Below are 42,613 nucleotides of genomic sequence, written 5' to 3'. Positions count from 1 at the left end.
CCAATCGATCTGCCCCGGATTACGCTTCGCTCCATCCGGGCTACAGATTGACGGCCTACAAAATAAAGCGGCTCAGGTCGGCGTTCTTGGCGAGGTCGCCGACATGCTTGCGCACATAATCGGCATCGACCGTGATGGTGTCGCCGTGGCGATCGGGCGCGGTGAAGGAGATCTCGTCCAGCACCCGCTCCATCACCGTCTGCAGCCGCCGCGCGCCGATATTCTCGACAGTGGAGTTAACGGCGACAGCGACGTCGGCGAGCTCGTCGATGGCGGTGTCGGTGATCTCCAGTTTCACGCCTTCGGTTTGCATCAGCGCAACATATTGCTTGATCAGCGACGCCTCGGGCTCGGTCAGAATGCGGCGCATGTCGTCTCGGGTCAGCGCCTGCAATTCGACGCGGATCGGCAGGCGGCCCTGCAATTCCGGCAACAGGTCGGAAGGCTTTGCGATATGGAACGCGCCGGAGGCGATGAACAGGATGTGATCGGTCTTCACCGGGCCATGCTTGGTCGAGACTGTGGTGCCCTCGATCAGCGGCAGCAGGTCGCGCTGCACGCCCTCGCGCGAGACGTCGCCGCCGGCGCGATTCTCCCGCACGCAGATCTTGTCGATCTCGTCGAGGAACACGATGCCGTTGTTCTCGACCGCGTTGATCGCTTCCTGCACCAATTGATCGGTGTCGAGCAGCTTGTCGGATTCCTCGTTGACGAGGATTTCGTGCGAGCCCGCCACGGTCAGACGCCGGGTCTTGGTGCGGCCACCCATCTTGCCGAAGATGTCGCCGATTGAAATGGCGCCCATCTGCGCGCCCGGCATGCCCGGGATCTCGAACATCGGGAAGCCGCCGGAGGACTGCGTCTCGATCTCGATCTCCTTGTCGTTCAATTCGCCGGCGCGCAATTTCTTGCGGAAGGATTCCCGCGTCGCCGGGCTCGAAGCCGGCCCGACCAGTGCATCCAGCAGGCGTTCCTCGGCGGCAAGTTGCGCCCGCGCCTGAACGTCCTTTCGCTTGCGCTCGCGGATCAGCGCAATCGCGACCTCGACGAGATCGCGCACGATCTGCTCGACGTCGCGGCCGACATAACCGACCTCGGTGAACTTGGTGGCTTCGACCTTGAGGAAGGGCGCGCCGGCGAGTTTTGCCAATCGCCGCGCGATTTCGGTCTTGCCGACGCCGGTCGGCCCGATCATCAGGATGTTCTTCGGCAGCACTTCCTCGCGCAGGGAACCGGAAAGCTGCAGCCGCCGCCAGCGGTTGCGCAAGGCGATGGAGACCGCGCGCTTGGCGTCGGTCTGGCCGACGATGAAACGGTCGAGTTCGGAAACGATTTCGCGGGGGGAGAAGTCGGTCATGTCACCTAGCTAGGGGTTCAAGGCTGCCAGAGCAAGCTGAGGTTAGATTGCCGGCAGGCCGGAAATCATGTCGAGTTTGTAACCTGCGGTCATGCGTCACAGACCATCAAGAGAGCCGGGCCGTCGGGCGTGTCGATCATGCGGACTTTCTCAAATCGCGCTTTCTCATAGGCGCGCACGGCGCGAGCATTGTTCGGATCGGGATCGGTGACGATGCGCGGCGCGCCCTGCCCCAACCGCTCGATGACGAAGCGGCGGATCAATGCCGAGCCGTGCCCGCGTCCGATCATGTCGGGCTCGCCGATGAAGAGATCGATGCCGCGTGTGCCTTTGGGATGTGCTCCGAAACCTTCATTCCAGGCCGTCAACGCGTAGCACTGGATGTAGCCGAAATCGCTGCCATCGACTGAGACGATGAACTGGTCCATCGCCGGCTCATCGAGATCGCCACTCACCAGCGCATATTGCTCGGATGGATCGCCCCACCATTCCCGGACATGCGGCAGCGCCAGCCAGCGCTCGATCAGCGCAAGGTCGGCCGCCGCCATCTCTCGGAAGGTGTAAGACTGCAAGGTTCAGCCGCCCAGCGTCTCGATCGTCACGTTACGGTTGGTGTAGACGCAGATGTCGGCGGCGATATCGAGCGAGCGGCGCACGATCGCCTCGGCGTCCTTGTCGCTGTCGATCAGGGCGCGCGCCGCGGCCAATGCGTAATTGCCGCCCGAGCCGATCGCCATGACGCCGGCCTCCGGCTCCAGCACGTCGCCGGTTCCGGTGAGGACCAGGGAGACGTCCTTGTCGGCGACGATCATCATCGCCTCCAGCCGCCGCAGATAGCGGTCGGTGCGCCAGTCCTTGGCCAGCTCCACGGCCGCCCGGGTCAATTGTCCCGGATATTGCTCGAGCTTGCTTTCCAGCCGCTCGAACAGGGTGAAGGCGTCGGCGGTGGCGCCGGCAAAGCCGCCGATCACGTCGCCCTTGCCGATCCTGCGCACTTTCTTGGCATTGGCCTTGATCACGGTCTGGCCGATCGAGACCTGTCCGTCGCCGCCGATCACCACCTTGCCGCCCTTGCGGACGGTGACGATCGTGGTGCCGTGCCAGACGGTCGGCTCGTTTTGGGATGCTTGCATGGGGTACCTCTTTGTCCGAGCAGATTTAGGCGGTCGGCCAGTGGCTTACAATCGGCCGATTTGAAGCCTGTTCGGTCACCATGGCCGCAACTTGGCCGCTTTTTGCGTCATCCCGCAGTAGCGAAGGGGTCATCGGCCTGTTAAAAGACGCCCGTTTTCGGCACGGGAAAGCTCAATTTTCATGCGCACGGCGACGATCAAGCGCAAGACCAAGGAGACGGACATCGAGGTGGCGGTAAACCTCGACGGGTCCGGTGTGTCCCAGGTTTCGACCGGGATCGGCTTCTTTGACCATATGCTCGACCTCCTGGCGCGGCATTCGCGCATCGATATCACGGTCAGGGCCGAGGGCGATCTCCACGTCGATTACCACCACACCACTGAGGATGTCGGGATTGCGCTCGGACAGGCCGTGAAACAGGCGCTTGGCAACATGGCGGGCATCACCCGCTATGCCTCGATCCACATGCCGATGGACGAAACGCTGTCGCGCGTGGTGATCGACATTTCGGGCCGTCCGGTGCTGGTGTTCAAGGTCGCCTTCCCCCGCGACAAGATCGGGGAGTTCGACACCGAGCTGGTGCGCGAATGGTTCAATGCGTTTGCGATGAACGCCGGCGTGACTTTGCACGTCGAGACCCTATATGGCGAGAACAGCCATCATATCGCCGAATCTTGTTTCAAGGGTCTTGCGAGAGCGCTTCGCGCGGCTGTCGCGATCGATCCGCAGGCCGCGGGCGAAGTGCCCTCCACCAAGGGCAAGCTCGGCGGTTGATTTCCCGGGCATGGTCCGGAAAACTCGGTCCCGGCTTTCCCTCGCGACAAACGCGAAGCGTTTGCGCGGAGATCATGCTCAAACCAAAAGTTCGCGGCGGAGAGTTTTGATGCCGGTCTACACAGTGCATGCCCCCGTAGGGAACAATGCCGATCTTGCGGCAACCGACAAGTTCACCTTCGTGCGCGACGGCTTTCATTTCTGGGCGGCCATTGCGAGCGTGATCTGGCTGGCCTGGCACCGGCTGTGGCTGGCGCTGATCGGCTGGGTCTTGCTGATGGCGGCGATCGATTACGGCTTGGCAAAGCTCGGCATCGGCCGCGGTACGATCCTGGCCGTTGATGTCGTGCTGGCGCTGCTCTTGGGGTTCGAGGCCGCAAGCCTGAAGCGCTGGACCTTGTCGCGCGGCAGATGGCGTCAGCTCGACATCGTCGTGGCCGATGACGAGGAATCCGCCGAGCGTCGTTTTTTCGATCGCTGGACCGCGGCGCATCGTGGCGTGGTCAACGACCAATGGTCGGTCGACCGCGGCGGCCCGCCGCCGACGCGGAACAATCCGGGCCAGCCGTTCTCCAAGCCGCCGCCGCTGCCGCAGGGCGGCATTATCGGGTTGTTTCCAGAGCCGGGAGGATCGCGATGACGGTTGCCATCATCGATTACGGTTCGGGCAACCTGCACTCGGCGGCGAAAGCGTTCGAGCGCGCCGCGCGCAGCATGGAAGATCCGCAGAAGATCATGGTGACGCGCGATCCCGACGCGGTGTTCCGCGCCGACCGCATCGTGCTGCCGGGCGTCGGCGCCTTCGCCGATTGCCGCCGGGGCGTCGATGCGCTCGACGGTATGCTCGAGGCTTTGACGGAAGCGGTGCGGGTCAAGGCGCGGCCGTTCTTCGGCATCTGCGTCGGCATGCAGTTGATGGCGACACGCGGCAAGGAGCATGTGACGACCGACGGCTTCAACTGGGTCGAAGGTGACGTCGAGAAGATTCAGCCGCGCGAGGAGAACCTGAAGATCCCGCACATGGGCTGGAACACGCTCGAAGTGCTGCGCGAGCACCCCGTGCTGGAGCGCCTGCCGCTGGGGCCGGATGGCCGCCACGCTTACTTCGTGCACTCCTATCACCTCAACGCGGCCAATGAGCAGGACGTGCTGGCGCGCGCCGATTACGGCGGCCCGGTTACAGCCGTCGTTGCAAAAGACACCGCGATCGGCACGCAGTTTCACCCCGAGAAGAGCCAGCGCTTCGGGCTGGCGCTGATCTCGAACTTTTTGAAGTGGAAGCCGTGATCCTCTTTCCTGCCATTGACCTCAAGAACGGACAGTGCGTGCGCCTGGAGCAGGGCGACATGGCGCGCGCCACCGTGTTCAATCTCGATCCGGCGGCGCAGGCGCGCGCCTTCGCTGCTCAGGGATTCGAATATCTGCATGTCGTCGATCTCGACGGCGCCTTTGCCGGCAAGCCGATGAATGCGCAGGCCGTCGAGGCGATGCTGAAGGCGGTCACGATGCCGGTGCAGCTTGGCGGCGGCATCCGCGATCTCAGGACGGTGGAAGCCTGGCTGGAGAAGGGCGTGGCGCGCGTCATCATCGGCACCGCGGCGGTGCGCGACCCCGAGCTCGTCAGGAGCGCCGCGAAGAAGTATCCCGGCAGCGTCGCAGTCGGGCTCGATGCCCGTGACGGCAAGGTCGCGGTTCAGGGCTGGGCCGAAACATCGGAGGTGACGGCGCTCGAGATCGCGCAGCGTTTCGAGGACGCCGGCGTTGCCGCAATCATCTTCACCGACATCGCCCGCGATGGCCTTTTGAAGGGCCTCAACCTCGATGCCACGATCGCTCTCGCCGAGAGCATCTCGATCCCCGTCATCGCTTCCGGCGGCTTTGCTTCGATCGATGATGTGAAGGCATTGCTGGAGCCACGCGCGAAGAAGTTGGCGGGTGCTATCGTCGGCCGCGCGCTCTATGATGGCCGGCTTGATCCTGCAGCCGCATTGCAACTGATCCGCAGCGCCAGCGCCGCGGCTTAGGAGACGATATGTTCAAGGTCCGCGTCATTCCCTGCCTCGACGTCAAGGACGGCCGCGTGGTCAAGGGCGTCAATTTTGTCGATCTGCGCGACGCCGGCGATCCCGTCGAGGCCGCGATCGCCTATGACGCCGCCGGCGCCGACGAGCTCTGCTTCCTCGACATCACCGCGACCCATGAGAACCGCGGCATCATGCTTGATGTGGTACGGCGGACCGCCGAGGCCTGCTTCATGCCGCTCACCGTCGGCGGCGGCGTCCGTACCATCGACGACATCCGCACGCTCCTGCGCTCCGGTGCCGACAAGGTGTCGATCAATTCCGCAGCGGTCAGCCGTCGCGAATTCGTGAAGGAAGGCGCGGAAAAATTCGGCGAACAGTGCATCGTGGTCGCGATCGACGCCAAGCGCGTCAACCGCGCCGGCGGCTCCGACCGCTGGGAGATTTTCACCCATGGCGGCCGCAGGGCCACCGGCATCGAGGCGATCGAATATGCCCAGGAAGTGGTCTCGCTCGGCGCCGGCGAGATCCTGCTGACGTCGATGGATCGGGATGGCACTCGGCAGGGCTTCGACCTGGAGCTGACGCAGGCGATTGCCGATAGTGTCCCCGTACCGGTCATCGCGTCCGGCGGGGTCGGCAACCTCGATCATCTCGTCGACGGCATCCGCAAAGGGCACGCTACCGCCGTCCTGGCCGCCTCGATATTCCATTTCGGCGAATTTACCATCCGCCAGGCCAAGGAGCACATGGTGCGTGCAGGGCTGCCCATGCGTCTCGATCCCTAGGACTCGCCGTCACAAAAGTGCTAAGTCCCCTCCGGGGGAAATTGCCGGCTTTCACGCCGGTCCGGGTGCTCAAGTATGTCGCGTTTCACGGTCCACGATCTGGCCGCCATCATCGATGCCCGCGCGGCGTCGGGGGGAGAGGCGTCCTATACGAAGAAGCTGCTCGACAAAGGCGCCGAGCATTGTGCCAAGAAGCTCGGCGAGGAAGCGGTCGAGACCGTGATCGCCGCGATCGAGAACGATCGCGATCATCTCATCGCCGAAAGTGCCGATCTGGTGTTTCACCTGCTGGTGCTGTTGAAGGCCCGCGGCGTGAAGCTCGAGGACGTCGAGGCGGCGCTGGCGCAGCGCACATCCATGTCCGGATTGGAAGAGAAAGCGGCGCGCAAGCGCGATTAGGGCACGGCCATGGATATTCAGGCACCCGACCAGCAATATAATCCGTACCGGATCTTCTCGCGCGAGCAATGGGCGAAATTGCGCGACGACACGCCGATGACACTAGAGCCAGGCGAATTCGAGCGGCTACGCTCGATGCACGATCGGCTCGACATCCACGAGGTCGAGGACATCTATCTGCCGCTGTCGCGGCTGCTCTCGATCTATGTCGACTCCACGCAGCGGCTCTATTACGCGCAGCGGCAATTCCTCGGCATCCAAGACCGCAAGATGCCCTACATCATCGGCGTCGCGGGCTCGGTCGCGGTCGGCAAGTCCACCACCGCGCGCGTGCTGCAGGCGCTGCTGGCGCGCTGGTCGCCGCGGCCCAAGGTCGACCTCGTCACCACCGACGGCTTCCTCTATCCCAACGCCGTGCTCGAGCGGCTGGGATTGATGCAGAAGAAGGGTTTTCCGGAAAGCTACGACCAGCAATTGCTGCTCTCGTTCGTGAGCGACATCAAGGCCGGGCGGCGGCCGGTGCGCGCGCCTGTCTATTCGCACCTGACCTACGACATCGTTCCGAACCAGTTCATCGAGATCGATCGTCCCGACATCCTGATCGTCGAGGGTGTCAATGTGCTGCAGACGAGCCGCTTGCCGCGTGACGGCAAGGCGGTGCCGGTGGTTTCCGACTTCTTCGATTTCTCGGTTTATATCGATGCCGATGAGCCGGTGTTGCGCGAATGGTACGTCAAGCGCTTCCTTGCGCTGCGCGATACCGCGTTCCACGATCCCCGCTCCTATTTCCACCGCTATGCCGTGCTGTCGGACGAAGAGGCGACCGCCACCGCGATCGCGATCTGGGAACGCACCAACCGCGCCAATCTCGAGGATAACATCCTGCCGACCCGTCCGCGCGCCACGCTGATCCTGAAGAAGGGCGCCGACCACGTGGTGGAGACCGTCGCGCTGCGGCGGCTGTAGCTGCTGTCGCCCGGCATCGTCATTGCGAGCGCAGCGAAGCAATCCATCGCGCCTCACATGCGGAGGCATGGATTGCTTCGCTGCGCTCGCAATGACGGCGGAGGCAGCGGAGGCTACGCAGCCAGATGCCGCGCCGCTGCCAGTCCTCTCAGCGCCTCCTCGAGCTTCTCGCGATCGAGGGGCTTGATCAGAAAGCCGTCCATCCCCGCTTCGAAGCAGGCGGAGCGATCTTCCGCTAAGGTGTTGGCCGTCAGCGCGAGGATTGGCGTTGGTCGGCCGGGCTGGTTGGCTTCCGATTGCCGGATGCGTTTGGTGGTCTCGATGCCGTTGAGCTGCGGCATCTGGACGTCCATCAGCACGAGGTCGTATGGCGCGCCCGTTGATTTCGCCGACAACCAGGATTGAAGCGCCTCTTCGCCGTTGGTGGTGATCACTACCTTGTGGCCGAGGCGCGTCAGCAGCGAGCGCATCAGGAGCGCGTTGATCTCATTGTCCTCGGCGACCAGGATCGACAGCCCCTTGTCGGACAGGGAGGCCGGTGCCGAGCCAGCCTCGATTGGCTCGACGACGAGCTCTGCGGCGACGCTTGGGGAAGCGATCTCGGGCGTGGCGGTCAGACGAGCGGCGAGCGAGACGGCGCGCAGTGGCTTGACCAGATAGCCGGTGAACGGCGAGTCGGCGGACGGCTGCAGTTCCTGCCGGGTTGCCGGCGTGAACATCACGATCCGCTGCGTCGCATGCATCCGCGCCGCTTCCCCGAGGTGGCCGATCTCGGCCGCTCCCAGCGCGTGGTCGATCAGCGCGGCATGCCATGAACGCTCGGGCAACAAGGCCTCCGCCACCATGGCATCCGACACCATGCAGGTCTGTGCACCCCAGCGCTGCAAGCGGCGCGAGATCAGGGAGGCCTCGATGCTTTGCGGCGCGACCACCATGATCGACCGGTCCGCAAGCTCGGGCGGGCTGAACACCGGCGGCCCGTTGCTGTCGGAAGCGGCGAGCGGGATCGATAGTTCGAAGGTCGAGCCAGCGCCCGGCGTGCTTGCAAGCGCGATGCGGCCGCCCATGCGCTTGACGATGCGGTCGCTGATGCTCAGGCCCAGTCCGGTGCCGCCATAGCTGCGCGCAATGCCTTCGTCCGCCTGCTCGAACTCGCGGAAGATGCGCTGCTGCGCTTCCGGTGCAATGCCGATGCCGGTGTCGCGGACAAGGAAGCTGATTTCATTCGGCCGGATGCCGGGCTCGACCACCAGGGAGACGCCGCCGGTTGCGGTGAATTTGATCGCGTTGCCGGCGAGGTTGAGCAGCACTTGGCGCAGCCGGGCCGCGTCTCCGACCACCTCCATCGGCAATCGCTCATCGATATAGGCGGCGATCTCGATTCCCTTTGCCTCCGCCCTCGGTGCCAGCAATTCGGTGATGTCCTCGATCAGTTTCGAGAGCGCGAACGGGCGCTGCTCGAGATCGATCTTGCCGGCCTCGATCTTGGAATAGTCGAGGAGCTCTTCGATCAGCGACAGCAGCGCGTCGCCGGAGGTCTTCACCGCCTTGGCGTAGGTCATCTGCTCCGGCGTCAGCGGCGTATCCATCAAGAGTCCGCTCATGCCGATGATGCCGTTCAGCGGGGTGCGGATCTCGTGGCTCGCCATTGCGAGGAAGCGCGACTTGGCGCGGTTGGCCGCATCGGCCTGATCGCGCGCCTCGGCAAGCACGCGCTCGCTTTCGGTGCGGTCGGTCACGTCACGCCCGACGCTTTGCATCTCCGCAGGCCTCCCAGCGTCGGTGCGGACGAGGCCCTCGCGCCAGGCGATCCAGCGCGGCCCGAAGGGGCCTGCGATCTTCTGGTCGTAGGTGCGGGTGCCGCTTGGCTCCAGCGCGGTGTCGCCCTGTTCCAGCACCTCGAAGGCGAAATGGCTGCCGATCAGTTCGCCACGCGGCTTTCCCGCGAGGTCGCAATACGCGTCGTTGACGAAGGTGATCATGCCATCGCTGTCACGCAGGACGATCAGGTCGCTCTGCGACTCAAACAGGCTACGCGCGCGTTGCTCGGCTTCCTGCAGTTCCCAGTTGCGGTCGGCGAGCGCCTCGTTGTGCTCTGCGATCATGCGCAGCTTTCCGCGCATCAGCCGCAGTCGGACATTCAGCACGACCAGCGCCACGCAGGTGAGTGCGAACAGCAGACTGACAGCCACGGCAATGGTACGCGGATCACGGTCCGAAACGGCGCCAACGAGGAACGCATAACCGCCGGCGAAGGCTGCGGCGAAGACGATGAAGGCACGGAGGATGAAGACGATCCAGGGGTGACGCCGCCCGAACCGAAGCAAGCGGAGCCTCAGTCGATAGGTCCACGTCATCGCCGATCCCCTGATCACCTGCTGAAGGCTGGCGGCTTGAGCCGCCCTTGCATGTTGGGTCGACGATGCGTCGGCGACCTTGCAAAGTGCTTGAGACAGCATCGGGTTCCGGCCCGCGATGCGAACAGGGTTGATAAAGCGTTAACGATCGTTGCTACAGCGAAGCCGCCTGCAGATGGCGGTGCCCGCCATGCGCGCCGACGATCAGCGCCGCGGCATCGCGCACGGAGAAGCTCTTCGAATGGACGAAGATCCGGTAATCGGCCGGGCCATCCTGCGAAAGATAGATCACGGGGTCGGTTGCGGCGGGATTGGCCGAGATCGCCACCAGTTGCGGCACGCCCTTGCTCTCGCAGGCGCCGGGCTCGGCGTCGTCGTCGATATCATCGATAACAGCGAAATCGGCGGCTTCCGCATTGTCGGAGACCTGGACTCGGACGGTGGCGGCAGCCGGGTCGTCCGTGAAGCTGACATGGAGCTGGGCGAGCCAGGGGATCGATGCGATCTGGACGGTGGCGCCGCCGGCCTCGATGCAGGGATGTGGGCCCGGCAGGAATTCACCGCGGGCAACGAGCGCGAACACGGCCAGCGGCACGACCGAGGCCAGAATCTTCAAACGCAACATGACCACTCACTCAACCGAAGCCGGCTAGGATTGCGCGGACTTATGGTTGGCGGAGTGTAAAGAGAACTGGTTACCGTCGCGTTGACGCGACGCTGCTGGACGCTTTACGCCGCGCGCCTGATGTCGTCGGCGAGCGCGCGGTAGGACAGGGCCTCCGCAAGATGCAATCGCCCGATCTTCTCGGTGCCGTCGAGATCGGCGAGCGTGCGCGCGACGCGCAGCACGCGGTGATAGCCGCGCGCGGTGAGGCGCATGGTCTCGGCGGCATCGCGCAACAGCTTCTGCCCCTGTGCGTCCGGCTGGGCGATGGTCTCAAGCAGCGATGCCGGCGCTTCCGCATTGGTGCGGACGTTTGGCATGCCGGCGGCGGCATAGCGCGCAAGCTGGACGTCGCGCGCCGCAGCGACTCGCGCCGCCACTTCCGCCGATCCTTCGGCAGGCGGCGGCAGGATCAGGTCGGCGGCGGTCACCGCCGGCACCTCGATCCGCAGATCGATGCGGTCCATCAGCGGGCCTGAGATGCGAGACCGCCTTGTCCGGCAGGCCTACGATCGCAAAAGCCGGTAGTCCCGGCGCGACCTGCACCTGCACGTCGACCGCACGAGCCTCGATCCCCTCGAAAGCGACGGTGGAAACGCGTTGAACCATGCTGCCCCCTTGCCACAATCGAGGGTAGCCGAAGGCAACGCCAAGCGCAAGAACATTACGGGAACGTGGGCTCCGGGGCCGCTTTTCCGCTGTCCCGGAGCCCACGCAGCTTACAGCGTCATCTGCATCGGTTCGGGATAATAGTGGAAGCCGTCGCCGACCTTGGCGACATGGCCGTAGCCGGGCCAGGCGAAGTGGTAGGACATCACGGGGGTCTTGTTGGCCGCCAGCATCTCCAGCAGCCTCACCCGCGAGGCCGCCGCCTGTTTCGGGTCGGTGTCGTAGGAGAATTCCATCCGCGGCCGCTCGAGCAGCAGCACGGCGTGGTGCGAGAGGTCGCCGAGGAAGGCGAAGGATTTGCCGGCCGAGGTCACCATAAAGATGTGGTGGCCGATGGTGTGGCCGGGCGCCGCGATCGCCTGCACGCCGGGCAGGAATTCCTGGCCGTCCTTGAAGAACACCAGCCGGTCCCGGACTGGCAGCAGATTCTTGCGCGCGTGAACGACGAAGTCCTTCAGCGGGCTGCCCATCTTGCCTTCATCGGTCCAGTAATCGAAATCGCTCTGGGCGATATAGACCTGCGCGTTCGGGAACAGCGGCTTGTCGTTGGCACCGACGATGCCGCCGATGTGGTCGATATGCGCATGCGAGCAGACGACGGCGTCGATGTCCTCCGGCTTGATGCCGGCTTCCGCCATGCTCTTCTGCTGGCGGCCGGTGGTCGGACCGAACGCTTTCGAAGTGCCCATGCCGGTGTCGAACAGGATCAGCTTGTCGCCGGTGTTCACGATCGGCGAATTCTGCTCCAGCACCACATTGTCGGGCGACAGGAAGTTGTCCGACAGCATCTTCTTCACTTCTTCCTTCGGCACGCCGGTGAAGGTGCCGGAGGGATCGCCAAGCGGCAGCGGGCCGTCGGAGACGACGGTGACTTCGGCATCGCCTAGAATGAAGCGGTGCCAATACGGCGTTTGCGTGCCGAGCTTCGGCGCGCGTGCCAGCGCGCTGCCCCCGAGCAGCGTGCTTGCACCAAGGCCGGCGCCGAGCGCGAGCAGGGACCTTCGCGAGACGTTGATTGTCATGCTTTTCCTCCACGATTTTTATCGAGTTATATTTTGGCAATCATCGCGTTGCCGCCCGCGAGCAGGTCCTGCCCCACGACCTGAAGGCGAGCAAGGCCATGCTGCGCTCGCCGTCGCAAGCTGACAAGAGGTCTCAGAGCGGAAGAAAGGCAGACGCGCCCTAAGATTTTGCGCGCTTCGCCTCGATGACGTCCCAGATCCTGGCCGCCACGTCCGGGCCGCCGAGCCGCGAAATGGCGCGGATGCCGGTCGGCGAGGTGACGTTGATCTCGGTGAGATAGCCGTCGATCACGTCGATGCCGACGAACAACAGGCCGCGCTCGCGCAGCGCCGGGCCAAGGGTTGTGCAGATCGCGCGCTCGCGATCGGACAGCTCGGTCGACTGCGCCGCGCCGCCACGCACCATGTTGGAGCGCAGGTCGTCCGCCGCAGGCACGCGGTTGACGGCGCCGGCGAACTCGCCATCGACCAGAATGATGCGCTTGTCGCCATGCTTGACCTCGGGAAGGAAGCGCTGGATCACCCATGGCTCCTTGAACGTCACCGTAAACATGTCGAACAGCGAACCGAAATTCATGTCCTGCGGCATCACGCGGAACACCGCGGCGCCGCCATGGCCGTGCAACGGTTTCATGACGACGGCGCCATGCTCGTCGCGGAACGCGTTGATCTCGTCGAGGTCGCGCGAGATCAAGGTCGGCGGCATCAACTGCGGAAAATTCATCACGAACAGCTTTTCCGGCGCATTACGGACGCTGGCGGGATTGTTGACGACCAGGGTCTTCGGGTGGATACGCTCGAGGAAATGCGTAGAGGTGATGTAGGCGAGATCGAACGGCGGATCCTGCCGCAGCAGGATCACGTCGAAATTGGTCAGCGGCTCGCGCTTGGGCTCGCCAAGCGTGAAGTGATCGCCGACCTCGTCGCGCACGGAAAGAATCTGCACCGGCGCCACCAGCTCATCGCCGCGCAGCGAGAGCTTGTCCGGTGTGTAATAGGAAATGCCGTGGCCGCGCTTCTGCGCTTCGAGCAGCAGCGCGAACGTCGAATCGCCGCGAATGTTGATGCGCTCAATGGGATCCATCTGGACGGCGACGTTCAATTTCATGGGCTTTGGGTCCGGTCTCTCGAGGAAGTCATGCGCTGGCGTCGAACGCCGCCAACAGATGGCGCGGCAAACGCTTGGGCGCAATCAGCATGGCGTCGAAACGCATGTCGAATTCCGCATGTTCGGGATGCGTCATCAGCCAGGCCTGGGCGGCCGCAATGATGCGCTGCTGCTGGCGCGGCGTGACGGCATAGGCGGCCTCATCAAAGCTGGCGCGGGCCTTGACCTCGACGAAGGCGAGCAGGTTGCGCTTGCGCACCACCAGGTCGATCTCGCCATAGGGCGTGCGGAAACGCTTGGCGAGGACGCGATAACCCTTGGCCATCAGATAGGCCGCAGCGCGGCTTTCCGCCGACAGCCCGGTGCGGAACGCAGCGACCCGTTCGGGCGAAGCGAGCTTTGTGTCCGCCTCCTGCGGCGAGCTGCCGTCACTCTTGGCCATCATCGCCTCGCATTTCTTTTGCGAGTTCGAGAGCGCGGGCATAGACCTCGCGGCGCGGCCGGCCGGAAAGCTCGACTGCATGCGCAACCGCATCCTTGACGCTGTCGCGCAGGAGCGAGGTGCGCAGCAGTTCGTCGAGCTGATCCTGCCCCATCGTCTGCGCATCCGCCGGCGGTGGACCGATCACCAGCACGAATTCGCCGCGTGTCTCAAGTGCATCCTTTCCCGCTGCCAGTTCGGCGATTGGGGCGCGCCTGATCTCTTCGTGCAGTTTCGTCAGCTCGCGGCAGATCGCGGCATCGCGTCCGCCCATGATCGCGGCGAGGTCGGCCAGCGTCTCCTGCACGCGGCTGCCGGATTCGAACAGCACCAGCGTTGAGTCGATCCTGGCGAGCTCTACGAGGCGCGTGCGCCGGGCCTGTTCCTTCGTAGGCAAAAAACCCTCGAAGAAAAAGCGGTCGGTCGGCAGCGCCGCGACCGAGAGCGCCGTCAGCACCGACGACGCCCCGGGCACCGCGACCACGTGATGCCCGGCGGCGCAGGCCTCGCGCACCAGTTTGAAGCCGGGATCGGAAATCAGCGGCGTGCCGGCGTCGGAGACCAGCGCGATCGCGGCGCCCTCGGCCAGCCTCTGCAGGATTCTTGGCCGGGCCTGGGCCGCATTGTGCTCATGGTAGGGGGTCAGCTCGGCCGTAATCGTGTAACGCTCGGTCAAACGGCGGGTGATGCGGGTGTCCTCGCAGGCGATCAGGTCGGCGCCGGCCAATGTCTCCAGCGCGCGCAGGGTGATATCGGCGAGATTTCCGATCGGTGTTGCAACCAGATGGAGGCCGGGAACCGGCTTTGGCGCGTTCAGCACATGACCGCCGATGGAAAATGTCCTGTTGGGGACGTCCATCCCGGCGTCAGCGCCGTATCTTGAGCTGGCTTTTGCGCGCATAATGCCAATCTAGAGCATGATCCGGAAAAGTGGACACCGGTTTTCCCAAGGATCGTGCTCGAACGAAGAGTGGGGGAGCGCCGGCGCCATAACGTGCTTGCGTCTTGCAGAGTGGGCGGCTGTGCTGCGCATTTGGTGAGGGGTTCGCGGTCCACAGCTGGCAATTCGCCATGGGGATAATCCCTTTGTTTTGGTTAACTATTCGCCGACAATATGCCTGATTCTATCCCCTATTTGTTCGGCGGTTGGAGTCCCGGCCGGGTACGGCCGGTCAAGAGAAGAGACGAGATGGTGGGCCCGCATAGTCGCAAACCAAAATCCTCGGGTCTGCAAGGTTCCGCCGCGACCCGCCGGACAGCACTTGGCCTGATGCTGGGCGCTCCCTTGCTGGCCGCCTGCTCGGGGGTGCAGCAGACCCTTAGCCAGTTTACCAGTCCGTCGAGCCCGTCGCAGCCGGAAGCGCCCGCCGGCCCGCAACAGCAGCCGCAGGCGATCGGCAACGGGCAGGTCAAAGTAGGGCTGATCCTGCCGCTCTCGGCGGCCGGCAATGCCGGCCTCGCCGGGCAGTCGATGAAGAACGCCGCCGAACTGGCGCTGGCGGAATTCCAGAACCCGAATGTCCAGCTCCTGATCAAGGACGACGGCGGCAGTCCGCAAGGCGCCTCCCAGGGCGCGCAGCAGGCAATCGGCGAGGGCGCGGAGATCATTTTGGGCCCGCTGTTCGCCCAGTCGGTGCCGGCCGTCGCCCAGGTGGCGCGCGGGCGCGGTATCTCAGTAATCGCGTTCTCGACCGATTCGAGCGTGGCGGGACGCGGTGTCTATCTCCTGAGCTTCCTGCCGGAGTCCGACATCAACCGGATCGTCGAATATTCCGCGAGCATTGGAAAGCGCTCCTTTGCCGCGCTGGTGCCCGACAATGCCTATGGCAATGTGGTCGAGGCGGCGTTCAAGCAGGTGGCCGGTCGCAAGGGCCGCGTCGTTGCATTCGAAAAATACGGCGCCGATCGCGCCACGCCGGCACGTACAGTGGCGCAGTCGCTCGCGCAGGCCGACGCGCTGTTGCTCGCTGATGACGGTGATTCGGTGGTGGCGACGGCAGACGCGCTGACCGCAGCCGGTGCCAGTCTGCGCAACATCCAGCTCTTGGGGACAGGCCTGTGGGACAATCCGCGCGTGTTCGCAAGCCAGGCGCTGCAGGGCGGCCTGTTTGCCGCGCCGGATCCGTCCGGCTTCCGCGCCTTCGCCGGTCGTTACCGCAGCAAATACGGCTCCGAACCCGTGCGCACCGCGACGCTCGCCTATGATGCCGTTGCGCTGGTGGCCGCACTGGCGCGAACGCAAGGCGCTCAGCGCTTCCAGCAGGAAACGCTGACCAATCCCTCCGGCTTTGCCGGTATTGACGGCCTGTTCCGTTTCCGCGCCGACGGCACCAACGAGCGCGGACTTGCGGTGATGAAAGTCGCCAGCGGCGGCACGCAAGCGGTCGCGGGGTCACCGAAGAGTTTCGGGGCCTGAAGAAGCAGCCGTAGCCCGGGTGAAGCGCAGCGCAACCCGGGATTCTGTCGTGAGCTAGAGCATTTTTGGTTCTGATTGAATCAGAACCGAAGCTCTAGATTCTTATTTTGACGCGTTTTCTTCACGCGAACCGGTGTCCACTTCGCTCGAAAACGCTCTAAATGCAGACACCCCGGATTGCGCTGCGCTCCATCCGGGCTACGAACTGCACGTCACTATGCGGCTAAATCCGCCACCACGGCATCCAGCACCGGGAAACCTGACTTGGTCACGCGCAGCCGTCCGTCGGTGTCGACGATGATAGCGCCCTCTTCGCGCAGCAGCGCGATGCGGCGCGGGTCGAGTACGCGGCCGGAAAGCGACGCATAGCGCTCGGGGTCGATGCCTTCGGCGAGACGGAGCCCCATCAGCAGGAATTCGTCGGCGCGCTCTTCGCTGTTGAGCACCTCGTCGGTGACGACGCCGCTGCCATTGGTTTCGACCCGCATCACCCAGGCTTCCGGCCGCTTCTCCGTTGCGGTGGCGTGACGGCGGCCGTTGATGTCGAGGCGGCCATGCGCGCCCGGGCCGATGCCGGCATATTCGTCGCCACGCCAATAGACGAGGTTGTGCCGGCACTCCGCGCCGGGGCGGGCGTGATTGGAAATCTCGTAGGCCGGCAGGCCTGCTTGCACACAGACTTCTTGCGTCACGTCGTAAAGCGCGCGTGCGACGGCCTCGTCCGGCGTCTGCAATTTGCCCGCGGCATGCAGGCCGAAGAATGGCGTGCCTTCCTCGATCGTGAGCTGATAGAGCGAGAGATGCTCGGCAGCTTCCGCGATCGCATGCCTCAGCTCGTCGGCCCACATCGCAGGGGTCTGATCGGGCCGGGCGTAGATCAGGTCGAAGGAATAGCGATCGAAAGACTGGCGCGCGACGGCGACCGCATCGAGCGCTTCGCGCGCGGTGTGCAGCCGCCCCAGCGCCTTCAGCGAAGCGTCGTCGAGCGCTTGCACGCCGAGCGACACGCGGTTGACGCCGGCGGCACGGTAGCCGCGAAACCTCGTCGCTTCGACGCTCGTCGGGTTGGCTTCCAGCGTCACCTCGACATCGGACGCGACGCGCCAATATTTGCCGATCGCATCCAGGATCGCGCCGACCGTCTGCGGCTGCATCAATGACGGCGTCCCACCGCCGAGGAAGATCGAAGACACTTCACGGCCGGGGACGCGCGCCGCAGTCGTCTCGATCTCGCGCGCGAAGGCGCGGGCAAAGCGCGCCTCATCGATCTGCGTATGCCTGACATGGCTGTTGAAATCACAATACGGGCATTTCGACAGGCAGAACGGCCAGTGCACGTAGACGCCGAAGGCTGCCTGGTCCCGGTCAGTCAAGGCATATCTCCGCCAATTTGACGAAGGCGCGGGCCCGGTGCGACAGGCCGAGCCCGAGCGGTGGCAGCCCGTGCTTCTCGACGCTCGTCATCTCGCCGAAGGTGCGGGTATGGCCATCCGGCAGGAACATGGGGTCGTAGCCGAAACCGGCGGTGCCGCGCGGCGGCCACACCAAGGTTCCATCGGCGCGCGCCTCGACCTCTTCGAGATGTCCGTCCGGCCAGGCGACGCAGAGCGCGGAGACGAAATGCGCGCTTCGGCGGTCGGGCGCGGTCGCGTCGCGTTCCTGCAACAGGCGTTCGATCCGCGTCATCGCGGCGGTGAAATCCTTGTTTTCGCCGGCCCAGCGCGCCGAATAGATGCCGGGGGCGCCGTCCAGCGCATCGACCGCCAGCCCGGAATCATCGGCAAATGCCGGAAGATCGGCGGCCTTGGCTGCGGCGATCGCCTTGATCGCGGCATTGGCGCGAAAACTGTCGCCGGTCTCCTCGGGCTCGCCAAGTCCGAGATCGCCCGCCGAGATCGCCTCCACGCCATGCGGTGCCAGCAATTCGCGCATCTCGGCAAGCTTGCCGGGATTGTGGGTCGCGATCACGAGCTTTCCAGTGATTCGACGGTGCATGGCCTATTGACTACGACACCGCCATTTTCTGCAAGTCGACCAGCCGCGCCACACCCTTGCGCGCCAGCCCCATTAGCGCCAGGAACTCGTCCTGCGAGAACGGCGTCTTTTCCGCGGTGCCCTGCACCTCGATGATGCGGCCGTCGCCGGTCATCACGAAATTGGCGTCGGTCTCGGCTTCCGAATCCTCGGCATAGTCGAGGTCGAGCACCGGCGTGCCGTTATAGATGCCGCAGGAGATGGCCGCGACGTTGTCGCGCAACACGTTGGTTTTCAGCATGTTGCGGGCCTTCATCCAGTTGATGCAGTCGGCGAGCGCGACCCAGGCGCCGGTGATCGAGGCGGTGCGCGTGCCGCCGTCGGCCTGCAACACGTCGCAATCGACAGTGATCTGGCGTTCGCCCAGCGCTTCCAGGTCGACCGTGGCGCGGAGCGAGCGGCCGATCAGGCGCTGGATCTCGATGGTGCGGCCGCCCTGCTTGCCGGCGGAGGCCTCGCGCCGGGTCCGTTCCAGCGTGGCGCGGGGAAGCATGCCGTATTCGGCGGTGACCCAGCCGCGGCCCTGACCCTTCAGCCACGGCGGCAGGCGGTCTTCCAGGGTCGCGGTCACGAGCACGTGGGTGTCGCCGAATTTCACCATGCAGGAACCCTCGGCATATTTCACCACGCCGCGTTCCAATGAGACGGGGCGCAGTTCGTCGGGTGCACGGCGGCTTGGCCGCATGGGAATCCTCCGGGAATTCGAGCGAATATGGCTGGCGGTGCTTGTAGGAGCGGGCAGGCGTAGCGGCAAGCCTTTTGGCCGGCTCCCGGGCGGTAATGCACGCTTGTCAGCGGGCGTGTGGATGGTCAAATTAGAGGCAGTTGTGAGGGAGTTGGAGTTATTGTGGCTCAACACGAACCGGTCGGTTTGATCACGCCGCACGCCGGGCTTGCCCAGCTCAACGAGCGTTCGCGCGACATTTTCCGTCAAATCGTCGAAAGTTATCTGGCGACCGGCGAGCCGGTCGGCTCGCGCAACATCTCGCGCCTGATCGCGCTCCCGCTGTCGCCGGCCTCGGTGCGCAATGTGATGTCCGATCTCGAGCAGCTCGGCCTTATCTACGCGCCGCATACCTCCGCCGGCCGGCTGCCGACCGAATTGGGCCTGCGCTTTTTCGTCGATGCGCTGATGCAGGTCGGCCACCTCACCGAGGCGGAACGGCAATCGATCCAAAGCCAATTGGCTACCGTCGGCCGCGCGCAGTCGGTGGAGGCAGCGCTCGACGAGGCTCTGATCCGGCTATCCGGCCTCACCCGCGCCGCCGCCGTGGTGCTGACGCCGAAGTCCAACGCGCGGCTGAAGCATATCGAGTTCGTGCGGCTCGAGCCGGAACGTGCGTTGGTGGTGTTGGTCGGCGAAGACGGGCAGGTCGAGAACCGGGTGCTGGGCTTGCCGCCGGGTGTTCCATCCTCGGCGCTGATCGAGGCCACCAACTTCCTCAATGCGCGCATCCTCGGGCGTACGCTCGCGGAAGCGCGGCTCGAACTCGAGACCGCGCTCGCACAAAGGCGCGTAGAGCTCGATCAATTGACGCAGAAGGTGATCTCGGCAGGGCTCGCGAGCTGGTCTGGCGGCGACAATGAGGACCGGCAGCTCATCGTGCGCGGGCACGCCAATCTGCTGGAGGATTTGCATGCGCTCGAGGATCTCGAGCGTATCAAGTCGCTGTTCGACGATCTCGAGACCAAGCGCGGCGTGATCGACCTGCTGGGGCGCGCAGAAAGCGCCGATGGCGTGCGAATCTTCATCGGGTCGGAGAACAAATTGTTCTCGCTGTCGGGGTCCTCGACCATCGTTGCGCCCTATAGCGACGGCGCTGGCCGTATCGTGGGCGTGCTCGGCGTGATCGGGCCGACCCGGCTGAATTACGCGCGGGTGATCCCGACCGTGGACTATGCCGCGCGCCTCGTCAGCAGGATCCTGGGCGGTTAGATCATGATCTCATCTCTTTGTTTGAGCATGATCTCCGCGCAAACGCTTCGCGTTTGTCGCGAGGGAAAACCGGCTTCCACTTTTCCGGATCATGCTCGAATCCCCGAAACCGGGCTGGTTGCGCTTGATTTTCGTTGCCCAAAGCACGATATCCCGGCCAGCCAATCCCTTAAATGTTGACCAGACGCGATTTTTCCAAAAGGCAAGCCATGACCGATCCGAACCGGCCGAACGACAACGCCGAGAACCCGGCGCAGACCGGCGAGCCCGTGGTCTCGAAGCCCTACGTCATGCCCGACGATCCCGAGCAGGGATCGGCGGAGGCCCTGACCAAGGAGCTGAACGAAGCGCGCGATCGGACGCTGCGCACGCTGGCCGAGATGGAAAACCTGCGCAAGCGCACCAGCCGCGAGATCGCGGACGCGCGCGCCTACGGCATCACCGGCTTTGCCCGCGACATCCTCGACATCGCCGACAATCTGCAGCGTGCCCTCGATGCTGTCCCGGCGGAGGCCAAGGCGGCCGCCGACCCTGGGCTGAAGGCCCTGATCGAGGGCGTCGAATTGACCGAGCGTTCGCTGCACGCCACGCTGGAGAAGAACGGCGTCAAGAAATTCGATCCCACCGGCGAGAAGTTCGATCCGAACTTCCAGCAGGCGATGTACGAGGTTCCCGATCCCTCCGTGCCCTCGGGCACGGTGGTGCAGGTGGTGCAGGCCGGCTACACGATCGGCGATCGCGTGCTGCGTCCGGCGCTCGTCGGTGTCTCCAAGGGCGGCGCAAAGACCGCGCCGGCTTCGGCCGCACAGCAAAACTGAATCTGCAACGCATCGGCTGATGCAACGCCGTTGATGCCGGCCTCGACAGAGGCCGGCAGAGATCGATGTTATCGCGGCTGAATTCCGTCGCGCACGCTGCGGAAGCGCGGGAACGCGGTCGACCATTGATCGCGCGGCGAGGAGCCGATGATGCGCAGCGAGGTCTGCGCACCGAACCGCAGCCACTGCACGATGGTAACGGGCGTGTTGTCCTTGCCGCTGACCGCATCGATCCGTGTCTCGTAGCCGGGCTGGCCATCGATGCGGATCGGCTCCGACATCGTGATCCGTCCGTCGCGCACGCCGGGGATCGTGGTTGCGATCTGCTGGGCAAAACGGCCGCGGTCATCCGGAGAGGCCGCGGTCGAGCCGATGATGCCGATGATCATGAACGGCGCCACCTCGAACCCGCTCTTCTCGTCGCCATCGGCGACAATCAGCGCGGCGCCAGGCGCCAGCGTGCGGACGTTCTTGAAGTTCGCCAGTTCGGTTATCTTGAACGGCATCAGCCCGAGCTGCTCGTCGACCGGAACCTGATCCCGGATCGCGGCGGTCGAAAACATCTGGCGGACGGCGTCGTCGGTATAGATCCTGGCGGCATTCTCCGGGACCTGCATGGCGATGTAGCCGGAGAAGGTCGGGCCGGGCAGGATCATCGAATAGCGCCGCACGCCGCCGGCGCCATCCTTGGCATTCTCGACCGTGTAATAGGCAAGGCCGGCCGCTGTCTCGATGCTCTCCGGCTTGATCCCGCCGGCGCCGCCCGGGTTCGCCTTGAAGGCATTGGCGACCTCGCCATAGGCCTCCGCCGGCAGGTCGGTCACCAGCACCTTGACACCCTGGTCCTCGGTCTCGAAGCCGGTGAAGGTTTTCGCGCGATTGAGCCCCACCAGCGGCTTCATCCCGACCCGGGCGCCCGGCGGAAAGACCACGTCCGCGGCAAAGGCGGGAAATGCGGCGGCAATGAACAGGGCGACCGCGGCGAGGAGGCGAATGGGGTTCATGTCAAGGATCTACCGGGTTTGGCATTGAAGCCGTTCGATGGGCGGCCGGCGCGGGCCGCAAGCTGTCGGGCCTCGTTCAGTTGGCCCGCTTTTAGCGGTTTTGATGGCCCGACGACAGGGGCGGGCGGCTTCATGCCGCCTGATGGCGCAGGGTGCAATGTCGCAGCTTTCTTGCGCATTCGTTAATGTCGGCCCAAGGACCAAGCCGGGCCCAAGCCGATCCCGGCCCGGGCTGACACAATCTTTCAAACGTCAGTCTTTTCAGGTCTCAAGGTTGCGTCCAGTCCTTGCAGGCCTTACCCCCCCTCCTATATGAGCCTCATCGTCGCAATATCGCGAGCATTTGAACGTGTGGGGGTTCGGTTCGGTGCGCCGCCAGGGCCCAGCCAACCTGCCTTAGAGAAGAGAAGGAAATCAGAACCATGGGAAAGGTCATAGGGATCGACCTCGGCACCACGAATTCGTGCGTTGCTGTAATGGATGGCAAGAACGCGAAGGTCATCGAGAATTCCGAGGGCATGCGGACGACGCCGTCGATCGTCGCCCTCACCGATGATGGCGAGCGCCTCGTCGGTCAGCCGGCCAAGCGCCAGGCGGTGACCAATCCTGAACGGACATTCTTTGCGGTGAAGCGCCTCATCGGCCGCCGCTATGACGACCCGATGGTCGAGAAGGACAAGAAGCTTGTCCCCTACAAGATCGTCAAGGCATCGAACGGCGACGCCTGGGTCGAGGCCGACGGCAAGACCTATTCGCCCTCCCAGGTCTCCGCCTTCATCCTGCAGAAGATGAAGGAGACCGCGGAAGCGCATCTCGGCCAGAAGGTCGATCAGGCCGTCATCACGGTTCCCGCCTACTTCAACGACGCGCAACGCCAGGCCACCAAGGACGCCGGCAAGATTGCGGGCCTTGAAGTGCTGCGCATCATCAACGAGCCGACCGCGGCCGCGCTCGCTTACGGTCTCGACAAAACCAAGTCTGGCACGATCGCCGTGTACGACCTCGGCGGCGGCACCTTCGATATCTCCATTCTCGAGATCGGTGACGGCGTGTTCGAGGTGAAGTCGACCAACGGCGACACCTTCCTCGGCGGCGAAGACTTCGACATGCGGCTCGTCAGCTATCTCGCCGACGAATTCCAGAAGGAGCAGGGCATAAACCTGCGCAACGACAAGCTTGCCTTGCAGCGCCTGAAGGAAGCCGCTGAGAAGGCCAAGATCGAATTGTCGTCGACGACGCAGACCGAGATCAACCTGCCCTTCATTACGGCCGACCAGACCGGGCCGAAGCATCTGACGATGAAGCTGACCCGCGCCAAGTTCGAGGCGCTGGTTGACGAACTCATCCAGAAGACCATCGAGCCCTGCCGCAAGGCGCTGAAGGATGCCGGCCTCACCGCCGCTGAAGTTGGCGAGGTGGTGCTGGTCGGAGGCATGACTCGCATGCCGAAGGTTCAGGAAGTGGTGAAGCAATTGTTCGGCAAGGAGCCGCACAAGGGCGTCAACCCGGACGAAGTCGTCGCCATCGGTGCTGCGATCCAGGCCGGCGTGCTGCAGGGCGACGTTAAGGACGTCCTGCTGCTCGACGTGACCCCGCTGTCGCTCGGCATCGAGACGCTGGGTGGCGTGTTCACCCGCATCATCGACCGCAACACCACGATCCCGACCAAGAAGAGCCAGGTGTTCTCGACCGCTGAGGATAACCAGAACGCGGTCACCATCCGCGTCTTCCAGGGTGAGCGTGAAATGGCGGCCGACAACAAGATGCTCGGCCAGTTCGACCTGATGGGCATTCCGCCGGCCCCGCGCGGCATGCCGCAGATCGAGGTGACCTTCGACATCGACGCCAACGGCATCGTCAACGTCTCGGCCAAGGACAAGGCGACCGGCAAGGAGCAGCAGATCCGGATCCAGGCATCCGGCGGCCTCTCCGAAACCGACATCGAGAAGATGGTCAAGGACGCCGAGGCCAACGCCGCCGAGGACAAGAAGCGGCGTGAGGCCGTCGACGCCAAGAACCATGCGGACGCGCTGGTGCATTCCACCGAGAAGGCGCTGGCCGAGCATGGCTCGAAGGTCGCCGAGACCGAGCGCCGTGCCATCGAGGACGCCGTCAGCGACCTGAAGGAAGCGCTGAAGGGCAATGATGCCGAAGCGATCAAGGCCAAGACCAACGCGCTGGCGCAGGCTTCGATGAAGCTCGGCGAAGCCATGTACAAGCAGCAGGCCGAAAGCGATGCCGCCAAGGACGCTGCGAAGGATGATGTCGTCGACGCGGAGTTCACCGAGGTCGACGACGACAAGAACAAAAAGTCTGCTTAAGACACGGGCGTAGGATGATGACCCCCATGCCAAGAGCGCGCCAAGCGTCTCCATGGATGGGGGTCATTTTTCGTTAAGCCGAACACTGCATCTTGCCGAACGCATGGTCCGGCATGAGGATGAATTCGGGCGGGTTTGACTGATGTCTACCAAGCGCTGCTATTACGAGACCCTCGAGGTCGAGCGGAACGCGGACGAAACCAAGCTGAAATCGGCTTTCCGCAAGCTCGCGATGAAATGGCATCCGGACCGCAATCCCGGCGATGCCTCGAGCGAGGTCAGGTTCAAGGAAATCAACGAAGCCTACGAGGTCCTGAAGGACAACGACAAGCGCGCCGCTTATGACCGCTACGGCCATGCCGCGTTCGAGCAGGGCATGGGCGGTGGCGGTCCGGGCTTCGGCGCTGGTTTTGCCTCTTCCTTCTCCGATATTTTCGAAGACCTGTTCGGCATGGCCGGGCAGCGTCGCAGCGGCGGCCGCGAGCGCGGCGCCGATCTGCGCTACAACATGGAGATCACGCTCGAGGAGGCGTATCTCGGCAAGACCGCGCAGATCGAAATTCCCGTCTCCGTCACCTGCGAATCCTGTTCCGGCACCGGCGCCAAGGCCGGCACCAAGCCGAAGACCTGCTCGATGTGCGGCGGCGCCGGTCGCATCCGCCAGGCCCAGGGCTTCTTCACGCTGGAGCGCACCTGCCCCGGCTGCCAGGGTCGCGGCCAGATGATCGAGGACGCCTGTCCGTCTTGCTCCGGCTCCGGTCGGGTCACGCGCGAGCGGACGCTGTCGGTCAATATTCCCCAGGGCGTCGAGGATGGCACCCGCATTCGCCTCGCGGGCGAGGGCGAAGCCGGCGTCCGCGGCGGCCCGTCCGGCGACCTCTATATCTTCCTGTCGCTCACCCAGCACCCGTTCTTCCAGCGCGATGGCGCCGACCTGCACTGCCGCGTGCCGATCTCGATGGTCACCGCGGCCCTGGGTGGCGAGTTCGATGTGCCGACCATCGACAAGGGCAAGACCAAGGTGAAGGTACCGGCCGGAACGCAATCCGGCCGCCGATTCCGCATTGCATCAAAAGGCATGCCGGTGCTGCGGTCGCGTCAGACCGGCGACATGTATGTCCAGGTCGTGGTCGAAACGCCCCAGAATCTGACCAAGAAGCAACAGGAATTGCTGACGGAGTTCGAAAAGCTCTCCTCCGGCGCGACGCAACCGGAGGCGGTAGGTTTCTTCTCCAAGGTCAAGGACTTCTTCGGCACTCGGACGGGTACCTAGCGTGCTGGCAGAAGTGGTCCTGGCAGCGCGCGCCATGGCGCTGAAATCCAAATTGGTGCATGGCGTTATCGCCAAACCCCGTCACAGTTTGGCGGATCAGATGCGTGGGCGATCTGCTTGACCATAACGGTTTCGACCTATACCTCTTTATGACTGTTTTCTGACAGCCGCTCGCGCGGTCCCGCCTGGTAGCGACATGCCCCTGCAATCGTCCGTGCGTCCGTTGAAGAAGCCCCGTCTCGACGACGAGGTCCGCTTCCTCCGGTCATGGATCGAAAAACCGCTGCATGTTGGCGCAGTGATGCCGTCGAGCCGGCTGCTGGCGCGCACGATGGCGCAATATGTCGATGTCAGATCGGAAGGTCCCGTCGTCGAACTTGGTCCCGGGACCGGTGCGATCACCAACGCGCTGATCGAACATGGCGTCGATCAGAAGCGTCTCGTACTGGTCGAATACAATCCCAGCTTCTGCGCGCTGCTGCGCGAGCGCTATCCGCAGGCCAAAGTGGTGCAGGGCGACGCCTACAAGCTTCGGGACTCGCTCTGGGATGTGTTGCCCGCACCGGCCGCGGCGATGGTTTCTGGCCTGCCTCTGGTCACCAAACCGATGATCACCCGCCTAAGGCTGATCCGCGATGCCTTCGTGGCGCTGGCGCCGGGCGCTCCCTTCGTCCAGTTCACCTATTCGGTCGTCCCGCCGATCCCGAAATCGCTGCCGGGCGTGTCCACAGAAGCTTCCGAGCGGATCTGGATGAACCTTCCGCCCGCCCGGGTCTGGGTGTATCGCAAAGGGCGGTAGGCGCGTATTCCGCAAAAGTGGACGCCGGTTTTGCGCATAGAATACGCGCAATTTATTGGCTAAGAGCATTTTCTGCGAAAATGCTCGCTGCGCATCGCGCGGCGGGTCTGCCGAACGCGATTCAAAAATAATGTCTGCGCTGAAAATACTTGTGATCCCGGGGTCGCTGCGATCAGGTTCGCTCAACGCGAAGCTTGCGGCCGTTGCGGCGCATGAGCTCGCGCAGGCGGGCGCCGAGGTCAGCCGCATCTCGCTGGCCGATTTTCCACTGCCGATCTATGACGGTGACCTGCAGGCGAAATCCGGCGTGCCGAAAAACGCGATCAATCTCAAGCGCATGATCGGCGCCCATCATGGTGTCCTGATCGTGACGCCGGAATATAATTCCTCCGTGCCGCCGCTGGTCAAGAACACCATCGATTGGGTGAGCCGCGTGCAGGATCCCCATGAGGTTCGCGGCCAGGTGTTTCGCGATCGTGTCTTCGCCATCGCTGCCGCTTCCGGCGGCCGGCTCGGCGGCAGCCGCGCACTGGCGGCGCTGCGCCTCATCCTGTCCGCCTGCCAGGCCACCGTGATCCCGAACCAGCTCGCGCTGTCATTTGCCGAACATGCCTATGACGACATGGATCACCTGAGGCATCCCGCCGATATCGAGGCGATGCAGGCAATGGCGCGGCAATTGATCGACCTTTCCCAACGCATGATGTGAGGTGACATGCAGCCAGCCGATATCGCACCGAAGGACCGCCTGATCGTGGCGCTCGATTTGTCCAGCATCGCTGCGGCGGAAGCGATGATCTACAAACTCGGCGACAGCGTGAACTTCTACAAGATCGGCTATCAGCTCGCTTATGCCGGCGGCCTGCCGCTGGCGCGCGCGCTCGCAACTGCCGGCAAGAAGGTCTTCATCGATCTCAAGCTGCATGACATCGGCAACACCGTCGCGCGCGGCGTCGAGAGCATCGCGACACTTGGCGCCACCTTCCTCACCGTGCACGCTTATCCGCAGACCATGAAGGCGGCCGTGGAGGCGCGCGCGGGATCGAACCTCAGGATTCTCGCGGTCACGGTGCTGACGTCCTATGACGACAATGATCTCCACGCCGCAGGCTATCGCTTCAACGTTGCCGATCTCGTCGAGGCGCGCGCGCAGCAGGCGCAGGTGCTCGGCGTCGACGGGCTCGTGAGTTCGCCGGAGGAGGCGGCCTCGTTGCGCAAGATCGTCGGACACCAGATGAAGCTGGTGACGCCCGGCATCCGCCCGGCCGGTTCCGCGAGCGGCGATCAGAAGCGCATCATGACGCCGTCACGTGCAATCGCCGCCGGCGCCGACTATCTGGTGGTGGGGCGGCCGATCCTGGAGGCCAGTGACCCCAAAGCCGCCGCAGATATCATTCAGGCTGAGATTGCGCAGGTGCTAGGCTAACGACAAGGGAGAAAAAGGGATGGCCAAGGGATACTGGATCGGACGCGTCGACGTTCACAACGAGGAGGGATACAAGCCCTACATAGCGGCCAACCCGGCCATCTTCCAGAAATTCGGTGGCAAGTTTGTCGTGCGCGGCGGCAAGTTCACTGCGGTCGAAGGCCAGAGCCGTTCCCGCAACGTCGTGATCGAGTTTCCCGACTACGAAACAGCGCTAGCCTGCTATCGCTCGCCGGAATATCAGGCCAACATCAAGGTTCGGCAGCCGCATTCGATCGCCGATCTCATCATCATCGAAGGCTACGAGGCGCCGCAATCCTGAGCGAGCATTCTTCGCGAGAGGATGGCGAGCCACGCTTTGTCCGAATGTTGGTCGGGAAAGTTCCTCCGCTGGATAGCTGATAGGCTTCCGCCAGATGATACCGAGGCCATTTATCATCTCCCACGGATTCATGCGGTCCGTCGCAGTGATTGCGGCGGCAGTCGGCTTTGCCGGCTCCGCGCGCGCGGAGAACATCGAGCTCGCAATGCCCGTCGGCTGCGAGATTGGCCAGACCTGCTACATCCAGAACTATGTTGATGACGACCCTTCGCAGTCGAGCCGCGATTATAAATGCGGCTCGCTCACCTACGACGCACATAACGGGACGGACTTTCGTATTCCCTCACTCGCGGCGCAAAAATCCGGCGTGGACGTGCTCGCTTCCGCAAGCGGCCGCGTTCTTCGCATGCGCGACGGCGTGCCCGATGGCGCGTTCGGCAAGACGGCGCGCGAGGCCGTGCGCGATGTTGAATGCGGCAACGGCGTCCTCATCGAACATCCCGGCGGTTGGGAAACCCAATACTGCCATATGGCCAATGGCAGCCTGGCGGTGAAGCCCGGCGACGACGTCGCCCGCGGGCAGCGGCTCGGCCGCATCGGTCTGTCCGGTCTGACCGAATATCCTCATTTGCATTTCACCGTCAGGTACAAAGGAGCCATCGTAGATCCCTTCGCCTATGGTGCCGTTCCCGGCTCATGCGGTGGCGGCGAATCTCTTTGGCAGCCTGCGCTCCGCGCTCGGCTTGCGTATCAGGAACGAGCGGTCCTGAACGCCGGCTTCATGAGCGGTCCGCCGACCATGGAACTCATTGAGGAGGCAAGTGCGGAGGGGCAATCCGTATCCGCCAATTCCCCCGCGCTTGTTGCTTTCATCCGCGCCATCGGGCTGAAAGCGGGAGACACCCAGGGGCTGGTGATCAAGGACCCGCAGGGACAAGTTCTTGCCGAAAATCGAACCGCGCCGCTTCAGAGCAACAAGGCGCAGTACATGTTGTTTGCGGGCAAAAAGCGCCCGCCGAACGGCTGGGACCACGGCACCTACAAGGCGACCTATACTGTCGAACGCGACGGCCAGGTCGTCTTGGAAAAGCAGTTGGAACTAGCCCTATAGCCACGCGGGTACGCCGGATGGCGGCCTGGGCGATCCCGCCGGCGGGGCCAGGTTGGACCATCCTTCTACCCGCCTCGTTTCCAGCTTTTGCTTGCCTATGGGAACGTCTCGCAAGAGACTCGGTTGCCGGAATGGGCTGCGCCCGCTATAGGCGTGGAGAGGGATAAGCCATGGCCGATATGCGCTTGATCGTTGCGGGGGCCGGCGGCCGGATGGGCCGCGCCTTGACGCGTGCCATCTCGGAGACCCCGGGCGCGGTTCTGACCGGTGCGCTGGAAGCGCCCGGCTCCGAGCTTCTCGGGGAGGACGCCGGCGTGCTCGCGGGCCTGCCTGCCAACGGCGTCAAATTGTCGGCTGATCTTTGGTCGCTCTCGGCCAATGCCGACGGCATCCTGGATTTCACCGTGCCGGCGGCGACGATCGCCAATGTCGCGATCGCAGTCGAGCGTGGCCTCGTCCATGTCATCGGCACCACCGGGCTGTCGGCGTCCGATGACGCGGTGATCCGAAGCGTCACCAATCGCGCCGTGGTGGTGAAGTCCGGCAATATGAGCCTCGGCGTCAATCTCTTGGCGGCCCTCGTTCAGCAGGTCGCGAAATCGCTCGACAATGCCTTCGACATCGAGATCGTCGAGATGCACCACAAGGCCAAGGTCGACGCACCCTCCGGCACCGCCCTCCTGCTCGGCGAGGCTGCTGCGGCTGGCCGTGGCATTGCGCTCGACAGGCACTCGGCCCGTGGCCGCGATGGCCACACTGGTGCGCGCCGTGCCGGCGATATCGGCTTTGCCTCGCTGCGCGGCGGCACGGTGCCCGGCGACCACAGCGTGATCTTCGCCGGACCGCATGAGCGCATCACGCTGTCGCATCTTGCCGAGGACCGCATGATCTTTGCGCATGGCGCGATCAAGGCGGCGCTATGGGCACATGGCAAGGAGCCCGGGCTATACTCCATGATGGATGTGCTGGGGCTCTCCGACGTCTAACGCGTGATCCGGAAAAGCGGGAACCGGTTTTCCGAAATGATCATGCTCAAACAAGAACGGAATTTGGAATGAGCGATCGTCTTCTCGTGCTGGTGCGCCATGGCCAGAGTGAATGGAATCTGAAGAATCTCTTCACCGGTTGGAAAGACCCCGATCTCACCGAGCAGGGCATTGCCGAAGCGAAAGAGGCCGGCCGCAAGTTGAAGGCGCAAGGACTGTCGTTCGACATCGCCTTTACGTCGGTGCTGAAGCGCGCGCAGCATACGCTCGATCTGGCGCTCGCCGAAATCGGCCAGACCGGATTGAAGACGCTCAAGAACCTCGCGCTCAATGAACGCGACTACGGCGATCTCTCCGGTCTCAACAAGGACGACGCCCGCAAGAAGTGGGGCGAGGAGCAGGTCCTGATCTGGCGCCGCTCCTACGACGTCTCGCCGCCCGGCGGTGAAAGCCTGAAGGATACGCTGGCGCGCACGCTGCCGTATTACGTGCAGGAGATCCTGCCCTGCGTGCTGCGCGGCGAACGAACGCTGGTCGCCGCCCACGGCAATTCGCTGCGCGCGCTGATCATGGTGCTGGAGAAACTGTCGCCCGAGCAGATCCTGAAGCGCGAGCTGGCGACCGGCGCACCTATCATCTACCGCCTCAACGCCGATTCCACCGTCGCCTCAAAGCTCGACCTGGCGGCGTGAGCGGCAGCGTCGAGATATCCGTTCTCGACGCGCCCGTACCGGACGCAGCCCTCGAGCAGCTCGCATCGGTCCTCGTCGATTGCGTCGAGGGCGGCGCCAGCGTCAGCTTCATGGCGCCGTTTTCGCAGGCCGATGGGCTTGCGTACTTTCGTGAAGTCGCTGGCGCAGTCGCGTCAGACGACACTGTGCTGCTTGCAGCAAAGCTCGATGGCAGGATCGTCGGCACGGTCCAGTTGGGACTCGACACGCCGCCCAACCAGCCGCACCGCGCCGACCTGAAAAAGATGCTGGTCCACCGTTCCGCGCGCGGGCGCGGCATCGGCGCAGCGCTGATGGCGCAGATCGAAGTCGAAGCCATCAGACGCGGCCGCTGGTTGCTCGTGCTCGATACCGTGCCGGGCGAAAACGGCTATCGTCTCTACAAGCGCGCCGGCTGGACCGAGAGCGGGATCATCCCGAACTACGCGCTGTTTCCCGACGGCCGGCTCTGCGACACGGCGGTGTTCTGGAAGCGATTGAATAAGTAGGATTGTAGGGTGGGCAAAGCGCAGCGTGCCCACCATCACGAGCCGAGTGCGGATGGTGGGCACGGCGCTACGCGCCTTTGCCCACCGGGATCGCTCACTAATTCAATCCCAACTGCCCGGCTTCCCAGCCGAGCATCGCCTGCTTGCGGGTGATGCCCCAATGATAGCCGGTGAGCGCGCCGCTCTTGCCGAGCGCGCGATGGCAGGGCACCACGAACGACACAGGGTTGCGACCGACTGCGGCGCCGACGGCGCGCGAGGCCTTCGGGCTGTTGATCTTGCAGGCGATGTCGGAATAGGACACCGCGCGCCCCATCGGGATCCTCAGCAGCGTCTCCCACACCCGCACCTCGAAATCGGTGCCGATCAGGACCACGCGCAGCGGCTGGTCCGGCCGCCACAGTTTGGTGTCGAAGACGCGCTGTGCAATCGGAGCCGTGCCTTCGGCATCCTCCACATAGGTTGCGTTCGGCCAGCGCCGGCGCAGGTCGGCAAATGCCGTCGCCTCGTCCCCGGGATCGGCGAAGGCGAGACCGGCCAGACCGCGGCTGGTGGCGATCACGATCGCGGTTCCGAATGGCGAGGGGTGGAATCCGTAGCTCAGCGTCATGCCTGCGCCGCCAATCTTCCATTCGCCCGGCGACATCGCTTCGTGGGTGACGAAGAGATCGTGCAACCGGCCGGGGCCCGAGAGTCCCGAATCGAGCGCGGCATCGAGCACGCTCGCGGAATCGCGCAACAGGTTCTTGGCATGGTCGAGGGTGAGCGCCTGCATGAACGCCTTTGGCGTGAGCCCGGCCCAGCGACGGAACAGGTGGTGCAACTCGTCCGGCGTCACGCCGGCGGCATCCGCCACCGCCTCGATCGTCGGCTGCGCGCGCCAGCGCTCCGAGATGAAGGCGATCGCGCGCCGTACCGAATCATAGTCGCGCAGCGCAGCGCTCTCGAGGCCCTGCTTGGCCAGACGCTGGTCATGGATGGCGAGTGTCATCATGGAGGCTGATTTAGGGCGCATGCGGCTGTTCAACCACCCGTTTTCCGACAACCCTCAATGGATCGGATTATAGATCGGCCCGCGCTTGGCGGCATTCAGCGCGGCAATTAAGGCTTTGGCAAAGCTAGCTTTTTCGTCCGGACCCAGGAAGCTGCCGATGTCGACGCGGCCCCTAGAAACCAGGTAGAGCCGCTCGATGCCGAACTCGGCGTCGACCTGCTGCTCGAACTGCACCCAGAGCGGATTGAGCACCCATTCCGCGACATGGCCGCGATGGCTGACCCGGCGCACCCGTAATTCCGATGGCGTCACTGTGATTTCCTCGCAGGCCTGGGCCGCGCGGAAATTGACGCGGAAGGCCCAATAGATGACCAGCACGTCGAGACCGAAGAAACCGAGCACCGGCCAGGCGCCGATCCACCAGAATACGGCGCCGGCGGCAAAACTGACCACGCTGACGATGCTCATCAGCACGATGAAACCGGTGCGGTTGAGCGAGCGGTGCGGCGTCAGCAGCGCCGAGAACAGCTCTGGTTCAAGCGTTGGGTCAAAGTCGTTGCTTGCGCTCATGGCCTACCAGTATATGCCGATCATGGCCAAAATCATCCGCGCTCAACGCGCCAGGAAACCCACCGTTCGATCGTCGCCGAAAAAGTCGGCAAAGAAGCCGGTGGCCAGGCCGCCCGCTCGCGCGGCAAAGAAATCCCTTAAAGCGCCGAAGCCCTGGACCCCGGCCGACGTGCGCGAAGCATTCGAGCGGTTCCGCAAGGCCAATCCGGAGCCGAAGGGAGAGCTCGAGCATCTCAACCCGTATACGCTGCTGGTTGCCGTCGTGCTCTCGGCGCAGGCGACCGATGCCGGCGTCAACAAGGCGACGCGGGCGCTGTTTGCCGTCGCCGACACGCCGCAGAAAATGCTCGCGCTCGGCGAAGAGAAGCTGCGCGACTACATCAGGACCATCGGCCTCTATCGCACCAAGGCCAAAAACGTCATCGCGCTATCGGAGAAGCTGATCTCCGATTTCGGCGGCCAGGTGCCGCGCACCCGCGCCGAGATCGAGTCGCTGCCCGGTGCCGGCCGCAAGACCGCCAATGTTGTGCTCAACATGGCCTATGGCGAACATACTCTGGCGGTCGATACCCACGTGTTCCGTGTCGCCAATCGCACCGGGCTTGCGCCGGGCAAGACGCCGCTCGAAGTCGAGCTCGGGCTGGAGAAAGTGATTCCGGCCGAGTTCATGTTGCATGCACATCACTGGCTTATCCTGCACGGCCGCTACACCTGTCTCGCTCGCAAACCGCGCTGCGAGGTATGCCTGATCAACGATCTCTGCCGGTGGCCGGAAAAGACGGTCTGAGCGATGATGGCTGCCGTCGCCGGCCGCTGTCTCGGTAGTTGCGTGAGAACGATGACCTGGGGAACGTATCTTGAGTGAGCAGAACCAAATCACCCCGGCACCGCTGAACAGGATTGCGCCGGCACCGGCTCCGGCCCCGACGGCTCCTCCGCCGAAGCCGTCGGCTGCACCATCTGGTACGTTGGGGCGGCTGGCCATTCCCGTATTCGCCGTGCTCGCCGCCTTCGCCTTCATTGCGTTGGCGACGCTGCGCTGGGACGAATGGGTCGGCGCCGCCACGATCCAGACCACCAACGATGCCTATGTCCGCGCTGAGCTGACACGGCTGAGCAGCCGCGTCGCCGGTGAGGTGTTGACGGTGGCGGTGAAGGATTTCCAGCACGTCAAGGTTGGCGATCTCCTGGTGCAGATCGATCCCGCCGATTACCAGGCCCAGGTCGCGCAGGCTGAAGCTGGCGTCGCCGCCGCGCAGGCCGCGCTCGACAATCTGAACAACCAGGTCGAACTGCAATATGCGACGATCGCGCAGGCCGAAGCCGCGCAAGTATCTGCGGCAGCGCTGGAGGTCGAGGCGCGCCAGGAGCAGGAGCGCCAGCAATCGCTGTCGCAAACGGACGCAGGCACGCGGCAGAGGCTCGAACAGGCAACGGCCGCCTATGCAAAGGCGCAAGCCGATGTGCGCGCGAGCCGCGCCGTGGTTGCTGCGCAGCGCCATCAGCTCGAAGTGCTGCAGGGCACCAAGAAGCAGCGCGCCGCCGATCTCGATGCCGCCAAGGCGCAGCTCGCCGCCGCGAAGCTCAAGCTTGGCTACACCAAAATCGTGGCGCCGTTCGACGGCGTGGTCGGTGAGCGGCAGGTGCAGCCGGGCGACTACGTCAATATCGGCACCAACCTGATCAATGGCGTGCCGCTGCCAAACGTCTATGTGATCGCCAACTACAAGGAAACCCAGCTCACACGGGTGCGGCCGGGCCAACCCGTCGAGATCACCGTCGACAGTTTCTCGCGCGAGAAATTGCGCGGTCGCGTCGAGCGCATTGCGCCGGCCAGCGGCTCGCAATTCGCGCTATTGCCGCCGGATAACGCCACCGGCAATTTCACCAAAGTCGTGCAGCGTATCCCGGTCCGCATCCGGTTCGACGAAAACCAACCGCTGCTCTCGCGCCTGTTGCCCGGCATGTCCGTGATCACAAGGATCAATACCGGCGATGAGGAGACGAATGGCGGCAAATGACGACGCCGGCCGCGGACCGGTCTCGCAGGGCGGCATTGCGCGGCAGCCGCTGTTTGCAGTCGCCGCGGTGCTGCTCGGCGCGTTCCTTGCTAATGTCGACAGCCGGCTGACCACGGTTGGCCTGCCGGACCTGCGCGGGGCCTTCTCGCTCGGTTTCGACGAGGGCGCCTGGATTTCGACCGCAGGAATCGGCTCGCAGATCTTCATCGCGCCGGCAGTCGCCTGGCTTGCCACGGTGTTCGGCCTGCGCCGTGTGTTGGGTATCCCGAGCCTCGTCTATGCCGGGGTGTCGCTGATCATCCCGTTCGTCGACCATTACCCCACGCTGATCGGGCTCAGCATCGTGCATGGCCTGTTGCTCGGCACTTTCGTGCCCGCGACGCTGATGATCGTGTTCCGGAATCTGCCGATCCGCTGGTGGATTCCGGCGATATCGATCTATTCGATCCGCGTCGGCTTCGCGCTCGATACCTCGACCTCGCTGGTCGGCTTCTATGTCGATCATCTCGGCTGGCAGTGGGTCTATTGGCAGGGCGTCGTCATCGCGCCGCTGATGGCGCTGATGGTCTATCTCGGCACGCCCAGTGAACCCGTCAACAAGAACCTGCTTCGCGATGCGGACTGGGGCGGCATGCTTCTGCTCGGCAGCTCCGTCTCGATGATCTATGCCGGTCTCGACCAGGGCAATCGACTCGACTGGCTCGAGTCCGGCACGGTGATGGCGCTGCTGCTTAGCGGCGCTGCGCTGTTCGTCGTCTTCCTGATCAACGAGGCCATGGTGCGGCAGCCTTGGGCGCATGTGAACGTGCTGTTCTCGCGCAATGTCGGGCTCTCGCTGGTCGTCATCCTGCTTTACACCCTCACCGGCCTGTCCAATTCATCGCTGGTGCCGAACTTTCTCGGCACGATCGCGCTGATGCGGCCGGAGCAGAGCGGCGTTTTGCTCTTGACCTATGGCGCGCTGCCGATGTTCGTGCTGGTGCCAATCTCGATCTATCTGCTCAGACATTTCGATACGCGCACCGTGGTCGTCCTGGGATTCTCGGCCTTCGCCGCCGCCAATCTCTGGGGCACGCAATTGACCCACGACTGGGCGCGGGGGGATTTTGTCGGCATCGTTCTGCTGCAAGCGATCGGGCAGTCGCTGACGCTGCTGCCGATCATCATCATGGCGCTGTCCAATTCCGACCCGAGCCGCGCCACGGCGTTCGCCGCCTATATCCAGATCATGCGGCTTGGCGGCGCCGAGATCGGCGTGGCGCTGATGGGCACCTGGCTGCGGGTCCGCGAGCAGATCCATTCCAACTATATCGGGCAACACGTCGCCAATGGCGATGTCAATGTCATGCGCATGCTCAAGCAGCTCGCCGATCAATTCGCCGCTCACGGCGTGGGCCTCGCCCAAGCGCGCGCGGTGGGAACGCTGGCGGCGCTGGTGCAGCGCGAGGCCAATGTGCTCGCTTATATCGACGGCTTCTGGCTGTGCTTCTGGCTCGCGATGACGGCGCTGTTCTTCGTCGCCCTGATCACCCGCGCGCCGCCGGGACCGTTTACGCCGGAGCCGTTCGGCTTTGCCAAGATGGTGATGCGCAAGTGCGGAATGTCGGTGGCCTGACCGTCGACTGCTAGCGCATCGACATTCCCTGCCGTCGCGGCTCCAGCAACTGCGGCCTCGGGCCCGATAGCCGTTTGTGCATGTGGACCATGAAGGCCATGCCGAACAGCGGCGTCGCTAGGTTGACGATCGGTATAGACACGAAGGCGGCGATGATCAGACCGGCGGTGAATATGGTCGCGGCATTGTCCCGGCGCATCGCCTTGGCCTCGGCCGGCGGCCGGAACCGCATCGCTGCGAGCTCGAAATATTCGCGCCCCAACAGCCACGCGGTGGCGAAGAAGAAAATCAGGAAGCCGGCACCGGCGAAGAACACGAAGGGCAGCGCGATCAGATAGACCAGGATGGTCAGCAGCGCGGTCTTGATGCCCTCGGTCATGGCAAGGTTGAATGGCAGCGCGACGCCGGGCTGTTCCGCCGGATAATGTTCACGCTCGACATGGTCGGCCACCTCGTCGACGAAGAGGCTCGCCACCAGCGAGGTGATCGCGGGCATCAGGAAGATGCCGCCGAGCACCACGCCGAGGCCGGCGGCGATCGAGACGATCCAGGAGAGCACGTTGAGCGTGGAGTGGAAGTTGGGGCCGAGTAGGCCCTCAGCCCAGACCTCGCCATAGTCGGCAAACCAGCTCAAGAGCCGCTGCAATCCGATCGCGAGCACCGTCACCAATACCAGCGCCACGCCGACCGAGCGCCACAGGATCGAGCGCATCGGCGGCGACAGGATTTGCGTGAGCGCCTTGACGGCGGCATCCAACATGGTGGGTTCACCTCTCCCAAAAGCCCCCGCGAGAGGTAGACATGGCAAAAGGTTTCGGCAAGAGCCGGACGGCCGCCCTCAATCGTGCCGGTGCCCATGCTTGCGCGGCTTCTTGTCCGGTGCGGTCGGGATCATCACGACCCGTCCATAGCGCACGCCGCGTTCGGCGATGACGTGGTCGGCGAGATGGCGGACGTCGCCGGCGGCTCCCTTCAGCGCGGTCACTTCCATGCAGCTATCGTCGTCGAGATGGACATGCAGCGTCGCCAGCGACAGGTCGTGGTGACCATGGAAGTTCTGCACCAGCCGCTTTGAAAGGTCGCGCGCGGCGTGGTCGTAGACGTACACCAGCGCCGCCACACATTGCCCCGACGTCGCTGCGTCCTCGACGCTCTGCTGCAATCCCGCGCGGGCGAGATCGCGGATGATCTCCGAGCGGTTCTGGTAACCGCGCGCTTTTGCCGCGGCGTCGATCTCGCCGAGCAAATCGTCCTCGATGGTGATGGTGATCCGTTGCATCCAAATTTTCCGATTGGTGTCGCGGGGGCGTCAGTATGATGTTTTGGTTGTAACGTCACACTTGGCTTGCTAGCCTCGCCGGGCGGGGTTGAAGTCGAATTGGTGCGGTTGCCTGCCGATTGTAGCAGGTTGCCCTGCGGGAGCATGGGCGTTGCGTGAACTTGTCTGGCGGATTCTTCCCGCCGCCTCCCTTGCCATTGTTACGTCGACGGCGCAGGCGCAAATGTCTGTCGCCGGGTCCGCCAATCAACTTCCACCGGTCACGGTGACGTCGCCGGAGGTGGCGCCGCCGAAGCGGATCAAGCGGGCCGAACAGTCGCGCCGTCCGCGGAGCGGCCGACGCACGTCGGTAGCCCGGTCAACCCAACCTGCATCCGCGGCGAATGGCGTCACCTCCGGTTCAGGGCAGTCGGATGCGCCCAATCTTCTGCCGACGGCCGCGAGCGAGACGCGCATCAGCGGCGAGGAGGTCAATGCGCTGCCGGTGTCGCGCGTCGGCGAGGTCCTGGAAGTGGTGCCCGGTCTGATCGTCACCCAGCATTCCGGCGAGGGCAAAGCCAACCAATATTTCCTGCGTGGCTTCAATCTCGACCACGGCACCGATCTTGCGATCAAAGTCGACGGCATGCCCGTCAACATGCCGACCCATGGCCACGGCCAGGGCTATGCCGACATCAATTTCCTGATCCCGGAACTGATCGGCTCGATCAACGTCCGCAAAGGTCCGTACTACGCCGACACCGGCGATTTCTCTTCCGCCGGCAGCGTCGGCATCGATTATGTCAACCGGCTGCCGAAGAACATCGCCCAGGTGACCTTCGGCAGTTTCGGCTATCAGCGCGCGCTGGCGGCGGGCTCGACGGCGGTCGGCGAGGGCACCCTGCTCGGCGCGATCGTGGCCAACAAATATGACGGCCCATGGGACGTGCCTGATAATGTGCGCAAGGCGAGCGGCGTGCTCCGCTACAGCCAGGGCACCGCGACCGATGGCTTCACATTGTCGGCGATGGCCTATTCCAACGGTTGGACCTCGACCGACCAGGTGGCGCAGCGCGCGTTCGACCAGGGCTTGATCGGTCGGTTCGGCTCGCTCGATCCCACCGACGGCGGCACCTCGAGCCGCTTCAGCCTCTCCGGCAATTGGGCGCGGTCCGGTGACTACGGCCAGACCCGGGCGAATGCCTATGTGATCCGCTCGTCGCTGCAACTGTTCAACAACTTCACCTATTTTCTTGACGATCCCATCAATGGCGACCAGTTCAGCCAGCTCGATCGCCGCACCGTCTATGGCTTCAACGCCTCTCATGCCTTCGATGCGCGCGTCGCCGGCGTCGAGACCCAGACCCGCGTCGGGCTGCAGACGCGTGGCGACGATATCGAGGTCGGCCTGTTCAAGACCTTCCAGCGCGAGGCGCTCTCGACCGTGCGCCAGGACCGCGTGCAAGAGGGGAACGTCGGCCTGTGGGCCGACACCACCGCGCGCTGGACCGACTGGCTGCGTACCACGGTCGGCATCCGCGAGGATTTCTTTGCGGGCCACGTCTTCAGCGACACGCCGCAAAATTCCGGCAACGCGCAGGCCGCAATGACCAGCCCAAAGGCCGGCATCGTGCTGGGCCCGTGGTACAAGACTGAATTCTACGGCAATGCCGGCTACGGCCTGCACTCGAACGACATCCGCGGCGCGACGATCACCGTTGATCCCACCGACAAGGTGACGCCGCTCGATCGCGTGCCGCTCCTGGTTCGCTCCAAGGGCGCCGAGGTTGGAATCCGCACCAAGGCGATCGAAGGCCTGACCAGCTCGCTTGCGGTGTTCGTGCTCGACTTCGATTCCGAACTCCTGTTCGTCGGCGACGCCGGCACCACCGAGCCGAGCCGCCCGAGCCGGCGCGTCGGCGTTGAGTGGACCAATCAGTACAAGCCGTTGCCGTGGATGCGCCTCGATGTCGATCTCGCCTATACCCGCGCGCGCTTCACCGATTTCGACCCGGTCGGCAATTTCATTCCGGGCGCGCCGGCCTGGATCGCCAGCGGCGCCGTGACGTTCGGACGCGAGACGGGCTGGTTCGGCGCCCTGACCGCGCGCTATTTCGGGCCGCGCCCGCTGATCGAGGATGACAGCGTGCGCTCGCAATCCTCGCTGATCTTCAACGCCCGCGCCGGCTATCAGTTCGACAATGGCATGCGGTTGCAGCTCGACGTGCTCAACCTCTTCAATGCCAACACCAACCAGATCGAATATTATTATTTGTCGCGCCTGCCGGGCGAACCGATCGATGGCGTCGCCGACCGCCACATCCACCCGGCCGAACCGCTCGCGGTCCGCCTGACACTGGCTGCGCGCTTTTAGCGAAATCAGGCCGCGAGCTCCGGCGCCTTCACTTCCGCATCTTCAGTCGCCACCGGAAGCGGCGTTTCCTGGTCAGGCGTTTCAGGAATAAGCGGCGGCGACTTTTCGTGAAACACACTGAATTCGCCCGCCACCTCCTCGAGCGGCTTCTGCTTGTCGGCCCAGTGCAGGGCGGTGTAGTCGAAGCCGTGCACGATGGTGGGTTTGACGACTTCGAAATAGGGCGAGATGTCGAAGTCGCGCGGCATGTAGAGCGAGGAGTCGCGGATGTGCAGGATCTCGCGCCGCGCCCTGCGGCTCGAGGTGCGCGTGATCCTGGGCAAGATGGGATAGCGCACGGCATCGAAGGCCTGTGCGATCAGTGCCGAGCAGATGATCTTGGTGGGATCGCCCGAGCCGAGCGCGATCATCCGCCGTCGCCAGCGCTGCGGCACCGGCAGCGGGAACAGATAGCGCGCAAGGTCGACGATGTTCTTGGTGTCGTAGCCGAAGCCGATCCGGTTGATGGCGTAGCGGCACACCGTCTCGCGGTCCTCGTAGGACAGGCCGACCGGACGACAGAGGCGGGTATGATAGGGGAAATATTTCGACAGCGGCGCGGCGGTCACGCCTTCGCCGATATTGGCCTCGATCAGCACATGCGGCTCGCCGTCAGGCTCGCAGGCACCGTCGACCGGACCGACATAGAGCGCGGCGTGCGACCAGGTCGATTGCGTGAGGTATTTGATGATGCCGGAAATGCGGTTGTTGCCTTCGACCAGCAGGACATCGCCAGGCTGGATCACGCCGCGCAGATGCTCCGGATCGCTCGGCGTGAACGGCTCGTAACCCGGGATTTCCTTCTCCAGGTAGCCCGCGATCACCTGGCCGATCGTGTCGAGCATGACGCCCATAAATGTTTCCCCCTGCGCGGCTTGCCCTTCCGCTTTTTGGTTCCTTATCATGGTCGCGAGCGGTTGCAATTTAGTTCATCGACGCAGCCGATCAATCATGATTGATTCACCATGATGGTTGCTGCGCCGCATGAGATGCGGCAAGGTTCGCTGACTGTTCCCATTTGCTTCAAGCCTGCGGAAACCATGATATGACGATCACCCGCCGCAACTTCCTGTCGGCGTCCGCAGGCATTGCCGCCACTCCGCTCCTTGCCGGCCGCGCTGGAGCCGCGCCGCCGGCGCGCGATGCCGACATCGTGGTCATCGGCGCGGGCGCTGCCGGCATTGCTGCGGCGCGGCGAGTACTGGCGGCGGGCCGCAAGGTGATCGTGCTGGAAGCGTCGAGCCAGATCGGCGGCCGTTGCCAGACCGACAGCTCGACCTTCGAGGTCCCGTTCGATCGCGGCGCGCGCTGGGCGCACAATCCCGAGACCAATCCGATGATCCGCCTCGCGCGGACCGCGGGGCTCGAGCTGATGCCCGCGCCATCGGGCGAGAAGATCCGGATCGGCCGCCGCAATGCGCGTCCCGGCGAGACCGAGGAATTCCTGGCCGCGCTGGTGCGCGCCAATCGCGCGATCGACGATGCCGCGCGCAGGAGCGATGTGTCCTGTGCCTCGGTGCTGCCAAAGGAGCTCGGCGATTGGGCCGGCACGGCGGAGTTCGTGCTCGGCGCCAGTTTCACCGGCAAGGACCTCAAGGAGGTCTCGGTCGTCGACAAGGCGCGGGCGCAGGATCGCGATAACGCAATCGCCTGCCGGCAGGGGCTCGGCACGCTGATTGCGAAGCTCGGCGCGCAGTTGCCAGTGGCATTGTCGACGCCCGCCACCCGCATCTCCTACAGCAACCGCGACGTCGAGGTGAACACGCCCTCGGGCAAGGTCCTCGCGCGCGCCGCGATCATCACGGTGTCGACCAACGTGCTCGCGGCCGGCAAGCTCAAGTTCGATTCCGAACTTCCCAAGCGCATCGGCGATGCGGTCGCAAAGCTCGGCCTCGGCAGCTACGACCGCATCGCGCTGCAGTTGCCCGGCAATCCGCTGGGGCTTGCGCGCGACGATGTCCTGATCGAGCAGAGCAATTCGATGCGCACCGCGCTGCTCTATGCCAATATCGGCGGTTCATCCCTGTGCACCATCGACGTCGCGGGCTCGTTCGGCCGCGATCTCTCGGCAGACGGCGAGCAGGCGATGGTCGCGTTTGCGACGGAATGGCTGAAGAAGCTGTTCGGCAGTGATGCGGCGGCCGGCATCAAGAAGTCGAGCGCGACGCGCTGGAACGCTTCGCCCTATATACTGGGCGCGATGTCGGTGGCCGCGCCGGGCGGGCAGGCCGCACGAAGAGCGCTGATCGATCCGGTCGGCTGCATGTATTTCGCCGGCGAAGCCACGCATGACACCTTGTGGGGCACGGTCGACGGCGCCTGGGAGAGCGGCGAGCG

At 64.2% G+C, this 42,613-nt stretch carries 43 protein-coding genes and 1 pseudogene; 25 read left to right on the top strand and 19 right to left on the bottom strand.

Translation table 11 applies throughout. The features are described from left to right. Positions 1–55: 55 nt before the first annotated feature. From hslU to hslV, 3 genes are all read right to left on the bottom strand, one after another. Complete coding sequence (gene hslU, locus CWO89_RS07805) at positions 56–1,357, bottom strand: ATP-dependent protease ATPase subunit HslU (RefSeq protein ID WP_130578045.1); 1,302 nt, start codon at positions 1,355–1,357, stop codon at positions 56–58. A gap of 89 nt (positions 1,358–1,446) precedes the next feature. After that, on the bottom strand, positions 1,447–1,905 hold the full coding sequence (locus tag CWO89_RS07800) for a GNAT family N-acetyltransferase (RefSeq protein WP_130578049.1): 459 nt from the start codon (positions 1,903–1,905) through the stop codon (positions 1,447–1,449). A 27-nt stretch (positions 1,906–1,932) separates the two neighbouring features. Continuing rightward, complete coding sequence (gene hslV, locus CWO89_RS07795) at positions 1,933–2,490, bottom strand: ATP-dependent protease subunit HslV (RefSeq protein WP_130578044.1); 558 nt, start codon at positions 2,488–2,490, stop codon at positions 1,933–1,935. Between the two features lie 181 nt (positions 2,491–2,671). Here hslV and hisB point away from each other — a divergent pair, with 181 nt between their 5' ends. The 7 genes from hisB (at position 2,672) to coaA (ending at position 7,439) form a co-directional block, all read left to right on the top strand. After that, on the top strand, positions 2,672–3,265 hold the full coding sequence (gene hisB / locus CWO89_RS07790) for an imidazoleglycerol-phosphate dehydratase HisB (protein WP_130225513.1): 594 nt from the start codon (positions 2,672–2,674) through the stop codon (positions 3,263–3,265). 109 nt (positions 3,266–3,374) lie between these two features. Beyond that, on the top strand, positions 3,375–3,905 hold the full coding sequence (locus tag CWO89_RS07785) for a DUF2628 domain-containing protein (RefSeq protein ID WP_130578043.1): 531 nt from the start codon (positions 3,375–3,377) through the stop codon (positions 3,903–3,905). Further along, a complete protein-coding gene (gene hisH, locus CWO89_RS07780; protein WP_130578042.1) occupies positions 3,902–4,552 on the top strand; it encodes an imidazole glycerol phosphate synthase subunit HisH in 651 nt (216 codons plus the stop codon). The genes CWO89_RS07785 and hisH overlap by 4 nt, the downstream gene beginning before the upstream one ends. After that, on the top strand, positions 4,549–5,289 hold the full coding sequence (gene hisA, locus CWO89_RS07775; protein ID WP_130578041.1) for a 1-(5-phosphoribosyl)-5-[(5-phosphoribosylamino)methylideneamino]imidazole-4-carboxamide isomerase: 741 nt from the start codon (positions 4,549–4,551) through the stop codon (positions 5,287–5,289). Before hisH ends, hisA begins: the two co-directional genes overlap by 4 nt. 8 nt (positions 5,290–5,297) lie before the next feature. Then, complete coding sequence (hisF, locus tag CWO89_RS07770; RefSeq protein WP_130578040.1) at positions 5,298–6,074, top strand: imidazole glycerol phosphate synthase subunit HisF; 777 nt, start codon at positions 5,298–5,300, stop codon at positions 6,072–6,074. A gap of 75 nt (positions 6,075–6,149) precedes the next feature. Further along, positions 6,150–6,473, top strand: coding sequence for a phosphoribosyl-ATP diphosphatase (locus CWO89_RS07765; RefSeq protein WP_130578039.1), 324 nt, complete (start codon positions 6,150–6,152; stop codon positions 6,471–6,473). A 9-nt stretch (positions 6,474–6,482) separates the two neighbouring features. Next, positions 6,483–7,439, top strand: a complete 957-nt coding sequence (gene coaA / locus CWO89_RS07760; RefSeq protein ID WP_028164789.1) for a type I pantothenate kinase — start codon at positions 6,483–6,485, stop codon at positions 7,437–7,439. 113 nt (positions 7,440–7,552) lie between these two features. On the opposite strand, the gene CWO89_RS07755 is transcribed toward coaA, so the two are convergent. The 7 genes and pseudogenes from CWO89_RS07755 to rsmI all read right to left on the bottom strand — a co-directional run bounded on the left by CWO89_RS07755 (position 7,553) and on the right by rsmI (position 14,641). Then, positions 7,553–9,796, bottom strand: a complete 2,244-nt coding sequence (locus CWO89_RS07755; RefSeq protein ID WP_130578038.1) for a PAS domain-containing hybrid sensor histidine kinase/response regulator — start codon at positions 9,794–9,796, stop codon at positions 7,553–7,555. Between the two features lie 154 nt (positions 9,797–9,950). Beyond that, the gene (locus CWO89_RS07750; protein WP_165421047.1) at positions 9,951–10,421 is read right to left on the bottom strand and encodes a hypothetical protein; all 471 of its coding nucleotides are present in this window, start codon (positions 10,419–10,421) and stop codon (positions 9,951–9,953) included. A 104-nt stretch (positions 10,422–10,525) separates the two neighbouring features. Further along, a pseudogene (locus CWO89_RS07745) lies at positions 10,526–10,951 on the bottom strand (magnesium chelatase subunit ChlI family protein); the annotation flags it as partial. A 228-nt stretch (positions 10,952–11,179) separates the two neighbouring features. Continuing rightward, on the bottom strand, positions 11,180–12,151 hold the full coding sequence (locus CWO89_RS07740) for an MBL fold metallo-hydrolase (RefSeq protein ID WP_130578037.1): 972 nt from the start codon (positions 12,149–12,151) through the stop codon (positions 11,180–11,182). 160 nt (positions 12,152–12,311) lie between these two features. After that, positions 12,312–13,259: a glutathione synthase gene (gshB, locus tag CWO89_RS07735; protein ID WP_130578036.1), complete on the bottom strand. Its 948-nt coding sequence runs from the start codon at positions 13,257–13,259 to the stop codon at positions 12,312–12,314. Between the two features lie 28 nt (positions 13,260–13,287). Beyond that, the gene (locus tag CWO89_RS07730; protein WP_130578035.1) at positions 13,288–13,701 is read right to left on the bottom strand and encodes a YraN family protein; all 414 of its coding nucleotides are present in this window, start codon (positions 13,699–13,701) and stop codon (positions 13,288–13,290) included. Continuing rightward, entirely contained in the window at positions 13,688–14,641 is a 954-nt protein-coding gene (gene rsmI, locus CWO89_RS07725; RefSeq protein ID WP_130578034.1) for a 16S rRNA (cytidine(1402)-2'-O)-methyltransferase, read from the bottom strand. Before rsmI ends, CWO89_RS07730 begins: the two co-directional genes overlap by 14 nt. 288 nt (positions 14,642–14,929) lie before the next feature. On the opposite strand from rsmI, the gene CWO89_RS07720 reads away from it, so the two are divergent. Beyond that, the gene (locus tag CWO89_RS07720; RefSeq protein WP_130578033.1) at positions 14,930–16,156 is read left to right on the top strand and encodes a penicillin-binding protein activator; all 1,227 of its coding nucleotides are present in this window, start codon (positions 14,930–14,932) and stop codon (positions 16,154–16,156) included. A 215-nt stretch (positions 16,157–16,371) separates the two neighbouring features. Here the strand turns inward: CWO89_RS07720 and hemW are convergent, their stop codons facing one another. From hemW to rph, 3 genes are read right to left on the bottom strand one after another with little or no spacing between them, the layout of a single operon-like run. Beyond that, positions 16,372–17,529, bottom strand: coding sequence for a radical SAM family heme chaperone HemW (gene hemW, locus CWO89_RS07715; RefSeq protein ID WP_130578032.1), 1,158 nt, complete (start codon positions 17,527–17,529; stop codon positions 16,372–16,374). Beyond that, the gene (gene rdgB, locus CWO89_RS07710) at positions 17,522–18,151 is read right to left on the bottom strand and encodes an RdgB/HAM1 family non-canonical purine NTP pyrophosphatase (RefSeq protein ID WP_130578031.1); all 630 of its coding nucleotides are present in this window, start codon (positions 18,149–18,151) and stop codon (positions 17,522–17,524) included. Before rdgB ends, hemW begins: the two co-directional genes overlap by 8 nt. Before the next feature lie 10 nt (positions 18,152–18,161). Beyond that, positions 18,162–18,875: a ribonuclease PH gene (gene rph / locus CWO89_RS07705; protein ID WP_130578030.1), complete on the bottom strand. Its 714-nt coding sequence runs from the start codon at positions 18,873–18,875 to the stop codon at positions 18,162–18,164. A 162-nt stretch (positions 18,876–19,037) separates the two neighbouring features. On the opposite strand from rph, the gene hrcA reads away from it, so the two are divergent. Both hrcA and grpE read left to right on the top strand, forming a co-directional pair. Further along, on the top strand, positions 19,038–20,126 hold the full coding sequence (gene hrcA, locus CWO89_RS07700; RefSeq protein ID WP_130578029.1) for a heat-inducible transcriptional repressor HrcA: 1,089 nt from the start codon (positions 19,038–19,040) through the stop codon (positions 20,124–20,126). Between the two features lie 209 nt (positions 20,127–20,335). Beyond that, complete coding sequence (grpE, locus tag CWO89_RS07695; protein ID WP_028164802.1) at positions 20,336–20,944, top strand: nucleotide exchange factor GrpE; 609 nt, start codon at positions 20,336–20,338, stop codon at positions 20,942–20,944. Positions 20,945–21,012: 68 nt separating this feature from the next. Here the strand turns inward: grpE and CWO89_RS07690 are convergent, their stop codons facing one another. Next, on the bottom strand, positions 21,013–21,948 hold the full coding sequence (locus CWO89_RS07690) for a hypothetical protein (RefSeq protein ID WP_130578028.1): 936 nt from the start codon (positions 21,946–21,948) through the stop codon (positions 21,013–21,015). A 422-nt stretch (positions 21,949–22,370) separates the two neighbouring features. On the opposite strand from CWO89_RS07690, the gene dnaK reads away from it, so the two are divergent. The 10 genes from dnaK to CWO89_RS07640 all read left to right on the top strand — a co-directional run bounded on the left by dnaK (position 22,371) and on the right by CWO89_RS07640 (position 31,405). Further along, positions 22,371–24,269: a molecular chaperone DnaK gene (gene dnaK / locus CWO89_RS07685; protein ID WP_130225528.1), complete on the top strand. Its 1,899-nt coding sequence runs from the start codon at positions 22,371–22,373 to the stop codon at positions 24,267–24,269. Between the two features lie 142 nt (positions 24,270–24,411). Next, complete coding sequence (dnaJ, locus tag CWO89_RS07680) at positions 24,412–25,542, top strand: molecular chaperone DnaJ (protein WP_130578027.1); 1,131 nt, start codon at positions 24,412–24,414, stop codon at positions 25,540–25,542. Positions 25,543–25,738: 196 nt separating this feature from the next. Then, positions 25,739–26,341: a class I SAM-dependent methyltransferase gene (locus tag CWO89_RS07675; protein WP_130578026.1), complete on the top strand. Its 603-nt coding sequence runs from the start codon at positions 25,739–25,741 to the stop codon at positions 26,339–26,341. A 130-nt stretch (positions 26,342–26,471) separates the two neighbouring features. Further along, a complete protein-coding gene (locus CWO89_RS07670; protein WP_130578025.1) occupies positions 26,472–27,050 on the top strand; it encodes an NADPH-dependent FMN reductase in 579 nt (192 codons plus the stop codon). A gap of 6 nt (positions 27,051–27,056) precedes the next feature. After that, the gene (pyrF, locus tag CWO89_RS07665; RefSeq protein ID WP_130578024.1) at positions 27,057–27,767 is read left to right on the top strand and encodes an orotidine-5'-phosphate decarboxylase; all 711 of its coding nucleotides are present in this window, start codon (positions 27,057–27,059) and stop codon (positions 27,765–27,767) included. A gap of 19 nt (positions 27,768–27,786) precedes the next feature. Next, complete coding sequence (locus CWO89_RS07660; protein ID WP_130578023.1) at positions 27,787–28,089, top strand: DUF1330 domain-containing protein; 303 nt, start codon at positions 27,787–27,789, stop codon at positions 28,087–28,089. A 205-nt stretch (positions 28,090–28,294) separates the two neighbouring features. Then, on the top strand, positions 28,295–29,200 hold the full coding sequence (locus CWO89_RS07655) for a M23 family metallopeptidase (protein ID WP_349644868.1): 906 nt from the start codon (positions 28,295–28,297) through the stop codon (positions 29,198–29,200). Positions 29,201–29,370: 170 nt separating this feature from the next. Next, positions 29,371–30,186, top strand: coding sequence for a 4-hydroxy-tetrahydrodipicolinate reductase (dapB, locus tag CWO89_RS07650; protein WP_130578021.1), 816 nt, complete (start codon positions 29,371–29,373; stop codon positions 30,184–30,186). A 68-nt stretch (positions 30,187–30,254) separates the two neighbouring features. Continuing rightward, complete coding sequence (locus CWO89_RS07645) at positions 30,255–30,878, top strand: 2,3-bisphosphoglycerate-dependent phosphoglycerate mutase (protein ID WP_130578020.1); 624 nt, start codon at positions 30,255–30,257, stop codon at positions 30,876–30,878. Further along, complete coding sequence (locus CWO89_RS07640; RefSeq protein ID WP_245475804.1) at positions 30,875–31,405, top strand: GNAT family N-acetyltransferase; 531 nt, start codon at positions 30,875–30,877, stop codon at positions 31,403–31,405. Before CWO89_RS07645 ends, CWO89_RS07640 begins: the two co-directional genes overlap by 4 nt. A 97-nt stretch (positions 31,406–31,502) precedes the next feature. Here CWO89_RS07640 and CWO89_RS07635 read toward each other — a convergent pair whose 3' ends face one another. Continuing rightward, a complete protein-coding gene (locus tag CWO89_RS07635; protein ID WP_130578019.1) occupies positions 31,503–32,399 on the bottom strand; it encodes a methylated-DNA--[protein]-cysteine S-methyltransferase in 897 nt (298 codons plus the stop codon). Between the two features lie 54 nt (positions 32,400–32,453). Then, positions 32,454–32,969 carry a DUF2244 domain-containing protein gene (locus CWO89_RS07630; protein ID WP_130578018.1) on the bottom strand — a complete coding sequence of 172 codons (516 nt, stop codon included), beginning with the start codon at positions 32,967–32,969 and terminating at the stop codon, positions 32,454–32,456. 22 nt (positions 32,970–32,991) lie between these two features. On the opposite strand from CWO89_RS07630, the gene nth reads away from it, so the two are divergent. The 3 genes from nth (at position 32,992) to CWO89_RS07615 (ending at position 36,605) form a co-directional block, all read left to right on the top strand. Further along, on the top strand, positions 32,992–33,756 hold the full coding sequence (gene nth / locus CWO89_RS07625) for an endonuclease III (protein ID WP_130578046.1): 765 nt from the start codon (positions 32,992–32,994) through the stop codon (positions 33,754–33,756). A 70-nt stretch (positions 33,757–33,826) separates the two neighbouring features. Beyond that, positions 33,827–34,990 (top strand): HlyD family secretion protein, encoded by a 1,164-nt coding sequence (locus CWO89_RS07620; protein WP_130578017.1) that lies wholly within the window; start codon positions 33,827–33,829, stop codon positions 34,988–34,990. Next, on the top strand, positions 34,977–36,605 hold the full coding sequence (locus tag CWO89_RS07615) for an MFS transporter (protein ID WP_130578016.1): 1,629 nt from the start codon (positions 34,977–34,979) through the stop codon (positions 36,603–36,605). The genes CWO89_RS07620 and CWO89_RS07615 overlap by 14 nt, the downstream gene beginning before the upstream one ends. A gap of 10 nt (positions 36,606–36,615) precedes the next feature. On the opposite strand, the gene CWO89_RS07610 is transcribed toward CWO89_RS07615, so the two are convergent. Together CWO89_RS07610 and nikR are read right to left on the bottom strand one after the other, a co-directional pair. Further along, positions 36,616–37,365: a sulfate transporter family protein gene (locus tag CWO89_RS07610; RefSeq protein WP_130578015.1), complete on the bottom strand. Its 750-nt coding sequence runs from the start codon at positions 37,363–37,365 to the stop codon at positions 36,616–36,618. Positions 37,366–37,443: 78 nt separating this feature from the next. Then, positions 37,444–37,884, bottom strand: a complete 441-nt coding sequence (nikR, locus tag CWO89_RS07605) for a nickel-responsive transcriptional regulator NikR (protein ID WP_130578014.1) — start codon at positions 37,882–37,884, stop codon at positions 37,444–37,446. Positions 37,885–38,107: 223 nt separating this feature from the next. Here nikR and CWO89_RS07600 point away from each other — a divergent pair, with 223 nt between their 5' ends. Beyond that, on the top strand, positions 38,108–40,237 hold the full coding sequence (locus tag CWO89_RS07600) for a TonB-dependent receptor (protein WP_130578013.1): 2,130 nt from the start codon (positions 38,108–38,110) through the stop codon (positions 40,235–40,237). 5 nt (positions 40,238–40,242) lie between these two features. On the opposite strand, the gene CWO89_RS07595 is transcribed toward CWO89_RS07600, so the two are convergent. Next, positions 40,243–41,130, bottom strand: a complete 888-nt coding sequence (locus CWO89_RS07595) for a YiiX/YebB-like N1pC/P60 family cysteine hydrolase (RefSeq protein WP_130578012.1) — start codon at positions 41,128–41,130, stop codon at positions 40,243–40,245. Between the two features lie 191 nt (positions 41,131–41,321). Between CWO89_RS07595 and CWO89_RS07590 the strand changes: the two genes are divergently transcribed. Further along, positions 41,322–42,613 (top strand): flavin monoamine oxidase family protein (locus CWO89_RS07590; protein WP_130578011.1); only part of this gene is annotated, 1,292 nt, incomplete at its 3' end.

It is taken from the genome of Bradyrhizobium sp. Leo170, assembly GCF_004296405.1.
GTDB lineage: Bacteria > Pseudomonadota > Alphaproteobacteria > Rhizobiales > Xanthobacteraceae > Bradyrhizobium.
The sequence above is the reverse complement of the archived record's forward strand: the minus strand, read 5'-3'. Positions and strand labels throughout refer to the sequence as shown.

Excerpts from the sequence above, each read along its gene's own strand:
- CWO89_RS07740 (WP_130578037.1), bottom strand. The coding sequence starts at position 12,151 with ATGACAATCAACGTCTCGCGAAGGTCCCTGCTCGCGCTCGGCGCCGGC.
- dapB (WP_130578021.1), top strand. The coding sequence starts at position 29,371 with ATGGCCGATATGCGCTTGATCGTTGCGGGGGCCGGCGGCCGGATGGGC.
- CWO89_RS07635 (WP_130578019.1), bottom strand. The coding sequence starts at position 32,399 with ATGATGACACTCGCCATCCATGACCAGCGTCTGGCCAAGCAGGGCCTC.
- CWO89_RS07630 (WP_130578018.1), bottom strand. The coding sequence starts at position 32,969 with ATGAGCGCAAGCAACGACTTTGACCCAACGCTTGAACCAGAGCTGTTC.
- hisB (WP_130225513.1), top strand. The coding sequence starts at position 2,672 with ATGCGCACGGCGACGATCAAGCGCAAGACCAAGGAGACGGACATCGAG.
- CWO89_RS07690 (WP_130578028.1), bottom strand. The coding sequence starts at position 21,948 with ATGAACCCCATTCGCCTCCTCGCCGCGGTCGCCCTGTTCATTGCCGCC.
- coaA (WP_028164789.1), top strand. The coding sequence starts at position 6,483 with ATGGATATTCAGGCACCCGACCAGCAATATAATCCGTACCGGATCTTC.
- CWO89_RS07675 (WP_130578026.1), top strand. The coding sequence starts at position 25,739 with ATGCCCCTGCAATCGTCCGTGCGTCCGTTGAAGAAGCCCCGTCTCGAC.
- grpE (WP_028164802.1), top strand. The coding sequence starts at position 20,336 with ATGACCGATCCGAACCGGCCGAACGACAACGCCGAGAACCCGGCGCAG.
- CWO89_RS07610 (WP_130578015.1), bottom strand. The coding sequence starts at position 37,365 with ATGTTGGATGCCGCCGTCAAGGCGCTCACGCAAATCCTGTCGCCGCCG.
- nikR (WP_130578014.1), bottom strand. The coding sequence starts at position 37,884 with ATGCAACGGATCACCATCACCATCGAGGACGATTTGCTCGGCGAGATC.
- dnaK (WP_130225528.1), top strand. The coding sequence starts at position 22,371 with ATGGGAAAGGTCATAGGGATCGACCTCGGCACCACGAATTCGTGCGTT.
- rsmI (WP_130578034.1), bottom strand. The coding sequence starts at position 14,641 with ATGCGCGCAAAAGCCAGCTCAAGATACGGCGCTGACGCCGGGATGGAC.
- hisH (WP_130578042.1), top strand. The coding sequence starts at position 3,902 with ATGACGGTTGCCATCATCGATTACGGTTCGGGCAACCTGCACTCGGCG.
- hslV (WP_130578044.1), bottom strand. The coding sequence starts at position 2,490 with ATGCAAGCATCCCAAAACGAGCCGACCGTCTGGCACGGCACCACGATC.
- CWO89_RS07800 (WP_130578049.1), bottom strand. The coding sequence starts at position 1,905 with ATGGCGGCGGCCGACCTTGCGCTGATCGAGCGCTGGCTGGCGCTGCCG.
- CWO89_RS07600 (WP_130578013.1), top strand. The coding sequence starts at position 38,108 with ATGTCTGTCGCCGGGTCCGCCAATCAACTTCCACCGGTCACGGTGACG.
- CWO89_RS07615 (WP_130578016.1), top strand. The coding sequence starts at position 34,977 with ATGGCGGCAAATGACGACGCCGGCCGCGGACCGGTCTCGCAGGGCGGC.
- CWO89_RS07595 (WP_130578012.1), bottom strand. The coding sequence starts at position 41,130 with ATGGGCGTCATGCTCGACACGATCGGCCAGGTGATCGCGGGCTACCTG.
- hslU (WP_130578045.1), bottom strand. The coding sequence starts at position 1,357 with ATGACCGACTTCTCCCCCCGCGAAATCGTTTCCGAACTCGACCGTTTC.
- rph (WP_130578030.1), bottom strand. The coding sequence starts at position 18,875 with ATGCGGCCAAGCCGCCGTGCACCCGACGAACTGCGCCCCGTCTCATTG.
- CWO89_RS07765 (WP_130578039.1), top strand. The coding sequence starts at position 6,150 with ATGTCGCGTTTCACGGTCCACGATCTGGCCGCCATCATCGATGCCCGC.
- gshB (WP_130578036.1), bottom strand. The coding sequence starts at position 13,259 with ATGAAATTGAACGTCGCCGTCCAGATGGATCCCATTGAGCGCATCAAC.
- CWO89_RS07655 (WP_349644868.1), top strand. The coding sequence starts at position 28,295 with ATGCCCGTCGGCTGCGAGATTGGCCAGACCTGCTACATCCAGAACTAT.
- CWO89_RS07750 (WP_165421047.1), bottom strand. The coding sequence starts at position 10,421 with ATGTTGCGTTTGAAGATTCTGGCCTCGGTCGTGCCGCTGGCCGTGTTC.
- CWO89_RS07720 (WP_130578033.1), top strand. The coding sequence starts at position 14,930 with ATGGTGGGCCCGCATAGTCGCAAACCAAAATCCTCGGGTCTGCAAGGT.
- CWO89_RS07785 (WP_130578043.1), top strand. The coding sequence starts at position 3,375 with ATGCCGGTCTACACAGTGCATGCCCCCGTAGGGAACAATGCCGATCTT.
- CWO89_RS07670 (WP_130578025.1), top strand. The coding sequence starts at position 26,472 with ATGTCTGCGCTGAAAATACTTGTGATCCCGGGGTCGCTGCGATCAGGT.
- CWO89_RS07730 (WP_130578035.1), bottom strand. The coding sequence starts at position 13,701 with ATGGCCAAGAGTGACGGCAGCTCGCCGCAGGAGGCGGACACAAAGCTC.
- hisF (WP_130578040.1), top strand. The coding sequence starts at position 5,298 with ATGTTCAAGGTCCGCGTCATTCCCTGCCTCGACGTCAAGGACGGCCGC.
- dnaJ (WP_130578027.1), top strand. The coding sequence starts at position 24,412 with ATGTCTACCAAGCGCTGCTATTACGAGACCCTCGAGGTCGAGCGGAAC.
- pyrF (WP_130578024.1), top strand. The coding sequence starts at position 27,057 with ATGCAGCCAGCCGATATCGCACCGAAGGACCGCCTGATCGTGGCGCTC.
- rdgB (WP_130578031.1), bottom strand. The coding sequence starts at position 18,151 with ATGCACCGTCGAATCACTGGAAAGCTCGTGATCGCGACCCACAATCCC.
- CWO89_RS07645 (WP_130578020.1), top strand. The coding sequence starts at position 30,255 with ATGAGCGATCGTCTTCTCGTGCTGGTGCGCCATGGCCAGAGTGAATGG.
- CWO89_RS07755 (WP_130578038.1), bottom strand. The coding sequence starts at position 9,796 with ATGACGTGGACCTATCGACTGAGGCTCCGCTTGCTTCGGTTCGGGCGG.
- nth (WP_130578046.1), top strand. The coding sequence starts at position 32,992 with ATGGCCAAAATCATCCGCGCTCAACGCGCCAGGAAACCCACCGTTCGA.
- CWO89_RS07660 (WP_130578023.1), top strand. The coding sequence starts at position 27,787 with ATGGCCAAGGGATACTGGATCGGACGCGTCGACGTTCACAACGAGGAG.